The sequence below is a fragment of the Burkholderia sp. Bp9099 genome (genome assembly GCF_003857805.1).
GTDB lineage: Bacteria > Pseudomonadota > Gammaproteobacteria > Burkholderiales > Burkholderiaceae > Burkholderia.
The window spans coordinates 112801-169198 of sequence record NZ_QTPU01000011.1 but is presented as its reverse complement, the minus strand read 5'-3'; the positions used below and the strand labels follow the sequence as shown (position 1 = coordinate 169198).

Below are 56398 nucleotides of genomic sequence, written 5' to 3'. Positions count from 1 at the left end.
GACGGTCGTCCACGCCCGGGCCCGATGCGTTGCCGGATGAGCGCGGCGTTGCCGGCGCGGCGGAAATTTATTTGCGCGCGTCGCGACGGATTTTTCCGCATGCGTCGTTTAACGAACGAACGGCCACTTCCGGCCATCACGTTCGCTACACGACGCTTCGGAGTCTTGCATGAAACTTTCCATTTCATTACGGGTTGCCGCGGGATGCGTGGCCGCGCTGGCGACCTCCGCCACATTCGCGCAGGCCGTCATCGTCGCGCCGGTCGCGCCGCCGCCGCCGCGCGTCGAAGTGATGCCGGCGCCACGCGCGGGCTACGTGTGGGATCAGGGCCACTGGCACTGGCGGCAGGGCCGCTACGTGTGGATCCCCGGGCATTGGCAAGCGGTGCGCGTCGGCTATCGCTGGGTGCCCGGGCACTGGGCCGCGCGCGGCCCGAACTGGCGCTGGGTGCCGGGTCACTGGGCGTGACGCGCAGGGTGCCGCGCGGCGCGCAGCGCCGGTGCGGCGGGACTTCCACACAACTTCATCCGTCGAGCCATGCCTTTTCGAACCATCGTGATCCTGACAGCCGCGGCCGTCGTGCTGGCCGGCTGCGTCGTGGTGCCGGCGCGTCCGGTGTATTACCGGCCCGCGCCGGTCGTCGTATATTGATCGCGCCGGCCGGCTGGCGATCGACAGGATCGATATGCCGTTCGAACCGGATGTCGACGAAACCGGCCGGGCGGATGCCGGACACGACGTGCGGCGCGCCGTGGACGCGCCGGCATGGCGCCGTGCGGCGCCGGCCCGACGCATGCAAGGAGAGCACGACGATGAGCTTCAGCCGGACGGCGGGCACGCTCGCCGGCAGCATGCGGCGGGCGCGCCGCGCATGGCGGAGCAGCCCGCGTTGAGCGACGCCGATCCGGACGCGGAACTCGTCGCGCGGGTCGGCGCGCGCGACACGTCGGCCGTGCGCGTGCTCGTCGCACGCAAGCTGCCGCGCCTGCTTGCGCTCGCGACGCGCATGCTCGGCGACCGGACCGAAGCCGAAGACGTTGCGCAGGAAACCTTCCTGCGGATCTGGCATCACGCGCCGCGCTGGCGGGATGGCGAAGCGCGCTTCGACACGTGGCTGCATCGCGTGGTGCTGAACCTGTGCTACGACCGGATGCGCGGGCGGCGCGAGGAGCCGGTCGACACGCTGCCCGACGTGCCCGACCCGCAACCCGAGCCGGCCGCGCACGCGGAGTTGCGCGCGCGCGATGCGCGCGTGCGCGAGGCGCTCGCCGCGTTGCCGCCCAGGCAGCGGGAAGCGCTCGTGCTCCAGTACTATCAGGACATGTCGAACGTTGAAGCGGCCAACCTGATGGGCATCACCGTCGATGCGCTGGAAAGCCTGCTCGCGCGCGCGAGGCGCAACCTGCGCGCGCAACTGGCCGGCGACCCACCTAGCGAGGACAAGCGATGACACCCGAACGATTCCGTACCATCGTCGCCGCGTACGGCTCGGATGCGCGGCGCTGGCCGCGCGACGAACGCGCGGCGGCCGAGGCGTGGGCGCAAGCGCATCCGCGCGACGCGCTCGCGGCGCTCGACGATGCCGCCGAGCTCGACGCCTGGCTCGTGCAGGATACGGTCGAGCCGCCCGCGCCGGCGCTCGTCGAACGCATCGTCGCGTCGGCGCCCGCGCCGCAGCGTGCGCGGCGCCGGGGCACGGTGTGGTGGTCGGGCGCGGCGTTCGCGGGCGTCGGGCTCGCCGGCGCGCTGGCGGGCGCGGTGGCCGTGTCGATGCTGATGCTCGGCAGCCCGCCGATCGCGCAACACGAACCGGGCTACCTGACGACGACGTTCGGCGGCCCGGGCATCGACGGAGGCGACGAATGAGCGAACGCGGCTGGAAATTCATGCTCTTGGGGTCGGTCGTGTTGAACGTGTTCATGCTCGGCGCGATCGGCGGCGGCGCGTATCAGTGGTTTTCGACGCATCGTGGCCTGGATGGGGCCGGGATCCCCGGACAGCGCACGGCGTTGCGGTTCGCCGCGGACGAATTGTCCGACGCGCGTCAGCAAGCGTTTGCGGCGGCGCTGAAGGCGGCGCGCAAGGAAGGTCGGGATTTCGCGCGGGAAGGGCGTGACGGGCGGATCACGGTGCTGGATCTGCTGGCAGCGCCGCAGCTCGATCGTACGGCGATCGACGCGGCGCTCGATCGGACGCGGGCGGCCGATAGTGCGTTGCGGGGGCAGGTCGAGCGCAGCGTCGTCGATTTCGCGGCGACGCTGACGCCCGACGAGCGCGTGAAATTCGTCGACGGGTTGCGACGCAGCGGGAACTGGCGGCTGCCGGCGAGGTTTCAGAGGAAGCACGACGCGGCGGGGAGCCAGTAACTGGCGTGGCGTGACGACGCGTCACGCTCGCGAATCGGTTGGCGGCGATCTCGAGTGCCGCGACGGAGGCGAATCATGGATCGAAGCGAAGACTTGATCGTGCGCACCATGTCGGCCGACGAGGTGGCCATGTCGGTCGAATGGGCGGCAGCCGAAGGGTGGAACCCCGGCCTGCATGATCCGCCGTGTTTCAGGGAAGCGGACCCGGCCGGTTTTTTCGTCGGCGTGTGGCGTGGCGAGCCGGTCGCGTGCCTTGCTGCCGTCGCGTATGACGAACGCTTCGGCTTCATCGGTCTGTACATCGTGAAACCCGGGTTTCGCGGCAAAGGCTTCGGCATGCGAATCTGGCAGCACGGCATGCGTTACCTGGGAAACCGCAATGTCGGTCTCGACGGTGTCGTGGCACAACAGGCGAACTACCGGAAGTCGGGGTTCCGGCTCGCGTATCGCAACATCCGTTATCAGGGGCGCGTCGACGGCATCGGATGCGCGCACGCGGCCGCGGCGGCCGATGTCCCGTTCGAGCAGTTGCTGGCGTACGACCGCCAGTGTTTTCCTGCGCCGCGCGCGCGTTTCGTCTCCGCGTGGCTCGCGCAGCCGGATGCCGTTGCGCTCGCAACGGTCGACGCGGGTCGCATCACCGGATACGGCGTCGTGCGCCGCTGCAACGCCGGCTGCAAGATCGGCCCGCTGTTCGCCGATGACGCCGGCGTCGCCACGGGGCTGTTTCGCGCGCTGGCGGCGCGCATGCCCGGCGAGGTTATCGTGCTCGACGTGCCGGAAACGAATCCCGCGGCCGTCGCGCTGGCGGAACGGCACGGCATGTCGAGCGTGTTCGAAACCGCGCGGATGTATACGAAGGAAGCGCCGGCGATCGCGATCGACCGCGTGTTCGGCGTGACGTCGTTCGAGCTGGGGTGACGGTCACGAATAGGCTCGGACGATTGCCGTCCGGCAGCTCGTGATGGAGGGAACACCAGTGCTGTGGAAATCTGACGATCGGGCGCGGCACGCGCGCAGCTCGCCGCTGCTTGAAAGCCGACCGCAAGCTATACATCCCCGCGCCGAACCCGAAATATTTCGCTCATCCCGCGACGGATTTCCCGCCACCCTCCGTTAAACACGGGTACGCATCGCGAGAGCCCCCGTCATGGACCACCCGAACGACATCTCACCGGCCGCCATCGCGCTGAACCGCTTCGGTCTCGGCGCGCGGGCCGACGAAGCGCCGCCTGCCGATCCGAAGGGCGCGCTGGTCGCCCAACTCGACCGCTACGACCCGAGGCCGGCCGCATGGGCCGGCGAACCGGACGCGGTCACGCTCGCCACGCGCTTCGCGACGACCCGCAACGCGATGACGGGCGACGACGCGGCGGCCAGGCGCGCGAGTGCGCAGTCGATCCGTCGCGACGGCCATGACGCCTATCGCAGCGCCGTCACCGCGCGGTTGAACAGCGCGCTCGCCACGTCCACGCCGTTCGTCGAGCGGCTCGTGCATTTCTGGTCGAACCATTTCGCGGTGTCGGTCGACAAGGGGCCGGTTGCCGCGTATGCGGGCGCATTCGAGCGCGATGCGATCCGCCCGCACGTGCTCGGCCGCTTCGAGGACATGCTCGTCGCCGTCGAGCAGCATCCCGCGATGCAGCTGTTCCTCGACCAGGCGCGCTCGGTCGGCCCCGACAGCCCGGCCGCGCTGCGCGCCGAAGCCCGCCAGCCGGCGGCACGGCGCGGCCTCAACGAGAACCTCGCGCGCGAAATCATGGAACTGCACACGCTCGGGGTACGCACCGGTTACACGCAAACGGACGTGACGGAATTCGCGCGTGCGCTGACCGGCTGGAGCATCGCCGGCGGACGCGGGCCGCAGCCCGGCGATGTGGCGCCCGGCGCGTTCGTGTTCCGCCCGAAACTGCACGAACCGGGCGCGCGCACGGTGATGAGCCGCACCTACGATCAGCCGGGCGACGCGCAAGCGCGCGCGATCCTGGGCGATCTGGCGCGTTCGCCGGCGACGGGCCGGCATGTCGCGTTCCAGCTCGCCCGTCATTTCGTCGCCGACGATCCGCCGCCCGCGCTCACCGACCGGCTCGCCCGCGCATTCGATACGAGCGGCGGTGATTTGCCGACCGTTTATCGCGCGCTGGTCGATGCGCCGGACGCATGGTCGCCGGTCAATCGCAAGTTCAAGACGCCGTGGGAGTGGGCCGTGTCGTCGCTGCGCGGGCTCGGCTGGCGCGATACCGGCGACCTGAAGGCCGCGCCGCTGCTCGCGCAGCTCGGCCAGCCGGTATGGCGGCCCGGGTCGCCGGCCGGCTACGACGACGTTGCCGCGAGCTGGGCCGCGCCCGACGCGCTGGTGCGTCGCGTCGAGATCGCGCAGCGGTTTGCCGCACGCACGGGCGACCGGCTCGACCCGCGCACGCTCGGCAAGACGCTGCTGGCCGGCTCGCTGAGCGCACCGACGGCGACGGCACTCTCGCGAGCCGAGAGCGCGACCACGTCGCTTGCACTGCTGCTCGTGTCGCCCGATTTTCAACGGAGATGAACATGGCCCGATCCCTTACCCGTCGACATTTCCTGAGCATCGCCGCCGCCGGTGCGGGCGCGATCCTCGTCGCGCCGCGCATCGTGTTCGCGAACGTCGAAACCGACCGGCGCTTCGTGTTCGTGATCCAGCGCGGCGCGGCCGACGGGCTGAACATCGTCGTCCCGTATGCGGAACCCGCGTATGCGTCGTTGCGCGGCCCGCTGGCGATCGACGCGTCGACGGCGACCCGCATCGACGGCACGTTCGCGCTGCATCCGTCGCTCGTGCAGACCGCGCAGATGGTTCGCGACAGAGAGGCGCTGTTCGTCCACGCGATCGCGTCGCCGTATCGCGACCGCTCGCATTTCGACGGCCAGAACGTGCTCGAGACGGGCGGGCGCGCGCCGTACCAGGTGAAGGACGGCTGGCTGAACCGGCTCGCCGCGATGTTGCCGGCGACGCGGGACAACGCGATCGCGTTCGCGCCGACGGTGCCGCTCGCGTTGCGCGGCAGCGTGCAGGCCGCGTCGTATGCGGCGTCCGGGTTGCCGGCCGCACCGGACGACCTGCTCGCGCGCGTGTCGGCGCTGTACGAGGCCGACGCGCAGCTCGGGCCGCTGTGGCAATCGGCGATGGCCGCGCGCGGTCTCGCCGGCGACGCGCATGCGCGCCAGGATCCGGCGGGCGTCGGCAAGCTCGCGGCGACGTTTCTCGCGCGCGACGACGGCCCGCGGATCGCGATGATCGAGACGGCCGGCTGGGACACGCACAGCGCGCAGAACGCGCGGCTCGCGAATCAGTTGAAGGCGCTCGACACGATGCTCGCCGCGTTGCGCGACGATCTCGGGCCCGTGTGGCAGCGGACCACGGTGCTCGTCGCGACCGAGTTCGGCCGCACGGCCGCCGCGAACGGCACGGGCGGCACCGATCACGGGCAGGCGTCGGTCGCGATGCTGGCGGGCGGGGCGGTCGCGGGCGGACGCGTGATCGCCGACTGGCCGGGCCTGCGGCCGGGCGACCTGTACGAAGGGCGCGACCTGAAGCCGACCGCGTCGCTCGACGCGCTGATCGCGGGCGCCGCCGCCGAAAGCCTGCGGCTCGATCCCGCTCATACCGCGTCGACGCTGTTCGCGGAAAGCGGCGCGACGCGGCCGATGACGGGCCTCGTTCGCGGAACCGCGTGACGCGCGGAGTGATGCGCAGCGCGATGCACGACTCGATGCACGGCGTACGCGGGTTCGCCTCCGCTGACCGATCGATTACACAACAGGGAGAATCGACGATGAAGATCCGATCCGTATCGCTTGCCGTATGGGTGACGACGAGCGCGGCGCTGTTGTCCGCGTGCGTGGTCGAACCCGCGCGGCCGCCGCAGCCTGCGCCGGTCGCCGAAGTGATGCCGCCGCCGCCCGCGCCCGGTTATCGCTGGGCGAAAGGTCATTACCGCTGGGCCGGCAACCACTGGGCGTGGGTGCCCGGGCACTGGGCCGCCGTGTATTGAAGCAGGGGACCGGCGCGCCGTTCACCAGCCGATCCGGTGCTTCTCCTCGGTTTCGCTGTGTCGCCAGTCGTCGTCCGCGTGCAGATACTGGCTCGTCGTCGTCAGCGATACGTGACCGAGGTTGTCGCGCACGAGCCGCAGGTCGACGCGGCCGTCCGCCATGTGCGAACCCGCGCTGTGGCGCAGCCAGTGGGCCGATGCCTGTTCGAGCACGCGCGCCTGTTGTTCGCCTGCATCCCCTTGCGCACGCAACCGCTCGGCCGCGAACCTGAACACCTGCTTTACGATCCGGTGCAGCGCCGCGCGCGTGAGCGGCTTGCGCGTGCGACCGGCGGGCAGCACGAGCGGCGTGGTTTCGCCGTCGGCCGGCAGCGCGGGCAGGCCATGCGCGCGCCGGTAGCGCGCGAGCTCGGCCATCATCTCGGCGGTGGCCGGCACGAGGCGCTGGCGGCCGCCTTTGCCGGTCACGTCGAGCCACCAGCGATCGCGCCCGTTCGCATCGCGCCGTGCAAAGAATTGCCCCATCGTCGTGTCGGCCGCCTCGGTGATGCGCAGCCCGCCGAGATACATCAGCGTGAACACCCAGCGCGCGCGATCCGCATGGAAGGCGGCACGCGCATCGTCGCGCGGCATCGCGGCGATCGCATCCTTGACCGCCTGCCACAGCGGCGGCCCGAGATGGCGCGTGACGCGCGGCGCGGGCCGCCGTTGCCGCTGCCGCGACAGCGCGAGCGGATTGCCTGCCAGATAGCCGGCCTGCACGAGCCACGAGAACATCACGTTCAGGATCACCATCGCCTGCCGCTGGCTGGCCGCCGACAGCGGCCCGTAGAACGGCCGCCAGCGCGGGTCGCCGCGCGGATGCTTGCGGCCGCCGTTCGCGCACCACACGTCGGCGGGCGCGGGCGCGAGCAGGAACTGCCGGTACACGACGAGATCCTCGTGCGTGAGCGACGACAGCGGCTTGCCGCACGCGATCACGGCCCACAGCAGCAGGCGCTCGGCCTCCTTGCGGTAGTTCTGGAACGTAGTGGGCGTATCGACGAAGCGTGCGAGCCATGCGCGCACGGCGTCGAGATCATGGGTCGCGGCGATCTGCGGATGCGCGCTCGTCGAGCGATTGGTGCCAGCGCGTCCGTCGAGCGCGGCCGGCACGGTCAGCGCGTCGATCGGCTGCGGCCGCAGCGCGGTGTCGGACGGAACGGGTGAGGTCATGCGAACAGGGGGCGCGGCTCGCCCGTGGCCGGGCGGGCGCACGCGCCGCGACGAAGCGTACGAGGAAACGCCGATGGTAATACACGATCACGACTTGGCGAAGCGCAACGGGTTTACGGCTGGCGCTCATACCGTCCGCATCGGCCGTTTCGGTGCAGGCCGCTTCCTGCTTTCCGGCGTCGGGAGCAACCCGTCCACGAATCCGGCTTCCCGGCCTGTCGAACACCTCACCCCAGCGACAACACGCTGTTCAGCAACGTCCGCACGAGCGTCGCCTGTCGCGTGACACCCGTCTTGGAAAAGATCGCCCGCAGGTGCGAGCGCGCGGTGTTCTTGCTGATGTCGAGTTCGTCGGCCGCTTCCTCGAGCGTCGATCCGTTGACGAGCGCGAGCGCCAGCGCGGTCTCGGCCGGCGTGAGATCGAACAGCTTGCGCACGATGTCGTGAGACGCCTGCGACTTGCGCTCCGCATCGCGGATGAAGATCGCGCACGCGGGCCGGCGCGGATTGTCCTCCGACCATTCGCTGAGCGGGACCGTGCGGATCAGCACGCCGAGCGGCGGCTTGCCGGACGGGCGCGGCACGGCAATCGCCTGCGCGACCGACGGCGCGCCGCCCGCGCGCTCCGCGAGCACGTGGCGGATGAGCTTTTGCAGCTTGCGGTCCTCCAGCGGATACGATGCCTCGAGCGCACCGGCGCGCACGCGCAGGCCGTCGCATTCGGCGAAGATCTCGTCCGCGACGGAATTGGTCTTCATGATCGTGCCGCGCTCGTCGAGGATCGCGGTCGCGACGAGCATGCGGTCGATCGCGCTCGCATACAGCGTGCGCTCCGATTCGACCATCCCGAACTTCGCATGCAGCCGCACCGCGCGTTTCAGGTGCGGCAGCAGCGCATTGCAGACGGCCTTGTCGGTCGCCGAGAACGCGCGGCCGTGATGCGAGCGGCACACGCGGAAGCGGCATTCGATCCCGTCGGGCGTGCGCAGGTCGGCGCCCATCAGGTAGCCGACGTCGAACGGCTCGAGGAACTCGCGATACATCGCGCTGCGGCGCCACACGCCGACGCCGAGCAGCTCGTCGACGGTGACGACGCGATCGCTCGGCAGGTTCACGAACGGATCGAGCGCGTAATAGTAGTTGTTGTACGACGCGACGCCGGTCAGCGGCGCGCTCGCCGCGGACGCATTGATCATCAGCCCCGCGTGGCCGCTGGCGGGCCAGCGCAGGATCATCGTCACGTAGTTCGCGTCCAGGTGCACGCGGATCTGTTCGAGCGCGCCGCCCCACGGCACGTCTTCCAGCGGGCCTTCGTAGATTGTCGCGAGCAGCGCGTCGTACTGCTCGAGCGTCAGTTTCGATTGGGCAAGGCACGGGGGAAGGGCCGGGGGCGCCGTGGTCATCGGGTTGTCTCCTGTTGCCGCCGCCGGGTCGCGGTGCGCCGGGCGTGCGGGTGCGTGCATGCGCGAATGCGGACCGCCGGCGGCGGCGCGCGGTTGCCTGCACCGGAATACGGTAACGTGCCCGTGCAGACGTGACATCCCACGAATGAGGGGGGCGGCGCGCGCGCTGTAAGCCATTTGTGAACTTTGCCGGCGCAGCATTCGTCTAATCGGCCCGCCAACGCTTCCTGAGGACCATCAGATGATTCGCAAGATCAGAACGCTGCTCGGCGCGGCCGTGATCGCCGGCAGCACGTTACTCGCCGGATGCCAGACTGGCGCGGCCGCGCCGGATGCACGCGCGGACCGCCCGGCCGACGGCCGGCCCGTGACCCGGACCGTTTATGTCGCGCCGCAGGCGGCGCGCTGCACGGGCGTCGCGCCGATGGACTGCCTGCAGGTGCGCAGCGGCCCGGCCGAGCCGTGGAGCCTGTGGTACGCGGGCATCGAGGGCTTTGCGTACCAGCCCGGCTATCAATATGTGCTGGAAGTCGATGAATACCGCGTCGCGCAGCCGCCGGCCGACGGTTCGTCGATCCGCTGGGTGCTCAAGCGGGTCGTCGAGCGCCGCCCGGTGAACTGACGGCCGCGCCTGCCCGCGGCGGCGCTTACGCGGACGGCCGCGGCGCGACCGGCCGCGGCGGCGCGGCGGTATCGATCCGCCGGAACACGACGGACGACAGCAGCGTGACCGCGCCCATGCAGACGAACGACAGCATGAAGCCGTTCGCCATCGAGCCCCAATGCGCGGCGAACAGGTTCACGAGCCCGCCGCCGATCGATACGCCGAGCCCCATCGCCAGCATCTGCATCATCGTGAACAGGCTGTTGCCGCTGCCGGCGTCGGCGTGCGACAGGCCCTTGAGCGTCACGGCGTTCATCGCGGCGAACTGCATCGAGTTCGCGGCGCCGAACACGACCAGCAACGCCATCTCCAGCACCGGCGCGGGCCGGGCCGACACCAGCGCGAACCCGGCGATCGCGCCACCGACGATCCCCGTGTTCACGACCAGGAACGTCGCATAACCGAAGCGTTTCGCGAGGGGCGCGATCCAGCGTTTCGCGATCACGCCGGCGATCGCGGCCGGCAGCAGCATCATCCCCGACTGCAGCGGCGTATAGCCGAGCTGCACCTGCATCAGCAGCGGCAGCATGAATGGCACCGCGCTCGTGCCGATCCGGCACAGCAGGTTGCCGAGCAGCCCCGCGCCGAAGTTCGGCTCGCGGAACAGCCCGAGCCGGAACAGCGGCTGCGCGCGCCGCCGCGCATGGGGCAGGTACGCGAGCGCGCTTGCCACGCCGAGCACGGCCAGCCCGATCGCCCAGCCGGTGCGGTGCGCGCGCATCGGCGGATCGATCGCGAGCGACAGCGCGATCATCGCGACCGACAGCAGCGCGCAGCCGATAAAGTCGAACGGCGGCGGCTGCATCGCCTGGTCGTGCGGCAGGAAGCGCTGCACCGCGATGAAGCCGACCATGCCGACCGGCACGTTGACGATGAACACCCAGTGCCAGGAAATCGCCTGCGTGAGCCAGCCGCCGAGCGTCGGCCCGACGATCGGGCCGAGCTGCGCGGCGATCGACACGAACGCGATCGCCGCGACGTACCGCTCGCCCGGCACGCGGCGCAGCACGGCGAGCCGCCCGATCGGCAGCAGCATCGAGCCGCCGATGCCCTGCACGGCGCGCGCGACGACGAGCTGGCCGAGCGTGTGCGACGCCGCGCAGCCGATCGATGCGAGCGAGAACACCAGGATGGCGAGCGAGAACACGCGGCGCGTGCCGAAGCGGTCGGCGAGCCAGCCGGACGCCGGCGTGAGCATCGCCATCGTCAGCGTATAGACGACCACGACCGGCTGCATCGCGAGCGGCGACGCATGCAGGCTTTGTGCGATCGACGGCAGCGCGGTGTTGACGATCGTGGTGTCGAGCGACTGCATGAAGAACGCGGCGGCGACGATCCACAGCAGCGCGGAGTGTGAGGGTTCGCGGGACATGACGAAACGGGAAGTGCGGCGACCGGCGCGGCGGCGGCGCGACGGGGGCGCGGCCCGGCAGCGGCAGGCGCGCGCCGGCGCACGGCCGGTCTACGAGCACTCGATGGTACCGATTCCGGTGGTCATCGGGAAGATGCCTCGATGCGCTGAACGGCGACCGGCCGCCCGCGCCGCCCGACGTCGAATGCATCGCGCGCGCCGCGAAGCGGCTCGGCCAGCCGGCCGGCACGCTGCTCGAGCTACCGGAAACCAGCGACCTGCGCGCGCCCGGCGCGGTCGATCAAAGCGGGTAGCGCAGGTCGTTACCGGACGGCGACGCGTCGCGCGGCATCCGGCCGGGTCCCCGCCGGCCGGTCCGCGCGCCACGCACCGCGCACCACGCACCACGCACCGCCGTGTCATGCCGCGCGTTTCTGCGAAAGCACCAGCAGCGCGCCGTTCCTGTCCTCCAGCACCGCGCGGTATTCGTGCGGGCCGGCCTGCACCGGCACGCGCACCGACGCACCGGCTTTCACGACCCGCGCCATCGCCGCGTAAAGGTCGTCATCCTCATCGACCCGCAGCGTGAGCGCCGCGCGCTCGACGATCTGCTCGTCGCCGGCGACCAGCGCGATCGTCAGCGGGCCGCCGTCGAGCGCGCAATAGCGGTCGCCGTCGCGGAACTTCACGTTCAGGCCCAGTCCGTCGACGAACAGCGGCAGCGCCGTGTCGATGTCGTCGACCGGGTACAGCAGCATCGATACCTTCATTCCCTCTCTCCCTTGTCGTGATGTGACCGGCGCGCACCGCACCGTCGTTCGATGCTAGCGCGCGGTGCCGGCCGCGACGCAGTCCGATCGGACGACGGTGAAACCCCTCTGTCCCCGCATGCGTGCCGTTACTCCAAACAGACGATGCCCGGGCGGGCCCGCGCGCCGACACTCCCATCCGTGGACCGTCGCTATTCGTCCGTATCGTGCGGGCGGGCTGCGCGACCCCGACTCGTCCAACATACATGGAGACGCACGCAATGAAGTTTTCCCTCATCTACGAAGCCCAGACCACCGACGCATCGCGCGAGGGCGACCACCGGGTGTTCAAGGAGACGGTCGAACAGGCGCTGCTGGCCGAGCAGGTCGGTTTCGACACGATCTGGTGCGTGGAGCACACGTCGCTGACCAACTATGCGCACATGAGCGCGCCGGAAACCTTCCTTGCGTACCTGGCCGGCCGCACGACGCGCATCGGCCTCGGTCACGGCGTCGTGTGCCTGCCGCCGGCGATGAACCATCCGATCAAGGTCGCCGAGCGCGTCGCGCTGCTCGACATCCTGTCGGGCGGCCGCGTGCATTTCGGCGTCGGCAAGGGCGGCAGCCAGCAGGAAGCGGGCGCGTTCGGCTACGACCTCAACGAACTGCAGCCGATGATCGACGAGTCGATGTACCTGGTGCCGAAGATGTTCGTGCAGGACGAGATCGAGCACGACGGCAAGTACATCAAGATTCCGAAGCGTCCGATCCACCCGAAGCCGTTCCAGGATCCGCATCCGCCGATGTACCTCGCCTGCACGAACACCGACGCGCTGCTGCGCGCCGGCCAGCGCGGGATGGGCGCGCTGGTGCTCGGCTTCGGCGGCCCCGATGAGGTCGCGAAGAAGAACACGATCTATCGCGAAGCGTGGGCGAACCGCAAGCCGGAAGACCAGGTCGGCTTCCGCCCGACCCAGCACCTCGCGGCGCTGTGCCCGACGGTCGTGATGGCCGACGGCCAGAAGGCCCGCAAGATCGGCATCCGTGGCCAGCGCTACTTCATGGAATCGCTCGCGTACTGGTACACGGGCGGCGAGCGTCCGGACCCGGCAAAGTGGGGCGACGACCTCGTGCAGGCCGATACCGGCGAGATGGTGATCCGCTCGCGCTTCGCGTCGGAGGAAGTCGTCGTGAACTTCGCCGATCCGGCGCTCGCGATGATGAACCCGAACCATGCGTACGGCACGGTGGACGACTGCATCGGCTACGTGGGCCGCCTGCAGGAAGCGGGCGTCGACGAAGTGCTGTTCCTGTGCCAGATGGGCACGGTGCCGCACGACGCGCAGATGGAGACGATCCGCAACATCGGCGAGCACGTGATCCCGTTCTTCAACAAGGAACAGGAGCGCGCCTGCGCATAAGGCGAGGCGTGTCGCGCCACGCCGCGCCCGTCGTCCCTTCGGACGATGCGGCGCGGCCGCGCGAAGCCGACCATCGTCGGCAGGGACTCTCGCTCGCGGCGCCGCCCGCGACGAATCACTTAAAGAGAGACCGGGGTGGGCGCCGCCGCGCGCGCTCCGTATCACAGGAGACATTCGTGCATCGCGACAACGATTCGAACGCATTGGCCGCCACGCTGATCGCCCGGGCCGAGGCGCTCGCGCCGACGCTGGCCGGCCGCGCCGCGCAGGCGGAAGCGCAGGGCCGCATCCCGGCCGAGACGATCGCCGACATGCAGGCCGCCGGCTTCTTCAAGGTGCTGCAACCGAAACGCTACGGCGGCTACGAGCTCGATCCGCAAACCTTCTTCGACATCCAGATGGCGCTCGCGCGCGGCTGCATGTCGACGGCATGGGTGTACGGCGTCGTCGGCGTGCACAACTGGCAGCTCGCGCTGTTCGACGAGCGCGCGCAGCAGGACGTGTGGGGCAAGGATTCCGCGACGCTGATCGCATCGACCTACATGCCGGTCGGCCGCGTGACGCCGGTCGAAGGCGGCTTCCGGCTGTCCGGCCACTGGAAGTTCTCGAGCGGCAGCGAGCTGTGCGAATGGGTGTTCCTCGGCGCGCTGGTGCCGCCGGCCGAGGCCGGCCAGCCGCCGGAATACCGCACCTTCCTGCTGCCGAAATCCGACTACCGGATCCAGCAGGACTGGGACGTGCTCGGCCTGCGCGCGACCGGCAGCCACGACATCGTCGTCGACGACGTGTTCGTGCCCGCGTACCGCACGCACAAGGCGATCGACGGGATGATGGGCACGAGCCCGGGCCTGGCCGTCAACGACGCGCCGCTGTTCAGGCTGCCGTTCGCGCAGATCTTCGTGCGCGCGGTGTGCACCTCGTGCATCGGCGCGCTGCAGGGCGCGCTTGACGATTTCACCGGCTATGCGGCCACGCGCGTGTCGGCCAACAGCGGCACGAAGACGACCGACGATCCGGGCGCGCAGAACGCGTGCGCGAACGCGGCCGTCGCGATCGACGAGATGAAGGTGCTGCTCAAGCGCAATTTCGCGGAACTGATGGCGTCGGTGACGGGTGGCCCGGCCGTGTCGATCGAGCGTCGCGTGCATTTTCGCTACCAGTCCGCGCAGGTCGCCGAGCGTTGCGCGCAGGCCGCGAACGCGCTGCTGCGCTATGCGGGCGGCAACGGCATCTACCACCGCAATCCGCTGGTGCGCCGCTTCCTCGACCTGCACGCGGCCCGCGCGCACTACGCGAACAACGTGGACCGCTTCGGCCAGAACCTCGGCGCCGTGATGCTCGGCCGCGAGAACACGGACTACTTCATCTGACGAGGCGGCGATGAACGACACGCAAGCGCAGCAATACGTGTTCGACGTCGTGGTCGTCGGCTCGGGCGCAGGCGCGCTGCTCGCGGCGTGCCGCGCGGCCGACCGCGGGCTGTCCGTCGTCGTGATCGAGAAGACGGCGCTGTACGGCGGCACGTCGGCGGTCTCGGGCGGCGGCATCTGGGTGCCGTGCAATCACCATATCGCGGAACTCGGCGCGACCGACACGCGCGAGGCTGCGAGCCGCTATCTCGACGCGTGCACGGCCGGCGCATCGTCGCGCGAGCGGCTTGACGCGTATCTCGACCAGGCGCCCGAGATGCTGCGCTACCTCGAAACGAAGACGCCGGTGCGCTACCAGGCGCTGCCGAAGTACGCGGACTATTTCCAGAAGCTGCCGGGCGCGATGCCGGGCTATCGCGCGCTCGATCCGCTGCCGTTCGACGGCGGGCTGCTCGGCGACGAACTCGACCGGCTGCGTCCGCCGTCGCCCGGCACGCTGATCGGCGGCCGCGTCGCCGTGACGTCGAAGGAGGCGCACACGCTGTTCTCGCGCGGGCCGGGCTTCATGAGGCTCGCGATCGCGCAGTTCGGCCGCTACTGGCTCGATTTCGGCGTGCGCCGCCGCACGCGGCGCGACCGGCGCCTGACGCTCGGCAACGCGTTGATCGGCGGGCTGCGCCGCGCGCTGCTCGAGCGCAACGTGCCCGTGTGGCTCGACACGCCGATGCGCGACCTGCTCGACGTCGACGGCCGCGTGACGGGCGTGCGTGCGCAGCGCTTCGGGCAGCCCGTGACGATCGCCGCGCGGCGCGGCGTGATCCTCGGCGCGGGCGGCTTCGAGCGCAACCAGCCGATGCGCGAACGCTACCTGCCGCAACCGACGCAGATGCAATGGAGCGCGACGCCGCCGGCCAACACCGGCGACGCGATCGCCGAAGGCCACCGGCTCGGCGGCGCGCTCGCGCTGATGGAACACGTATGGGGCGCGCCTACGGTCGGCGTCGCGGGCGAGGAGAAGCAACGCGCGCTGTTCGTCGAGCGCAACCTGCCCGGCTGCGTGATCGTCAACGGTCTCGGCAAGCGCTTCGTCAACGAAGCCGCGCCGTATTCGGAATTCGTGCCGGCGATGTATCGCGACCATGCGCGCACCGGCGCGTGCGTGCCGGCGTGGATGGTGTTCGACGCGCGCTTTCGCCGCAAGTATCCGTGCGGGCCGATCATGCCGGCGTCGATGATGCCCGATTCCCGCATTCCGGACGCATTTCGCGGCGTGCTCGTGAAAGCCGACACGATCGATGCGCTCGCCGTGCGGATCGGCGTCGATGCGGCCGGGCTGCATGACACGCTGCGCGACATGGCGCGTTACGCGGCAACCGGTATCGACGAAGCGTTCGGCAAGGGCGACAACCTGTTCGACACGTACTACGGCGATCCGAAGAACCGGCCGAATCCGTGCCTGGGGCCGGTCGACGAGGCGCCGTTCTACGCGGTGCGGATCGACGCGGGCGACATCGGCACGAAGGGCGGGCTCGTCACCGACGCGCAGGCGCGCGTGCTGCGCGCCGACGGCACGCCGATCGACGGCCTCTATGCAATCGGCAACACCAGTGCATCGGTGATGGGCGCGAGCTACCCCGGCGCGGGCTCGACGCTCGGTCCGGCGATGACCTTCGGGTTCATCGCCGCCGACCACCTGGCCGCGCAAGCGGCCGACGCCGGCGGCCGGTCAGCCCGGCCGTCCACGACAGAACTTGACGGAGTCCAATCATGAGCGATCTCACCACCCATCCGCTGCGCACCGACATGCTGCTCGCGATGCGCCGCCTCGCGCGCTCCGTCACGGTCATCAGCAGCGCGCACGACGGCCGGCGCTACTCGATGTCCGCGACGGCGGTCGATTCGCTGTCGACCGATCCGCCGTCGCTGCTGATCTGCATCAACCGCAATGCGTCGCTGTATCCGCCGCTCGATGCGGGGGCACCGTTCTGCGTGAACGTGCTGTCGGCACGGCATGAAGGCATCGCGATCGATTGCAGCGGCCGCCTGAAGGGCGAGGCGCGCTTCACGACCGGCGAGTGGCACACGTCGCCGCTGGGTGTGCCGTATCTGCACGATTCGCAGGCGAGCCTCGTGTGCGAGCAGGACGGCCGCTTCGAATACGGCACGCATACGGTGTTCATCGGGCGCATTCGCGAGGTGCTGATGAGCGGTGACGTCGATCCGCTCGTCTATCTCGACGGTGCGTACACGACGCCCGGCGCGCCCGCGGCCCGCGCGGCCGCGTGACGGCGGTGCGCGTTTTTCCGCATCGGAACGAGACGATCAATGACACGCAGATTGAACCGCAATATCGAGAATGGTGCGGACACAACGATCGTGCACGAGTTCGTGCAGCTGATCGGCGCGGCGGCAACGCAGGTACTGAACGCGTTCGCCGGTGTTGCGCCAGCGCTGGCGCTGGCGTCGAACGACGCGCGGTGCCGCGCGGGAGAAGCCGGCTGGCATACGGCTTCGGCGGGTGCGGCCGGCGCGGCTCGCACTGCATGAGGAGCCGGCGATGAGCGATCCCCGTTTTCACCGGCTGACCGTGGCCGACGTCATCGCCGAAAGCGACGACGCGTGCTCGTTCGTGTTCGACGTGCCCGCCGCGTTGCGCGATGCGTTCGCGTATCGGCCCGGCCAGTTCCTGACGCTGAACGTGCCATGCACGGACGCGACCGTCGCGCGCTGCTACTCGCTGTCGAGCGCGCCGGGCATCGACGCGGCGCCGAAGATCACCGTCAAGCGCGTGCGCGACGGCCGTGCGTCGAACTGGCTGTGCGACCGCATTCGCGCGGGCGATGCGCTCGACGTGCTGCCGCCGGCCGGCGTCTTCACGCCGCGTACGCTCGACGGCGACCTGCTGCTGTTCGCGGGCGGCAGCGGCATCACGCCGGTGCTGTCGATCCTGAAATCGGCGCTCGTGCACGGCCGCGGGATGCTGACGCTGATCTATGCGAACCGCGACGAGCGCGCGGTGATTTTCCGCGACGAACTGCGGCAGCTCGCGCACCGTCATCCGGGCCGCCTGCGCGTGATCCACTGGCTCGACAGCGTGCAGGGCGTGCCGCAGCAGCGGCATCTCGAGGAACTCGCGCGGCCGTTCAGCCAGCAGGAGACGTTCATCTGCGGGCCGGCGCTGTTCATGGAGAACGCGCTCGCCGCGATGCTCGGCCTCGGGCTGCCGCGTGCGCGCGTGCATGTCGAGCGCTTCGCGTCGCTGCCCGATGCGCCGGCGCAGGGCGATCCGGCGGCACCGGCCGCAACGGCGGCGACGTCCGGCGATGACGATCGCGACGGCGACGGTGAAGGCGCGGCGATCGAGACGGTGCTCGACGGCGAGGCGTTCGCGTTCGACAGCGCGCCCGGCGAAACGCTGCTCGACGCGATGCTGCGCGCCGGCCTGCCTGCGCCGAATTCCTGCCGGATGGGGCAGTGCGGCGCGTGCATGTGCCGCGTCGAACGCGGCGCGGTGACGCTCGACAGCAACCACGTGCTCGACGACGACGAGATCGCGGCGGGCTGGACGCTCGCCTGCTGCGCGCGGCCCGCGAGCGACGCGCTGCGCGTGGTGTTCCCCGATTGAGCCGCGACGTGTCGATGGCACCGACGGCAACCCTGTTTCGACGCATATGACGATGGACAACGAAATCCTCACCACGCCCGCGCTGATCGCGCGGGCTGCCGCGCGCCACGGCGCGCATCCGGCGATCGAGTCGGAGCACGGCCGGCTGACCTACGCGGAACTCGACGCGGCGCGTCTCGAGGCGGCGCGCGCGCTCCTCGCGAGCGGCATCGACGCCGGCGACCGGGTCGCCGTATGGGCGCCGAACCTGCCGCAATGGATCGTCGCGGCGCTGGCGATCCACACCGTCGGCGCGATCCTCGTGCCGGTCAACACGCGGATGAAGGGCATGGAGGTGGGCGGCATCCTGCACGACGGCGGTGCGCGGCTGCTGTTCTGCTGCGGCACCTTCCTCGGCGAATCCTATCCGGCGCTGCTCGCGCCGCACCGGCCCGCGACGCTCGAACGCGTCGTCGTGTTCGACGGCGAGCCGCCGTCCGGCGCGCACGATGAAAGCTGGAATGCATTCCTCGCGCGCGGCGCGGCGGTGCCGCTCGCCGCCGTGCGCGAGCGGGAGGCGCAGGTGACGCCGGATACCGTGATGGACCTGATGTTCACGTCCGGCACGACGGGCCGCCCGAAGGGCGTGATGACCGCGCACGGACAGAACCTGCGCGCCGCGCAGGCGTGGGCGACGATCGCCGGCGTGCGCCGGGACGACCGCTACCTGATCGTCAATCCGTTCTTCCATACGTTCGGCTACAAGGCCGGCTGGCTCGCCGCGCTGTCGAGCGGCGCGACCGTGCTGCCGCATCTCGTGTTCCAGCCGGCCGACGTCTTGCGCCGCATCGCCGACGAACGCGTGTCGGTGCTGCCCGGGCCGCCGACGCTGTACTACGCGCTGCTCGATGCGCCCGATCGCGCGACGCGCGACCTGTCGTCGCTGCGGATCGCGGTGACGGGCGCGGCCGCGATCGCGCCGAGCCTGATCGAGCGGATGCGCGCGGAGCTCGGCTTCGAGACCGTGCTGACCGGCTACGGACTGACCGAATCGTGCGGGTTCGCGACGCTGTGCCGCCACGGCGACGACGCGGAGACGGTCGCCTCTACGTCGGGCCGCCCGATGCCGGGTGTCGAGCTGCGCATCGCGGGGCCGGACGGCGCGGCGCTCGGGCCGGACGAGACCGGCGAGATCTGGGTGCGCGGCTACAACGTGATGCGCGGCTACTTCGACCAGCCGGATGCGACGCGCGAAGCCGTCGACGCCGACGGCTGGCTGCATACCGGCGACCTCGGCTGTGTCGACGCGAACGGCAACCTGAAGATCACCGACCGGATCAAGGACATGTTCATCGTCGGCGGCTTCAACTGCTATCCGGCCGAGATCGAGCGGCTGCTGGCCGCGCATCCGGCGATCGCGCAGGTCGCGCTGGTCGGCGTGCCCGATACGCGGCTCGGCGAGGTCGGACATGCGTATGTCGTGTTGCGTCCCGGCGCGCACATCGATGCCGACGCACTGAACGACTGGGCGCGCAGCAACATGGCGAACTACAAGGTGCCGCGGCATTTCACGTTCGTCGAGCAACTGCCGACGAGCGCGGCCGGCAAGGTGCTGAAGTACCGGCTGCGCGCGGGCACCGAAGCGGCGGCCTGAACGCCGGCGCACGGCACGAAATCAACGGGACGAACGGATGAACGACAACGGATTTCCGCAGGGCGCGGTACTCGTGTTCGGCGGCAGCGGCGGAATCGGGCAGGGCGTCGCGCTCGAATTCGCGCGCGCCGGCGTGCCGGTCGCGCTCGGTTACCGCAGCAAGGCCGAGGTGGCCGAGCGCGTCGCGCGCGAGGTGTGCGCCGCAGGCGTCGCGGCCACCACGCATTGCGCGGACGTGACCGCTCCCGCGCAGATCGATGCCGCGCTCGCGGCCGCGATCGGCGCGCACGGCCGCGTGCACACGATCGTGTGGGCGGCCGGCCCGTTCGTGAACCAGCGTCGCATCGGCGACATGACGCACGACGACTGGCGCCGTGCGATCGAGGTCGAGACGGTCGGCTTCTTCAATGCGGCGAAGGCCGCGTTGCCGCATTTCCGTGCGTCGGGCGGCGGGTCGTTCGTCACGCTCGGCTCCGCCGGACATCTGCGCTGGCCGGATCGCGACGGCTTGTCGGTCGCGCCGAAGGCGGCGAACGAGGCGCTGGTGAAGGGGCTCGCGCGCGAGGAGGGCCGTCACGAGATTCGCGCCAACTCGATCCTGGTCGGCGTGATCGAGGCCGGGATGTTTCCGGTGCTGCTCGAACAGGGGCAGTTCGACCAGGCGTGGATCGACGACACGCAGAAGATGCTCGCGCTCAAGCGCTGGGGGAAGGCGCACGATATCGGGCGTGCGGCGGTGTTCCTCGCGTCGGATCGCGCGAACTACATCACGGGGCAGCAGTTGAACGTCTCGGGCGGGTACGGGTTGTAGCGGATGCGCGGAGCCCGCTCGGGAGAGCGGGCCCGGCAGACGAACGTTCGGTTGCTTTCGGCGCCGAATCCGCTGTATCGATCCCGGATCTTCGCGCCGCAGGCGCCCGGGAGCGACTGCCCGCATGCATGCGTCGAAGCGCATGAACGGCCGTCTCGGCGGCAACTGGTTGCGCGCGCACCGTCCTCGGTATTCACCCTGATCCGCGCTGCGCGCTTCTCGCATCCTGACCACGCGCGACTCGCGCGAGGTCACGTCGATGAAACATTTCCTGCCATGCGTGACGTCACACGTGCTTGCACGCCGTTGCGATGTCGCGCGTGCCGACAGCCGCGCGTGCTTGCCCGGCGCGCGTCGCGGCACCCGATGCATCGCTCCGCTGCATCGGGCACGGTGCTGACGTGCCGAAAACAGATGCGTTCCTGAAACATTTCCATCGATTCTCCCCCGCATCACCGCGGACGTTTGGCCGCGACGCTTGTCCCGTGCCGGTTCGCGCCGCATGGCACATGCCTTGCGGTTAGGTCGGGGCCGCTCGACACAATCGCGACTGATGGCAACGACAAATCGCGGGAGCGGCACGTAACGACATCGAAATCGAAATATCGGGGATCGGATCGAGCCGCGGGATAGCGGCCCGTCGTGCCGGACACGCTGCGTCGTATCGGCGGCACGCACGGGCATCGTACGCTCGATCCGTCAAACAGCAAGCTTGCTTGCAAGATGTCGTGCCGGGGGACCCGCCGCGCGTGGCGACATGCGCTGCACGTGGCGGGTCGGCGCGCCCGGCACATGTCGGGGGGACGCCCGTGAAAATGACAATGAACCAATGGGCAGCGCTGGCGATGGTAGTCACGGCCGGCGCGCACGCACAGGAAATCTACCTGCAGGGCGGCACGCAGGGCGTCGGCATCGGCGCGGCCGTCAGCTTCAATTCGGTGCTGGGCGCGCACGCGGATTTCAACGCGATCAATCTGACGCATGACTTCACGGTGGCCGGCAACCGCTACCAGGACGACATCAAGTTGCGGCAAGGCGGCCTGTATGCGGACATCTTTCCGTGGCGCGGCAGCGGCTTTCGCGCGACGATCGGATTGCGCTTCAACGACGACGATATCCGCGGCGTGTCGGTGCCCACCGACGGGACCTACGTGTTCGCCGGCAAGCGTTATCCGGCGCTCCCCGGGATGTACGCGGTCGCGGAGGCACGCTATCCGACCGTGATGCCGTATGTCGGGATCGGCTACGGGCACCGGCCGGCGTCGAAGGGCCTCGGTTTCGTCGCCGACCTGGGCGTCGCGTACGGCATCCCGCGCTGCTCGTACACGCTGTCGCCGCAACTCGCCGCGGCGGCCGGACCGCAGAAGAGCCAGATTCTGACCGCCAGCGGCCTCGACGAACTGAACCGGGTGATGTCGCGGTATCGGTGGTACCCGGTGCTGCAGATCGGGATCTCGTACCGGTTCTGAGCGGGACGCGCGTTATGGCACGGCCGCGCTCCGGCCGTTCGACGCTTTCGTGCCGTGGCCGTATCCGCAGACCTTCCCGTTGCCCGTTGCTCGACTGCCGGAACGTCCGGCCGAACCGGCTCGAATCGATTGTCCTGGCACTCACCTGGACCGTGCCGGCCCAGGCGTTCGTCGCAGTCGTTACCGGCACGATGTCGCCGATCGCGTCCGTGATTCTGGTCGCGGTGCTGGTGATGGTCGTGCGGCGCGCGTCGGACATCCCCCACCGGCGCAGACTATCCGTCGGTGAATGGCCATTCGGCCGTCTTTTTTCGTCGCCGCGGCTGGATTACCTTGGTCAAAAGCAGTTCGACGCGTCGGGCCGACGGCGGAACGTGGGTGGCTTCATGCCGTCTGCTGCCGCTGGCCAACGCCGACCACCGGCTCCCGTCCGATCACGACGATGATAGCAATGCTTGCAAATCACCGCGTTGGCGCTATCATTGATAGCAATCTGGATGGAGGGACTCATGGCAAATCTTCTGGTGCGTAACGTGGATGACAGTATCGTTCAGAGCCTTCGAGAGCAGGCTGCGGCGAACGGCAGGAGTGCCGAGGCCGAACATCGGGCCATTCTGGCCGATGCGCTCGGCCGGCCGAAGCGAAGGACATTCGCGCAAGTGCTGATGAGCATGCCGGACGTCGGCGAAGACGCGGATTTCCAACGTGTTCAGGATTCCGGCGAGGTCAGGCGTGTTTTTGATTGATACGAACGTCATCAGCGAGATCAGGAAGGGCAAGCGAACCAACCGCGGCGTGCGCGCGTTCTTCAGGCAGGCCGAGGCCGACGCGAGCCCGCTTTACCTGTCGATCGTCACGGTGGCCGAACTTCGGCGCGGCGTCGATCTGATCCGCCATCGCGGCGATCATCCGCAGGCGTCGGCGCTCGAGGCATGGATGGCGACGATTCTGTCCGGCTATGCGTCGAACATCCTACCGGTCGATCTCGAGACCAGCCAGATGTGGGGCCATTTGCGTGTGCCCGACCCGGCCCACGCACTCGACAAGCTGATCGCGGCTACCGCGCTGATCAACGATCTCACGGTCGTCACGCGCAATGTCGACTATTTCGCCCGCACCGGCGTCCGGCTGCTGAACCCGTTCGAGTGAGCCGGGTTGCCGCGTCGCGGCAATCCGCCATCGCTTCCCGCCTTCTTCCCTTGCGCGTTCTCCGTCGCGCATCGCCCGCTTGCAACCCGTATCGCCGGGCTTTAGCGCGCGTCCGATTCCCGGTCCTCTCCCGGCCGGCGTCGTCCTGAAAGACCCGCCCGCTCTCGTCCCAACAGACGATGTGACGCCATCCCCGACCGGCCAGAATCCTTTCACGAACAACGGATTCTGAACCTGGAGGAGGCCGACATGATCGATGTCCGTGCGCTCGGCTACGTCGTCGTCGAGGCGACCCGCGTCGATGCGTGGCGCCGCTACGCGGAAGACGTGCTGGGCATGCAGGTGCTCGACGCGCCCGACGGCGCGCTGTACCTGAAGATGGACGAGCGCGATTTCCGCTACGTGATCGTCCCCGGCGCGACCGACCGCTATTTCGCGTCGGGCTGGGAATTGCCCGACGGCGCCGCGTTCGACGCCGCGCTGACGGCACTGCGGCAGGCGGGTGTCGAGGCCGTGCGCGCCACGCGCGACGAAGCCGCGCTGCGCCGCGTGCAGGCGATGGCGTGGTGCACCGACCCGTCCGGCAACCGCCACGAGTTGTACTGGGGCGCGCGCTGCGACTTCCGCCGTTTCGTGTCGCCGCTGGGCGTCGCGCGCTTCGTCACCGGCGACATGGGGCTCGGCCACGCGGTGCTGCCCGCGCCGCAGTTCGACGCGACCGACGCGTTCGTGCGCGGCGTGCTCGGCTTCGAGCTGTCCGACATCTACCGCGTGAAGTTCACGCCGGACCCCGCCGAACCCGAGAAGCGCATTCACTTCATGCACTGCCGCAACGCGCGCCATCACAGCCTCGCGCTGTTCGAGATGGCGGTGCCGTCGGGCTGTGTGCACGTGATGGCCGAAGTCGACTCGATGGACGAAGTCGGCCGCGCGCTCGATCGGGTCGCCGCGCACGACGTGAAGATGTCGGCGACGCTCGGCCGCCACTGCAACGACCAGATGATCTCGTTCTACATGAAGACCCCCGGCGGCTTCGATCTCGAATACGGCTTCGGCGGCCTCACGGTCGACTGGTCGAAGCATGCGGTGTTCGAGGCCACGAAGGTGAGCCAGTGGGGCCACGATTTCAGCATCGGATACCGGTAAGCCAGCACGATGACGATGAAACCTCTCGACAAGACGATGTCCGCGCGCGACGTGGTCGCGCAACTCGCCGACGGCATGACGATCGGCATCGGCGGATGGGGGCCGCGGCGCAAGCCGATGGCACTGGTGCGCGAGATCGCGCGCTCGAACCTGAAGGACCTGACGATCGTCGCGTACGGCGGCGCCGACATCGGCCTGCTGTGCGCGGCCGGCAAGGTGCGCAAGGCGGTGTTCGGCTTCGTGTCGCTCGACGTGATTCCGCTCGAGCCGCATTTCCGCCGGGCCCGCGAACAGGGCCGCGTCGACGTGCTGGAACTCGACGAAGGGATGCTGCAGCTCGGCCTGCGCGCGGCCGCCGCGCGCCTGCCGTTCCTGCCGACGCGCGCCGGGCTCGGCACCGCGCTGCTCGATCACGCGCCGCAGCTGCGCACGGTGCAATCGCCGTACGACGACGGCGAAACGCTGCTCGCGATGCCGGCGATCGAACTCGACGTCGCGCTGCTGCACGTGAACGCGGCCGACCGGATGGGCAACACGCGCATCGACGGTCCCGATCCGTTCTTCGATGCGTGGATGGCGCGCGCCGCGCGGCGCTGCTACGTGTCGGCGGAAACGGTCGACGTGTCGCTCGCGAGCGACGACCTCGACGCCGCGCGCCGCAATCCGTTCGAGCGCTCGCTCGTCACCGGCGTCGTGCATGCGCCGGGCGGCGCGCACCCGACGTCGTGCGGGCCGGACTACGGCTGGGACCTGCCGCACCTGCGCGCGTACTGCGCCAGCGCGGAAGACGACGCGAAAACGGCGGCTTACCTGCGCGACGTGGTCGGCCAGGACGAGCGCCAGTATCTCGAAGGCGTCGGCGGGCTGTCGCACGTGACGACGCTGCCGTTGCCGATTCTGTAAAGGAGCGCCTGTGAGCGAATCTCTCGACCATTCCCTCGCGGAACTGATGATCGTCGCGTCCGCGCGACTCTGGCGCGACGACGGCGAAGTGCTGGCGACCGGCATCGGCACGGGCCCGCGGCTCGCGGCCGGCCTCGCGCGGCTCGCGTACAACAGCGGGCTGATGCTGACCGACGGCGAAGCGTATCTCGTCGAGGCGCCGATCCCTCTCGGGCCGCGTCCCGACGGCTATCGCGTGCAGGCGAGCGGCTGGATGACCTACGAGCGCGTGTTCGACTGCCTGTGGCACGGCCGCCGTCATGCGCTGGTGATGCCGACGCAGATCGACCGCTTCGGCCAGGCGAACATCTCGTGGCTCGGCGACGACTACACGCGTCCGAAGACGCAGCTGCTCGGCGCGCGCGGCTTCCCCGGCAACTCGACGAACCACGCGAACTCGTTTTTCGTGAGCGGCCACGGCAAGCGCACGTTCGTCGCAGGCGAAGTCGACATGGTGTGCACGGTCGGCTACAACCCGGCGCGCCGGCTGCCCGGCATGAAGACCTTCGTCGACCTGCGCAGCATCGTCACCGACCTGTGCGTGATGGATTTCGGCGGGCCCGACCACGCGATCCGCGTGCGTTCGCTGCATCCGGGCGTGAGCTTCGACGAAGTGCAGGACGCGACCGGCTTCCCGCTGATCGCGGCGCCCGACCTCGGCACGACGGCCGCGCCGAATGCGGAAGACCTGCGCATCGTGCGTGCGCTCGACCCTCACAACCTGCGCGCGACGATCGTGCGCAACAATCCGGCGCCGCGCCGCGGATGAGGTCCGACATGGAAGCGACCCAGATGACGTTCGGCGACGGTGTCGTCGACTACGCGGTCGAGGACGGCATCGCGACGATCACGATGAACCGTCCCGAGTATCACAACGCGCAGAACTCGAAGATGACGTATGCGCTCGACGCGGCGTTCCGGCGCGCGGCGCACGACGACGCGGTGAAGGCGATCGTGCTCGCGGGCGCCGGCAAGCATTTCTCGGCGGGCCACGACATCGGCACGCCGGGCCGCGACATCCACGAGTCGTTCGACCGCGCGTCGCTGTGGTACGACCACGTCGACAAGGAAGGCGGCGAATTCCTCTATGCGCGCGAACAGGAGGTGTACCTCGGGATGTGCCGGCGCTGGCGCGACCTGCCGAAGCCGACCATCGCGATGGTGCAGGGCGCGTGCATCGCGGGCGGGCTGATGCTCGCATGGGTGTGCGACCTGATCGTCGCGTCGGAGGATGCGTTCTTCGCGGATCCGGTCGTGCGGATGGGGATTCCGGGCGTCGAGTATTTCGCGCATGCGTACGAGCTGAACCCGCGCATCGCGAAGGAGTTCCTGTTCCTCGGCGAGCGGATGCCGGCCGAGCGCGCGTATCAGATGGGCATGGTCAATCGCGTGGTGCCGCGCGAGCGGCTGCGCGATGCAACCTACGCGATCGCCGCGAAGATCGCGACGATGCCGCGCCTCGGCCTCACGCTGACCAAGCAGGCGCTGAACCACGTCGAGGAACTCCAGGGCAAGCGCGCGGCGATGGATGCGGCATTCGCATGGCATCACTTCGCGCATGCGCACAACGAGCTCGTCAGTGGCGACCGCCTCGGCGGCTACGACGCCCGCAAGATGGCCAGCTCGCAGCGCAAGCCGGAACCGGCGGACGACGAAGCGCAGGCCGATGCGGCACCGGCCGCCGTCAACGGAGCCGCCGCATGAGCACGACGTTGCATACGCCGCTGTGCGACCTGCTCGGCTGCCGCTACCCGATCGTGCAGACCGCGATGGGCTGGGTGGCCGACGCGCGGCTTGTCGCGGCGACCGCCAACGCGGGCGGCTTCGGCTTCCTCGCCGGCGCGACGCTCGAACCCGGGCAGGTCGAGGCCGAGATCCTGAAGGTGAAGTCGCTGACCGACAAGCCGTTCGGCATCAATTTCCACATGTTCCAGAAGAACGCCGCACAGGTGGTCGATCTCGCGATCAAGCACCAGCTGCGTGCGGTCAGTTACGGCCGCGGGCCGGACGCGAAGACGATTCGCCGCTTCAAGGACGCCGGCATCGTCTGCATGCCGACCGTCGGCGCGCCGAAGCACGCGTCGAAGGCGGTCGAGCTCGGCGCGGACATCGTGACGGTGCAGGGCGCGGAAGGCGGCGGCCACACGGGCTCGGTGCCGACCACGCTGCTGCTGCCGAAGGTGCTCGACGCGGTGCGGGTGCCGGTCGTCGCGGCCGGCGGATTCTTCGACGGCCGCGGGCTGGCGGCCGCGCTCGCGTATGGCGCAGCCGGCATCGCGATGGGCACGCGTTTCCTGATGAGCGCCGAATCGCCGGTGCCGCGCGAAACGCTCGACCGCTACGTCGCGGTCGGCGACCCGGCGCGGATCCGCGTGTCGGACGCGCTCGACGGGCTGCCGCAACGGATGATCGACAACCCGTATCTGCTGAAGCTCGAACGCTTCGGCTCGCTGCGCCGCACGTGGTTCGCGCTGAAGACGGCCGAAGCGTGGCGGCGCCAGAACGGGCTGAGCACGGGCGACATGCTCCGCCTCGCGATCAAGGCGCTGCGCTCGCACGACTACACGGCGAGCCAGACGCTGATGGCCGCGAACGCGCCGTTCCTGATCCAGCGCGCGATCGTCGAGGGGCGGCCGGACGAAGGCGTGCTGCCTAGCGGCCAGGCGGCCGCGATGATCGGCGCGATCGAATCGTGCGATGCGCTGATCGCGCGGATCGTCGCGGAAGCCGGCGAGCGGCTCGACGCGCTGGCCGCATTGCGCGGCGCGACCGCGGCACAGGCTGCGTAAAAAACATCACAGGGAGGCTTTGGAGATGACTGCATCCAATCAACCGGGCGGCGCGACGCCGTTCCGGATCGAGCGCGCCGACGGCATCGCCGAACTGGTGATCGCCCATCCGCCCGTGAACGCGCTCGATGCGCAGGGCTGGCATGCGCTCGCGCGCGCGCTCGACGCGCTCGGCGAGGACGACGACGTGCGCGTGATCGTCGTGCGCGGCGAAGGCCGCGGCTTCTGCGCGGGCGTCGACATCAAGGAACTCGCCGCGCATCCGGAGCGGATCGTGTCGGTCAACGCCGGCAACTACGAGACGTTCCGCGCGGTGCACCGCAACCCGAAGCCGGTGATCGCGGCCGTGCACGGTTTCGTGCTCGGCGGCGGGATCGGCATCTGCGGCGCGGCGGACATCGTCGTCGCGGCCGACTGCGCGCGCTTCGGCGTGCCGGAGATCGACCGTGGCGCGATGGGCGGCGGCGCGCATCTGCAACGACTGTTCGGCGTGCAGAAGGTGCGCGCGATGTACTTCACCGGTGACATGATCGACGCAGCCGAAGCGTATCGGCTCGGCGCGCTCGAGCAGGTGGTGACGCGCGATGCGTTGCGCGACGCGGCGCTCGCGATTGCGCGCAAGATCGCGGAGAAAAGCCCGGCGATGGTGCGGCTCGCGAAGGAGGCGCTGAACGGCGTCGAGGACGGCGATCTCGAGGACAAATACCGCTGGGAGCAGGGCTTCACGCTGCAGGCGTACATGACGAACGACTCGACGGAGGCGCGCGCCGCATTCGTCGAGAAGCGCGACGCGCGGTTCGACGCGCAGGCAGGCGTCGAGGAGGCACGCGCATGAACCTGACCTATACGCCGCAACAGCAGGCGTTCCGCGCGGAAATCCGCGCATGGCTCGCCGCGCACGTGCCGCGCGAGCGGCTGCCGAGCTTCGATACCGAGGAAGGCTTCGCCGCGCACCGCGAATGGGAGCGCACGCTGCACTCGGGCCGCTGGAGCATGGTCACGTGGCCGCGCGAACTCGGCGGGCGCGGCTGCGACCTGATCGAGTGGCTGATTTTCGAGGAAGAGTACTGGCGCGCCGACGCACCGATGCGCGTGAACCAGAACGGCATCTTCCTGCTCGGCCCGACGCTGATGGATTTCGGCACGGACGCGCAGAAGGCGCGCTTCCTGCCCGCGATGGCGGCCGGCGAGCACGTGTGGGCGCAGGGCTGGTCGGAGCCGAACGCGGGTTCGGACATGGCCGCGATCCGCACGACGGCGATCCGCATCGGCGACGAATACGTGCTCAACGGCCAGAAGATCTGGTCGACCCGCGCGGTGTGGGCCGACTGGCTGTTCGGGCTGTTCCGCAGCGATCCCGAATCGTCGCGTCACCACGGGCTCACGTTCCTGATGGTGCCGCTGTCCGCGCCGGGCATCACGGTGCGTCCGATCCGCCAGCTCAACGGGCAGACGGGCTTCGCGGAAATCTTCTTCGACGACGTGCGCGTGCCGGTCGAGAACCGCCTCGCGGCCGAAGGCGCGGGCTGGCAGGTCGCGATGGCGACGGCCGGCTTCGAGCGCGGGCTGATGCTGCGTTCGCCCGCGCGGTTCCAGCGCACCGCGCAGGCGTTGCGCGACCTGTATCTCGCGCACCGCGACAGCGCGGATCGCGACCCGACGCTGCGCGAACGCGTGGTGTCCGCGTGGATGGACGCGCAGGCGTACGCGCTGTCGACCTATGCGACCGCAAGCCGGCTGCTGAAGGGCGGCCATATCGGCGCGGAATCGAGCACCAACAAGGTGTTCTGGTCGGAGCTGGACCTGCGGATGCACCAGACCGCGCTCGACATTCTCGGCGCGCACGGCGAGGTCGTCCCGCAGACGGCCGCGCAGCACGCGACGCTCGGCCACTGGCTCGACGGCTTCCTGTTCGCGCAGGCCGGCCCGATCTACGCGGGCACCAACGAGATCCAGCGCAACATCGTCGCCGAACGGATGCTCGGCATGCCGCGCGCGTGAGCGCGCCGGCGATTCCCTCACTGAACGGACATCGTATGGATTTCGTATTCGATGAAGACCAGGAAGCGCTCGCGGACAGCGTGAAGCGCCTGCTGATGACCGAGATGACCCCGGAGCTGATCCGCGAGCTGTGGGCCACGCCGACCGGCCGCTCCGACGCGCTGTGGTCGCTGTTCGCGTCGCAGGGGCTGACCGCCGTGTCGGTGCCCGAAGCGCACGGCGGCCTCGGCCTGACCGAAGCGGAATGGGCGCTGCTCGCGCAGACCTACGGCTATTTCGGCAGCCCGGAGCCGCTGCTCGACACGGCGCTGGTATCGGCCGGCGTGCTCGCGCGGCTGCCCGCCAGCGGCTGGCGCGACGTGCTGCTGCGCGACATCGCCGAAGGGCGCGCGCGTGTCGCGTTCGTGCATCCGGTGAACCCGTATGCGGCCGACGTGCACGTCGCGCAGGCGCTGCTCTGCGAGCACCGCGGCGAGCTGCACCGCGTCGATCCCGCGCAGTGCGCGTGGCGCGCGGTCGACAGCGTCGACCCGTCGCGGCGCCTGTTCACGCTCGACTGGGAACCGTCGGCGGCCACGCGCATCGCGGGCGCCGACGAAGCCGCGCCGCTGCTCGATCGCGCGCTCGATCACGGCGCGTTCGCGGTGGCCGCGCAGTTGCTCGGCCTCACGCAGCGCGTGCTCGACGTCGCGATCGACTACAGCGCGCAGCGCAAGCAGTTCGGCAAGGCGATCGGTTCGTACCAGGCGCTCAAGCACCTGCTCGCCGACGTCGCGATCCGCTACGAGTTCGCGCGGCCGGTGGTCGCGCGCGCGGCTCAAGCGATCGCCGACGATCACCCGCAGCGCGCGGTGCTGGTGTCGCACGCGAAGCTCGCGGCGAGCGCCGCCGCGCAGCTGGCCGCGCGCCACACGATGCAGGTTCACGGTGCGATCGGCTACACGTGGGAGCTCGACCTGCAGATCTTCATGAAGCGGATCTGGGCGCTCTCCGGCAGCTGGGGCGACACCGCGTTCCACAAGGCCCGCGTGGCCGACGCGATCCTCGGCGACGCATTGCCGATCGGCCCCGCGCAGACCTTCGACTTCGAGGAAACCAATCAATGAAACAAGCCTATATCGTCGACGCGCTGCGCACGCCGACCGGCCGCCGCAAGGGCGGGCTCGCGCACGTGCACGCGGCGGACCTCGGCGGCTTCGTGCTGAAGACGCTCGTCGAACGCAACGCGATTCCGGCCGACGAATACGACGACGTGGTGTTCGGCTGCGTCGACACGATCGGCCCGCTCGCGGGCAACATCGCGCGCACCTGCTGGCTCGCGGCCGGGTTGCCGCTGCAGGTGCCGGGCGTGACGGTCGACCGCCAGTGCGGCTCGTCGCAGCAGGCCGTGCACTTCGCCGCGCAGGCCGTGATGAGCGGTGTGCAGGACGTGGTGGTTGCGGGCGGCGTGCAGACGATGACGCAGATCCCGATCTCGTCCGCGATGACGAGCGCGGTGTCGCTGGGTTTCAACGACCCGTTCTCGGGCAGCACCGGCTGGCGCGCGCGTTTCGGCGACGCGCCGGTATCGCAGTTCGTCGCCGCGCAACGGATCGCCGATCACTGGAACCTGTCGCGCGACGCGATGGAACGCTATGCGCTGGAGAGCCATCGCCGTGCGGTGGCGGCGATCGAGGCCGGCCATTTCAAGCGGGAAATCGTGCCGCTCGAAGGCGTGCAACACGATGAAACGCCGCGCCCCGACACGTCGCTCGACAAGATGGCGACGCTCGAACCGCTGATGCCGGGCGGCTCGCTGACGGCCGCGGTCGCGAGCCAGACCTGCGATGCGGCCGCGGCGCTCTTGATCGTGTCGGAAGATGCCTTGAAGCGCTACGGCCTCACACCGCGCGCGCGCATTCATCACTTGAGCGTGCTCGGCGACGATCCGCTGTGGATGCTCACCGCGCCGATCCCGGCGACCAAGGCCGCGCTGAAGAAGAGCGGGCTCGACTCGGCGCAGATCGACGTCGTCGAGATGAACGAGGCGTTCGCGTCGGTCGCGCAGGCCTGGCTTGCCGACACGCGCTTCCCGCACGAAAAGACCAACCCGAACGGCGGCGGCATCGCGCTCGGCCATCCGCTCGGCGCGACCGGCGCGCGGCTGATGACGACGCTGCTGCACGAACTGGAACGCACCGGCGGACGTTACGGGATGCAGACGATGTGTGAAGGCGGTGGTCTCGCGAACGTCACGATCATCGAGCGCCTGTGAGCGCGTCACTTTCACGATTTCTCGATCCAGGAGGCATCAGCATGGGAATCTGTAACGGACGCACCGTCATCATCACCGGCGCCGGCGGCGGGCTCGGGCGCGAATACGCGCTCGCGTTCGCGGCCGAGGGCGCGGCGGTCGTCGTCAACGACATCCGGCACGAGGCAGCGCAGGCCGTGTGCGACGAGATCGCACGACGCGGCGGCCGCGCGCTCGCGAATTCGGACGACATCACCAGGATCGACACCGCGCAGCGGATCGTCGACGCCGCACGTGAAGCATTCGGCGACGTGCACGTGCTGGTCAACAACGCAGGCATCTGCCGCGACAAGATGTTCACCAGCATGACCGAAACCGACTGGGACGACGTGATGCGCGTACACCTGCGCGGCCACTTCTGCCTGTCGAGCGTGCTGGCGCGTGTATGGCGCGACGCCGCGAAGGCCGGCCATCCGGTCGACGCGCGCATCGTCAACACGAGCTCCGGCGCCGGGTTGCAAGGCTCGATCGGCCAGTCGAACTACGGCGCGGCGAAGGCCGGCATCGCGGCGCTCACGCTGATGCAGGCGGTCGAACTGCAGCGCTACGGCGTGCGCGTGAACGCGCTCGCGCCGGCCGCGCGCACGTCGATGACCGAAGGCGTGTTCGCCGACATGATGAAGAAGCCCGAGGACGGCGGCTTCGACTATTTCGATCCGGCCAACGTCGCGCCGCTCGTCGTGTGGCTCGGCAGCGCGCTGTCGGCCGACGTGACGGGCCAGGTGTTCGAGGTCGCGGGCGGGATGATCGCGGTGGCCGAAGGCTGGCGCACCGGCCCGAGCGTCGACCGCGGCGCGCGCTGGGCGCCGGCCGAGGTCGGCCCGGCGGTCGCGCGACTGCTGGCCGATGCGCGGCCCGCGCAGCGCGTGTACGGGAGCTGACGATGGATCTGGCGCTCACCGACGAACAGGCGATGATCCGCGACGCGGCAGCCGACGTGCTCGCCGAGCGCAGCGCGTCGGCCGACGTGCGTCGCGCGATCGAGCAAGCGGCCGGCCGCGACGACGCGCTGTGGGCCGCGCTCGCGGGCGAACTCGGCTGGAACGCGCTGGCGCTGCCGGAGGCGGCGGGCGGGATGGGGCTCGGCGCGGTCGAACAGACGCTGTTGATGGAGCAGCTTGGGCGGCGCGTCGCGTGCGTGCCGTATTTTTCGACCGCGTGCGTGGCGGGCACCGCGCTGGCCGGCTGCGATACGCCGGGCGCGACCGGCTGGCTCGCGAAGCTGGCCGAAGGCGCGTGCAGCGCGACGCTGGCATTGCCGCTCGAGCTTCCGGCCGGCGCGGGTCAACTGCCGGTCGTCGCGGAAGAAGCGGCGGGCGGTTACGCGCTGTCCGGAACGATCGAGCAGGTGATCGACGGTGCGCGCGCCGACCTGCTGATGATCCCGGCACGGATCGCGAACGAAGGGCAGGCGATCGGGGTGTTCGCGATCGACGTCGCGACGGTGTCGGGCCTGAGCGTCACGCCGCTCGACACGCTCGACGCGACGCGGCCGATCGCGCGCGTCGTGCTCGACGAGGCCCGCGTGAGCCGCGACGCGTTGTTCGCGAGCGGCGGCGCTGCCGCGAAGTTGCTCGAACGCACCGCATGGTTCGCAGCGCTCGCGCTGGCCGCCGAACAACTCGGTGGCGCACAGCAATGCCTCGATCTCACGCTCGACTACACCGGCCAGCGCGTGCAGTTCGGCCGCGCGATCGCATCGTTCCAGGCGGTCAAGCACCGCTGCGCGCAGATGATGGTGCTGATCGAATCCGCGCGCTCGGCCGTGCTCGGCGCCGCCCACGCGTGGGACGCGGAAGCCGGCAGCGGCACGCCCGGCGCTGCGCTGCGCGCCGACGTCGCGGCCGCAAAAGCCGCCGCCAACGATGCGTATGCGTTCTGCGCACAGGAGGCGATCCAGCTGCACGGCGGCGTCGGCTTCACGTGGGAATACGACCCGCATCTCTATTTCAAGCGCGCGCAGGCGTCGGGCGCGCAGTTCGGCAGCACGCCGCAACTGCTCGAATGGATCGCCAGCCAGGCGATCGACGGCGGCGCGTCGCGGCACGACGCGGTGCTCGCGTCGTCGCCGTCGGCTTCGATCGCCACGCGTTCGTCCGCCGCGCGCACCGGAGCCCTCCAATGAACAGCGAATCGCGCGAACAGCAATTGCGGCACGAAGTCGCCGACTGGGTGCAGTCGCACCTGACCGGCGAATTCGCGTGCCTGAAGTACCGCGGCGGCCCCGGCGACGAGGAAGCGTTTCCCGAACTGCGCAAGGCGTGGGAACGGGAACTCGCGCAGGGCGGCTGGACCGGCCTCGGCTGGCCGACCGACACGGGCGGCCGCGGCTTTTCGGTCGCCGAGCAGGTGATCTTCCACGAGGAATACGCGCGCGCCGGCGGCCCCGGGCGGATGGGGCACATCGGCGAAGGGCTGCTCGGCCCGACGCTCGTCGCGTGCGGCACCGACGACCAGCGCGCGCGCTTCCTGCCCGGAATTCTCGCCGGCACGCAGTTCTGGTGCCAGGGTTACTCGGAGCCGGGCGCGGGTTCGGACCTCGCGAACGTGCGCACGCGCGCCGAGCAGGACGCCGACGGTACCTGGCGCGTGCACGGCCAGAAGGTGTGGACGTCGCTCGCGCACGACTCCGACTGGATCTTCGTGCTCGCGCGCACCGATCCGGCGTCGAAGGGCAACAAGGGGCTGTCGTTCCTGCTGATGCCGCTCGACCAGCCGGGCATCGAGATTCGCCCGATCAAACAGCTCAACGGCGGCGCCGAATTCAACGAAGTGTTCTTCGACGGTGCGCGCGCGGAAGCTCGCGATCTCGTCGGCGCGCCGGGCGACGGCTGGCGGGTCGCGATGACGCTGCTCGGCTTCGAGCGCGGCATGTCGACGCTCGGCCAGCAGATGCAGTTCGTCCGCGAACTCGACTGGGTGATCGACGCCGCGCGCGAATCGGGCGCCGATCGCGACCCGGTGCTGCGCCAGCGGATCGGCCGCGCGTGGGCCGGCCTGCGCGTGATGCGCTACAACGCGCTGCGGATGCTGTCGGGCGCGGACGACGCGAACGGCGCCACCGCGCCGCTGCGCCGCGAGGCGTTGATCTACAAGTATTTCTGGTCGAACTGGCACCGCGACCTCGGCCAGCTCGCGATGGATGCGCTTGGGTCCCGCGCGAACGTGATCGACCCGGCCGACGAGAAGCTCACCCATCTGCAGCGCGTGTTCCTGTTCTCCCGTGCGGACACGATCTACGCCGGCACCAACGAAATCCAGCTGAACATCATGGCCGAGCGCGGGCTCGGCATGCCCAGGGAACCGCGAGGAAACGCATGACCGAACCCCAGATTCAGAAAGCGCCGGCGTACGTGCCGGGCCACCAGCTGCTCGCCGGCAAATCGGTGCTGATCACGGCCGCCGCCGGCGCCGGCATCGGCTTCGCGGCGGCGCGCCGCTGCGCGGAGGAAGGCTGTCGCGCGCTGTTCATCTCCGACATCCACGAGAAACGCCTCGAACAGGCCATGGAGACGCTGCGCGCCGAAACGGGGCTGCAGCAGATCTACGGCCGCCTGTGCAACGTCGCGGTCGAGGACGACGTGCAGGCGCTCGTCGCGGAAGCCCAGGACAAGCTCGACGGCGTCGACGTACTGATCAACAACGCCGGGCTCGGCGGAGCGAAACGCATCGTCGAAATGGACGATGCCGAATGGTCGCGGGTGATCGACATTAGCCTGACCGGGACGTTCCGGATGACGCGCGCGATGCTGCCGCACATGCAGGCCCGCGGCCGCGGCGCGATCGTCAACAACGCATCGGTGCTCGGCTGGCGTGCGCAGGCGGAACAGGCGCACTACGCGGCGGCGAAGGCGGGCGTGATGGCGCTCACGCGCTGCGCGGCGCTCGAGGCGTCGCCTTACGGGGTGCGCATCAACGCGGTCGCGCCGAGCATCGCGATGCACGATTTTCTGAAGAAGTCGGCCCCGGCCGACCTGCTGAATCAACTGGCGTCGCGCGAAGCCTTCGGGCGCGCCGCCGAAGTCTGGGAGGTCGCGAACGTGATGGTGTTCCTTGCAAGCGATTACGCGTCGTACATGACGGGCGAAGTGCTGTCGGTCAGCAGCCAGCACGCATGATGAGCGCGACCCTCGACTCCGTGCGCGCGACGCCCCGCGTGTTCGCGCATCCCGGCGAACTCGCGGCGGCCGTCGGCGACACGCTCGGCGCGAGCGCGTGGCTCGCGATCGACCAGATCCGCATCGACGGCTTCGCCGACGCGACGGGCGACCACCAGTGGGTACACGTCGACCCGGTGCGCGCGAAGGACGGCCCGTTCGGCGCGTGCATCGCGCACGGCTACCTGACGCTGTCGCTCGTCAATTATTTCCTGCCGCAGATCGTGCGCATCGACGGCGCGCAGCTCGGCGTCAACTACGGCTGCGACAAGATCCGCTTCCCGGCGCCGGTGAAGGTCGGCGCGCGCGTGCGCGGCGTCGGCGAGCTGCTGCGCGTCGAGGCGCTCGACGGCGGCGTGCAGGCGTGGGTTCGCGTGACCGTCGAGATCGAAGGCGAGGCCAGGCCCGGCTGCGTCGCCGACACGATCAGCCGCTACTACTTCTAGTTTCGATTCAGAGAGCCAGCTCATGGAAGACGCAGTCATCGTTTCCGTCGCACGCACGCCGATCGGCAAGGCGTTTCGCGGCATGTTCAACGACACCGAGGCGCCCGCGCTGGGCGGCCACGTCGTGCGCGCGGCGCTCGAACGCGCGGGCGTTGCGCCGGCCGACGTCGACGACGTGCTGATCGGCTGCGCCGCGCAGCAGGGCACGCAGGGCTACAACATCGGCCGTCTGTCGGCCGCGGCGGCCGGCTTGCCGGCGTCGGTGCCCGGGATGTCGATCGACCGCATGTGCTCGTCGGGCCTGATGTCGATCGCGAGCGCCGCGCGCAGCATCGGCGCGGGCGACGCGCGGATCGTCGTCGCGGGCGGCGTCGAATCGATCTCGCTCACGCAGAACAAGCACAAGAACGGCTACCGCGCGCGTTCGCAGGCCGTGCTCGACCATCAGCCGGCCGCGTACATGGCGATGATGGAAACGGCCGAGATCGTGTCGCGCCGTTACGGCATCTCGCGTGCCGCGCAGGACGAATTCGCGCTGCAGAGCCACCAGCGCACGGCCGACGCGCAGGCGGCCGGCCGCTTCGACGCGGAAATCGCGCCGCTCGACGTGCGGCGCGCGCTGTTCGACAAGGAAGGCAACCCGACCGGCCACGAAGCCGTCCACGCGGCGCGCGACGAGGGCGTGCGCGCCGACACGACGGCCGAACGGCTCGCGGGGCTCAAGCCGTCGTGGAGCGGCGGCAAGGTCGTCGAGCAGGGCGAGTTCGTGACGGCCGGCAACGCGTCGCAGCTGTCGGACGGCGCGGCGGCGGTCGTCGTGATGTCGCGGGCCGAGGCGGAGCGTCGCGGACTGACGCCGCTCGGCACGTTCCGCGGGCTGGCCGTGGCCGGCTGCGAGCCGGACGAGATGGGCATCGGCCCGGTGTTCGCGATTCCGAAGCTGCTGGAACGTTTCGGGATGACCGCGCGCGACGTCGGGCTGTGGGAGCTGAACGAGGCGTTCGCGTGCCAGGCGCTGTATTGCCGCGACACCCTCGGCATCCCCGACGAGCGGCTGAACGTCGACGGCGGCGCGATCGCGCTCGGCCACCCGTTCGGGATGTCGGGCACGCGGATGACGATGCACGCGCTGCTCGAAGGCGCGCGCCGCGGCGTGCGGCATGCGGTCGTGACGATGTGCATCGGCGGCGGGATGGGTGCCGCCGCGCTGTTCGAGGTCGGCGCGTAACGACGCTCGAGCAAGGCTCAACGGCAGCCGAGCCGGCAGCCCGGTTCGGCTGCCATCCATTCGGGACCATTCGAGGCCGCGGCAACGACCGACGGCCCGGAGACTTGCAGCGGCAGGGCGAGCGCGTCGGCGCGGGCCCGGGCCGCTCGCAGAGAAGGAGACAAACCGATGAAACGTACTTTGCCAGGACTCGCGATGTCGGCGCTCGTGCTCGGCGCCGCGCTGTTCGCGTTCTCGCCGCGCCCGCTGCCGGCGTTCCCGGTCACCGCGATCCATGCGGACCGCCTGCAGATCAACGGGCTCGCCCGCGCCGGCACGCGCATCGTCGCGGTCGGCGAGCGCGGCGTGATCCTGTTGAGCGACGATGCGGGCGGCCGCTGGCGGCCGGCGTCGGTCACGCCGGACCAGGGATCGACGCTCACGCAGGTGAGCTTCGTCACGCCGACGCTCGGCATCGCGGTCGGTCACGACGGCCGGATCCTGCGCAGCGACGACGCGGGCGTGCACTGGCGCGAAGCTCATGGCGACAACGCACATTCCGATCCGCTGCTGTCCGTGTGGGGAACCGCGAACGGCCCGCTGTTCGCGGCCGGCAGTTTCGGCCAGCTGCTGCGCTCGGACGATGCCGGGCTCACGTGGCAGCCGCTCAAGACACCGGCGGGCGACCGCCACCTGAACGCGATCGTCGGCGACGGCCACGGCGACCTGCTGATCGCCGGCGAGAGCGGCACGCTGCTGCGCTCGACCGACAACGGCGCGAGCTGGGACAAGGTGCCGTCGCCGTACCAAGGCTCGCTGTTCGGCGCGCTGATGCTCGCGAACGGCGACTGGGTCGCGTACGGCATGCGCGGCAACGTGCTGCGCAGCACCGATCGCGGCGCGACCTGGACGCACGTCGACAGCCACGTGCCGGTGTCGTATTTCGGCGCGACCCAGCTTGCCGACGGCGAACTCGTGCTGGTCGGGCAGGGCGGCGCGATCGTCGGGTCGCGCGACGGCGGCCTGACCTTCGACGTGCGCAAGCTCGGCGGCGTGCAGAGCCTCGCGGCCGTGCTCGACATGGGCCGCGGCGCGCTGCTGCTCGGGGGCGAGGCCGGCGTCGCGCCGCTCGCTGCGTCGCCGTCCTGATGCGCGGCGGCGGTCGCGTTGCCGCGCCGCCCGCATCGTCCGCATCGCCTGTTTCGTCCGTTCCGACACGAGAAATCCATGAACGACCTGTCACGCTCCACCGAAGCCGTTCCCGCGTCGCGCCTCGCCGCGTTCGTCGAGCGCTGCGCCGATACCATCATCCGGCAGCGCCGGCTGCTGATGTTGCTGTGCGTCGCGCTGACGGTCGCGCTCGGCCTGTCCGCGACGCGCCTGAAGCTCGATCCGGGCTTCAACAAGATGATCCCGATGCAGCACCCGTACATGCAGGTGTTCGAGCGCTACGCGGGCGCGTTCCCCGGCGCGAACACGATCCTCGTCAGCCTGCGCTGGAAGGGCGACGGCGACATCTACAACCAGACGTTCATGGACGCGCTGCGCCACGCGACCGACGACGTGTTCTTCATCCCCGGCGTGAACCGCTCGCGCGTGTTCTCGCTGTTTACGCCGAACGTCCACTACACCGAGGTGACGGAAGCCGGTTTTCGCGGCGACGTGGTCGTGCCCGGCCAGTTCTCGAGCGCGAACCCGGACGACCTCGCGAAGGTGCGCCGCAACGTCGCGCGCTCCGGGCAGATCGGCCGCCTGGTCGGCAACGACCTGAAGTCGGCGCTGATCCGCGCGGAGTTGCGCGAGACCGATCCGGCCACCGGCAAGCGGCTCGACTACAGCGCGGTCGCGCGCCAGCTCGAGGAAATCCGCGCGCGCTACGCGAAGCAGGGCATCGACGTGAACATCATCGGCTTCGCGAAGCTGGTGGGCGACGTCGAGGCCGGGATCGCCGGCGTGATGGCGTTCTTCGCGCTCGCGTTCCTCGTGACGGCCGCGCTGCTGTTCGCCTATACGCGCTCGCTGAAGACGACCGTGCTCGCGCTCGTCGTCGCGCTGCTGCCGGTCGTCTGGCTGCTCGGCGCGCTGCCGCTGCTCGGGCTCGGCATCGATCCGATGTCGATCCTCGTGCCGTTCCTGATCTTCTCGATCGGCGTGTCGCACGCGGTGCAGATGACCAATGCGTGGAAGCAGGCGCTGGTGCGCGGCGCATCGTCGGCGGAGGCCGCGCGCGACGCGTTCCGCAAGCTGTTCGTGCCGGGCACGGTCGCGCTGCTGACCAACGCGCTCGGCTTCATGGTGATCATGCGGATCAGGATCGACATCGTGCGCGAGCTCGGCATCACCGCGTGCCTCGGCGTGCTGCTGATGATCGTCACCAACAAGGTGTTCCTGCCGATCCTGCTGTCGTACACGCGCCTCGAACGCGGCACGCTCGCGCGGGCGCAGCGCACCGCGGCGGCCGGCGGAAGCCCGATGTGGTCGCGCTTCGCGCTGTTCGCGCGCCCGGCGCCCGCGCTCGGCGTGTTCGCCGTCGCGCTCGCGCTGCTCGCGTACGGCACGCTCGAGTCGCGCAGGCTCGAGATCGGCGACATCGGCACCGGCGCGCCGGAGCTGCGCGCGAACTCGCGCTACAACGTCGACAACGCGGCGATCACGCACCAGTACAACATCGGCGTCGACGTGCTGTCGGTGATCGTCGAGACGACCGGTTTCGACGACGCCTGCCTGCATTACCCGGTGATGAGCGCGATCGAGAAGTTCGAGATGAACATGCGCGGCGTGGCGGGCGTGCAGTCGGTGACGAGCGTCGCGTCGCAGGGCAAGGTGTTCATCGCCGCGTTCAACGAAGGCAATCCGCGCTGGGCCGCGTTGCCGCGTTCCAGCGATGGGCTCACGCAGGGTTCCAACGCGTTCGACCCCGACAACGGGATGAACACCGCGAACTGCAAGGCGATCCAGGTGCTGATCTACACGAAGAACCACGAAGGCACGACCATCGCGCACATCGTCGACGAGATCAAGCGCTACGCGGCCGAGAACCCGACGCCGAACGTCGCGTTCCGGCTCGCGGGCGGCAACGTCGGCGTGATGGCCGCGACCAACGAGGCGGTCGGCGACGCGGAGGTCGCGATGCTGCTGTCGATCTTCGGTGCGATCGCGCTGCTGTGCGCGGTCACGTTCCGCTCGTGGCGCGCGGTGCTGTGCATCATCGTGCCGCTCACGCTGGTGTCGATCCTGTGCAACGCGGTGATGGCGCGACTAGGCATCGGGCTGAAGGTCGCGACGCTGCCGGTGATCACGCTCGGTGTCGGCGTAGGCGTCGACTACGGGATCTACCTGTACGAACGCCTGCAGCACGACCTGCGCCACGGCGCGACGCTGCCCGACGCATTCGCCGACGCGATGCGCCAGCGCGGCACCGCGGCGCTGTTCACGGCCGTCACGATGTTCATCGGCGTCGGCACGTGGGCGTTCTCCGCGCTGAAGTTCCAGGTCGACATGGGCGTGCTGCTCGCGTTCATGTTCCTCGTGAACCTGTTCGGCGCGGTGTTCCTGCTCCCCGCGCTGGCCGCGTGGCTCGGCGTCGAGCGTGCCGAGCGCCGCGTGGCGCAACTGCCGCAGCCGTCCGCGTCGTCTGCGTCGTCTGCGCCGGCACCAGCGCGCGAACCGACGCGCGCGCTCGAACCCGGCAATCCGGCGCGCTGAACGACGCAACCCCCGAACCCCCATTACCCCGGTGCGCGGCGGGCCGCCGCGCGTCCCCCAAAGAGGAGTCAACCCACATGTCCGCACGCCCTTACAAGATCGAAGCCCAGCCGCTCGCGCAGCGCTATGCGCGCGGCTGGCACTGCCTCGGCCTCGCCCGCGACTACAAGGACGGCAAGCCGCACACGCTGAACATCTTCGGTCGCAAACTCGCCGCGTTCGCCGATTCGACCGGCAGGATCAACATCGTCGACGCGTACTGCCCGCACATGGGCGCCGACCTGAGCCTCGGCACGGTCGAAGGCGACAACCTCGTCTGCCCGTTCCACGGCTGGGCATGGAACGGCGCAGGGCAGTGCGCGTCGATTCCGTATTGCAAGCGGATTCCGCCGAAGGCGCGCATCGGCGCGTGGCCGACCTGCGAGGAAAACAACCTGCTGTTCGTGTGGAACGACCCGGAAGGCAATGCGCCGCCGCCGGAAGTCGCGATTCCGAGGCTCGACGTGTGCTTCTCCGACGAATGGTCGGACTGGGTCGTCGACAAGATGGTGATCAACGCGAACTGCCGCGAGCTGGTCGACAACATCTCGGACGTCGCGCACTTCGCGACCGTGCACCATGCGCCGATCGACTATTTCGCGAACCTGTTCGAGGATCACAAGGCGACGCAGCTGATGGTCGGCCGCAGCGAGAAGCTCGGCGGCGACAGCCTGACCGCGCTGTCGACGTATTTCGGGCCGGCCGTGCACATCACGCAGATGACGGGGCAGAGCGGCGGGCAGCCGATCCATTCGGTGCTGCTGAACTGCCACGTGCCGATCGACATGAACAGCTTCGAGCTGCGCTACGGCGTGATCGTGAAGAAGGTGGCCGGCCTGAGCGACGCGCAGAACCTGGAGATCGCGAACGCGTACGTGAAGGAAGCGCAGCGCGCGTTCTACGAGGACGTCGACATCTGGCACAGCAAGACGCGCATCGACAACCCGCTGCTGTGCGAAGGCGACGGGCCGCTGTACCAGATGCGCGACTGGTATTCGCAGTTCTATCTGGACGCGGCCGACGTGCGGCCGTCGAGCGTCGCGCGCAAGTCGTTCGAGATGAAGATCCGCGACGGCGAGACGCCGCCGGCGCTGCATCACGTGTTCGAACCGCAGTAACGCAATAGCGCAGTCACGGCGCGGCGTGGCGAGTGGCGGGAAAAATGGGGGGCGTATCGCTGCGCCTCCCGATTGCCGCAAACGCCCGCCGGACAAGGCGGCGCGTGCTGCCGCGCGCACGCGTCGCATCGAAAGGACTTGACGGATCGGCTTGCACCGCGTAGTGTCCGAGACCGAAGTCTTCAAGAAGCTCGATTGCTCATCATTGGCCGCACGACGTGCGGCAGTCGTTGGTCTCTCCCTCTTTGATTCTTTCTGTGCCCGTCACGGGCGCATGTTCATTTCATTCGTATTAAGGAAGTATTTGTGGATACCGGTACCGTCAAGTGGTTCAACGAAACCAAGGGCTTTGGTTTCATCTCCCCGGACAACGGCGGCGACGATCTGTTCGCCCATTTCTCTGAAATCCGCGGCACGGGTTTCAAGACCCTGGCCGAAGGCCAGAAGGTCAGCTACGAAGTGAAGCGCGGCCCGAAGGGTCTGCAAGCGTCGAACATCACGCCGCAGTAAGCCGTATCGGCACCGGTCGCCAAGCGGCGGCCGCTGCCGGACGGATCTCGCGCGGAGGCCGGCCCGAGCCGGCGTCCAGCGCGTTCCGACGCACACGACCGATGCATCGCGGCATTCACGATGCATCGGTCGTGTGCTTCCCTCATCCATCGCACGTCCGTACGACGTGCGATCCAACGCCCTCGCGACGCGTTCGCCGTGTCGCCAGCGGCCCATGCTGCAACCCGAGTAGACCGTCGCCATGCCGCACGCGGCGCGGTCCCGACTTTGCGCGGTGCTGATCGCATCGCCGCCACTGACCGCCCGACCGCCGCAACGCGCCGGGCTCCGATTGCAAGGCGGGCCCGTCGCCCGTCTGAACGAATTGATACCCGGCATCCTGCCGGCCGCCGTCCCGTTGCCGGGCACTGCGCTGGTCAGTTCGCCGCGGCCGCGGTCATTCACCTTGTCTGGAGGAATTGGTTTGGCAAAAGAAGAACTGCTGGAACTGGACGGAATCGTCGACGAAGTGCTGCCGGACAGCAAATACCGTGTCACGCTTGAAAACGGCGTCGTGGTCGGCGCGTATGCGTCGGGCCGCATGCGCAAGAACCACATCCGCATTCTCGCGGGTGACCGTGTGACGCTGGAACTGTCGGTGTACGACCTGACGAAGGGGCGCATCAACTTCCGCCACAAGGACGCGAATTCGCCGCGTCCGCCGCGCACCGGGCAACCGCGTCGCTAAGCAGTAGCGATCGGGCGGCGCAACGCCGTACCGATCGAAACCCGTCCGGCCCGGTCATGCGGCCGGGCACACCGGATGGACGGCGCAGGTCGCGCCGTTCGCCGGTCTGGTTCGCGGATTCGACATCGGCGAGCCATCTCCGACGAGCGCCGGCCCAAAGCGCGCGCTCCGCTCCCATCCAGTTGTACGCATCCACGTATCGCACCGCGCGTTTCAATATCGAAACATGCCGACGTGTCGGCACAGCGGCGTGCTCGGCCCGCTCGTGATGGTGACGCCACCACGTGGTCGCCGGGCGCGCGTGTTGGCGGCAATCAACATGGGCCGATGCATGAGAGACGCAGGCCTGTATCAACGCTGCAACACATCCATTCGCCCAACGGGCCCATTTCCGTATTTTTCGGTTTCAACACGCCTTGCGCACCCGACCCGCATTGGTGGCACGCCACTTGCAGCGGGGATGTGGCTGCGGGCGCGTGATTTCATGGAAACCGCCGTGGGCGACCGTAACGTGGCGCACGGCGTCTTCGGGGGAAGGCTCGTCGCATGATCTACGGTTCGGTCGTGCGTTTCTCCGTCGCGACAAGACGTATTCGAGTTCGCCTTTCCTCGCCGGCCGACGACGGGCGTGATCGAACTTCACGACGGGAAACGGTACAAGAACAACCGGTCGGCGTCTGGGGCCCAGAGTCATGACATTCACGTTCACGCTGGTCGATCTCGCCGGCTCGATTGCGCTGGTGCTGCTCGGGACGCAGATGCTTCAGACCGGCATGCAGCGCGCGTTCGGCGCTGGCCTGCGGTCGCTGCTGGAACGGGCGCTTTTCGGGCGACTCCCTGCCTTCTTCGGCGGCATGGGCGTAACAGCGGTGCTGCAGAGCAGTACGACGACCGCGGTCATGACGAGCGAGCTCGCCGCGCAGGGGCGCGTCGGCCTTGTCCCGGCACTGGCCGTCGTGCTCGGCGCGAACGTGGGTACGACGTTGCTCGTGCAGGTGCTTTCGTTCGAAGTCGGCGCCGTGTCGCCCGCCCTGATCCTCGTTGGCGTACTGATGTTCCGCAAGGTATCGAACACTTGCGCTCATGAACTGGGGCGCACGCTCATTGGCCTGGGCCTGTTGCTGCTCGCACTGCATCATCTGCAGGAGTTGATGACGGACTACGAGGATGCGCCGAATCTTCGGATGCTGCTGAGCGACGCATCCACGATACCGCTGATCGACGTCCTGCTGGCGGCCGGCCTGGCCTGGGCCGCCGATTCGAACGTCGCGATCGTGCTCCTGATCATGTCGCTGTGCGCGCAAAACGTCATTCCCCCCGATACGGCTTTCGCGCTGGTGCTGGGTGCCAACCTGGGCGCGGCCATTCGCCCGGTGCTGGAGGAGACCGCGACACACGATCCTGCCTCCCGATGCGTGCCGGTCGGCATGCTGCTCATTCTGTCGGCCGGCGTGGTGATTGCGCTTGTCGCACTGACGCCGATCGGTTGCGTCATGGTCAGGATCGAACCGGACAATGGGCGGGTGGTGGCCGATTTCCATACGCTGTTCAACCTGTCGCTGGCCGGGCTGTTCCTGCCGCTGCTGGTCCCGTACGCCGACCTGCTGACCCGACTGCTTCCTTCGCTCGTGAAGGTCTCGGCCGCGTCCCGATCGCAGTACGCCGATCCGCTCGCGGAACAGGCGCCCGGGATCACGCTCGGCATGGAGGCCCGTGATGTGCTTCCCGTCGTCGACACGCGATACGGGATACGTTCACGAGCCCGTGCCGCATCGATCGCCCGTGCCGGAGCGTCGGTCACGGAAGTCCGTACCCACGACGACGTTCTCGACAATGTCAGGATTGCACCCCGGACACCGCTGACGCGCCCCGATGCCGGACAACTTGCCGGCTACGATGGTCAGCACCGGAATGCAGGCGAGGACCGGCTACAGGAGGACGCGCGGCATTGCATCGAAATCAGGAAATGCGCCGGCCATACGATCGAGCACCTTGGCGCCGACGGCAACGTGCAGACGTACTACCCGGCGAAGTCGCTGTGGCTCACCCTGCAGGACATCCAGGTCGTCAGGCGACTGGAGCCTGCCGGAGGGACAACGCATTCGACGCTTTCGACCTATGTCCAGGGGACGGCGAGTCTGGACGACTGCTGTCTGTCGATCATGGGTGACGTGCAGAACAGCACGCGCACGATACACATCACCTTCGCGGCTCGCGAGATCGGCCAGCCTGAACGGCACGGCCTTCGCGAATTGCAGGACGAACTGGGCATCACCCATTCGGACGATCCGCTTGGCACGGCACGGCTCGGCTACAACGAGTCCGATGACGAGATGCAGGAACCGGCTCAGTGGTGGGCATGGTGCGACGTGCCGGCGAGCAGCATGCAGGCACTTGCCGACGGCGTCGAGGCGGGGCAGGTCACAGCCGTCAAGGCCGGGCTGTGCCTGCGGGACGTCTATACGTCGATCCCGCCCGGTGCCGTGCTGACGGGGGGATTGCGCGTGTTCCTGAGGCCCGGCGAGGATGGCAACGCATTGAAGGCGGCGCCGATCGCCAGCGGATACGTCGTGTATCTCGCCATCGATCTCCCGAAGGTCAGTCTGCCGGGAGATGGCCGGACAGCGCGGATGCCGCTGCGCACGGACGACGGGAATCCCGTCGTGGCGCTGACGGAGAGGCTCGACAAGGTGTTCACCGGCTTGAAGTGGCTCGCTGCGCTGGTCGCGATCCTGGTTGTCGTGCTTCTGAGCAAGGGGCGGTGACAACCAGGAAGCCGGGGGCTGCCGATCGCGTTGCGGCCGATTCGGCTACCGGCTCCGAATCACTGCATCAAGCGTGCGCAATGCTCGAGCGGCCGCGTCTCGCAGGAAATCTTCGACGAACGGCTCGCATCATGTCGATTGCCGCGCGTGCTGTACGCTGACTGCCGTTCAGGCCGCCACCGCCCGTGCCCGCGCCATCGTCAGCGCCGCATCCTCGATCATGTCCTCCTGCCCGCCGACGAGCCGCTGCCGGCCGAGTTCGACGAGGATGTCGCGCGCCGGAATCCCGTACTTCGCTTCCGCGCGCTTCGCGAACAGCAGGAACGACGAGTAGACGCCCGCATAGCCGAGCGTCAGCGCATCGCGGTCGAGGCGGATCGGCGCGTCCATGATCGGCACGACGAGATCCTCGGCGACGTCGGAAATCGCGAACACGTCGACGCCGGTCTCGATTCCCATCCGGTCGCACACCGCGACGAACACTTCCATCGGCGTATTGCCCGCACCGGCACCGAGGCCGGCGGCAGCCGCGTCGATCCGGTTCGCGCCGGCGGCGACCGCCGCGACCGAGTTCGCGACGCCCATCGCGAGGTTGTGGTGGCCATGGAAGCCGAGTTCCGTCTCCGGCTTCAGCGCGGCGCGCACCTGGCCGATCCGCGTGGTCACGTCGTCGGGCAGCATGTGGCCGGCCGAATCGGTGATGTAGATGCAGTTCGCGCCGTACGACTCCATCAGCTTCGCCTGCACGACGAGCTGCTCGGGCGACGACATGTGCGCCATCATCAGGAATCCGACGGTATCGAGGCCGAGCGTGCGCGCGAGGCCGATATGCTGTTCCGACACGTCGGCTTCGGTGCAGTGCGTCGCGACGCGGATCGTGCCGACGCCGAGCTCGTGCGCCATGCGCAGGTGCTCGACGGTGCCGATGCCGGGCAGCAGCAGCGCCGACACCTTCGCCTGCTTCAGCTCCGGAATCACGGCGCTCAGGTACGCCTCGTCGGTATGCGCGGGAAAACCGTAGTTAACCGAAGCGCCGCCGAGCCCGTCGCCGTGCGTGACCTCGATCAGCGGCACGCCGGCCGCATCGAGCCCGCGCGCGATGTTGCGCATCTGGTCGAGCGTGATCTGGTGACGCTTCGGGTGCATCCCGTCGCGCAACGACATGTCGTGGACGGTGATCTTCTTGCCTGCAAGTGACATCGTGTGACTCCTCGACTCAAGCGGTGGCGGCCGTCGCGGCCAGCATCTGTTCGGCGAAACGCTCGGCCGTGGCGGCCGCGGCGGCGGTCATGATGTCGAGATTGCCCGCGTATTTCGGCAGGTAATCGCCGAGCCCCTCGACTTCCATGAACACCGACACGCGGTTGCCGTCGAACACCGGGCCGTTCTTCAGCGTGTAGCCGGGCACGTAGCGCTGCACTTCCTTGACCATCGCATGCACCGACGCGGTGATCGCGTCGACGTCGGGCGGGCCGTCGGTGAGGCAGTGGATCGTGTCGCGCATGATCAGCGGCGGCTCGGCCGGGTTGATCACGATGATCGCCTTGCCCTTGCGGGCGCCGCCGACCTGTTCGATCGCGCCGGACGTCGTGCGCGTGAATTCGTCGATGTTCTTGCGCGTGCCGGGGCCGACCGAGCGCGACGACACCGTCGCGACGATCTCGCCGTACGCGACCGGCTGCACGCGCGACACCGCGTACACCATCGGGATCGTCGCCTGGCCGCCGCAGGTCACCATGTTCACGTTCATCTGCGCGCTGCCGAGATGCGCGTCGAGGTTGACCGGCGGCACGCAGTACGGCCCGATCGCGGCTGGCGTCAGGTCGATCATCTTCACGCCGAGCGCGGTGAGCTTGTCGGAGTTGTCGCGGTGCACGTAGGCCGACGTCGCGTCGAACGCGATGCGGATCTCGTCGTCGGCGACGTGCGGCAGCAGCCCGTCGACACCTTTGTCGGTGGTCTTCAGCCCGAATTCGCGGGCCCGCGCGAGGCCGTCGGACGCAGGGTCGACGCCGACCATCCACACCGGTTCGAGCACCGGCGAGCGGCGCAGCTTGTAAAGCAGGTCGGTGCCGATGTTGCCGGGCCCGATCAGTGCGCATTTGATTTTCTTCATCAGGATTCTTCCTCTTCCTTTAGATAAAGCGGACGTCGCAACCGCCGATGCCGGAGATGTGCATCGACAGCGCGTCGCCGGCCGTGACCGGAATCAGTTTCGCGAGCGAGCCGGACAGCACGATCTCGCCGGCGAGCAGCGGCACGTCGTATTCAGCGAGCGTGTTCGCGAGCCACGCGACCGCGTCGGCGGGATGGCCGAGCGCCGCATCGCCGCGGCCTTGCGCGACGATCTCGCCGTTCTTCTCGATGGTCATCTCGCACGCGGCGAGATCGAGCGTGCGCGGATCGACGCGCGCATCGCCGAGCACGTACACGCCGCACGACGCGTTGTCGGCGACGGTGTCCTCGATGCGGATCGCCCAGTCGCGAATGCGCGAATCGACGATCTCGAAGCAGGGCGCAACCGCGGCCGTCGCGGCGATCACGTCGGTGCGGTCGATGCCGGGGCCGCGCAGGTCGCGCGCGAGGATGAACGCGATCTCGCCTTCGGCGCGCGGCGCGATCAGCGACTCGGTTGCGATCGCCTCGCCGGCCGCGTAGTGCATGCCGGACAGCAGGATGCCGAAATCGGGCTGGCGCACGTTCAGCATGTCCTGCACGGCCTGGCTCGTCACGCCGATCTTCTTGCCGACCACCGATTCGCCGCATTCGACGCGGCGTTCGATGAAGCGTTGCTGGATCCGGTACGCATCGTCGAGGGACAGCCGGCGCGGCCGCCCCGACAGCGGCGCGACCGGCGCGCGGGAGTGCCACGCGGCATACAGCTCGTCGCCGAGCGTCGCATGCAAGCGGTTGGACATGGTAGGGCCCTCGAATGGAAAAGGCCGCCGTCCCGGGCGGCGTCGGGCGCCGGAGCGAGGCTCCGGCGCGGGCGGCGATTTGCTTAGTTACCCGAACTGCGGATCGCGTCCGGCGAGAAGTACGCTTCGCTGAACTGCGGGCTGCTGTCGAGCTTCGGCATCGGCCCTTCGTTGGTCAGGCGGTCGGCCATGTAGGCGCCGGAGATCAGGTCGTGGAAGAACACGACACCCGGGTAGAACGTCTTCGCGTCATATGCGTACAGCGTCGTCGCGACGTTGGTGCGCCACAGCTGGCCGCGTGCGTCGTAGTTGTCGGCGAGCAGCGTCATCCACGAATCCTCGTCGATGTACAGCACGCGTTTCGCGTACTGGTGACGGTAGCCGCTCTTCAGCGTCGCTTGCAGCACCCACACACGATGCAGCTCGTAGCGGATGTACGAAGGGTTTTCGTGACCCTTGGTCAGCAGGTCCGCATACTTGACCGAGCTGTCCATCGCCTTGTAGTTGTCGTACGGCACGTAGACTTCGCGCTTGCCGACGATCTTCCAGTCGTAGCGGTCGCCGGGGCCGTTGTACAGGCGGTCGTCGTCGACGGTGCGGAAGCCGCCCGGGCCCTGCGGCTGGTCATAGCCGTATTCGGGCGCCTGGCGCACGCGCCGCGTGCCCGGGTTGTACATCCACGTGCGCGACGAGTTGTCCGCGCCGGCCTTGTCCCAGTTCGTGAAGCCGACGATCAGCGAGCCGCGGTCGGACAGCGGCAGCTCCGTCGCGTTGCGATAGAACGTGCGGTTGTTCAGGTCGCTCTTCACGTCGTACTTGCCGACGTTGCGCGGCGAGTAGATGTCGTAGCGCACCTTGCCCCACGCGATGTTGCCGTCGGAGTACACGACCGCCTGGTCGTAGGTTGCCTGCTCGGTGCCGATCGCCGACGAGAAGCGCTGGTTCCACAGCAGCTCGGCGGCCGTCTTCGGGATCGGGTACGGCACCTGCGGCGGCGCGTTGGTCAGCCCGTTCGCGTCGGACGTCATCGTCGAATCGGGCGCATACGTGCGGATGTCCTTGTAGACGGAATCCGCGTAGCGGAAGTCGCGATGGCTCGGATAGACGTTGATCTTGAACGTGGCCGGATAGCGCTTGAACATCGCCTTCTGGCCGTCGGTCAGGTGCTCCGCGTACTGCGCCATGTTCTCGGCGGTGATCGTCGCGACCGGCTTCTCGTTCGCGAACGGATCGGGGTAGCGGCTGCCGCGCTTGTACTGGACGTCGGGCGGCGTGCCGAGCCACTTGCCCGACCACTCCGGCACGCTGTTGTCCTTGCTCGCGGCGCGCACCGCGCCCATCGGCGTGAGCGGGCCGTCGAGCGCCTTCAGGTCGTCCGGCGTGACCTTCGGGAACGAGGCCGTCGCGACGAGCGCGCACGCGGCCATCACCGATGCGCGCAGGAGGGGGAGACGAGTTCGTTTCATGACAAATCCTCTTCTTGCTGAGTGACGAGCGGCCGGGCCGCTCAGAAGTGGTAGGTCGCCGTGGCGAGCACGTAGTCGCGATCCGCGAGCGGACGCGTGACCGGGTTGGGCGAGCCGAGGAACTTGGCGTAGACGAGCGCCAGCTGCAGGTTGCTCAGGCGCGTGAACGTCACGCCGGCGGTCACGCGGTGATCGCCCTGGCCCGTCAGCGAGCCGAGCGCGCCGGCGAGCGGCGACGTGCCGGTCAGGTCGTGCGAGTAGGTCAGCGGCACGTCGAGATCCCAGCCGTTGAACACGTTCTTGTAGCTGAGCGTCCACGCGATCTCCATCGCGAGCGCGTTGCGCGAGTTGGCGAGCGTGGTCGAGCCGTCGAGCGCGGAGATGCCGCCGGCATGCACGTACGTCAGTTCGCCGACCAGCGACTGCGAGTTTGCGAGGAAGCTCGGCCCGATCGAGTAGATGCCCGACAGGTTGGTCTGCAGCACGTTCGCGCGCGTCGACTGCGGGCCGGTCGGCGTGTTGACCAGCACGGCCGCGCCCTGGCGGTACGACACTTCGCCCGCGACGTTCACCGGGCCGACCTGCGTCGAGAAGCTCGCGCCGGTCAGCTTGATGTTGCTGAAATATTTCTGCTGGTACTGGAGCGTCGGGAAGTACGTCGTGACGACGCTCGGGTTCATGTCGTTGTAATGCAGGTGGTACACGCCGAGCTCGGTGTCGCCCAGCACGCGCACGCGTGCGCCGATACCCCACTGGTTGCGGGCGCTCGGCTTGTCGTCGGCCCCGCGCGGAATGATCATCCCGCCCGGGCCGATGATGAACTGCGCGCCCGGGCCGACCACGTCCGAATAGCTCCAGTACGTGCCGGGCGCGGTCAGGCGGTTCTGCTGGAACGAGAACTGGTAGTAGCCGAGCAGGCTGAAGTTCGGCGTGATCTGCCACTGCGTCGAGATCTGCGGCACCGGCAGCAGGATGTCCTTCACCTGAGCGCCCGCGACATAGGACTTGGTGGCATCGGCCGGGCCTTGCGCGCCCGCGATGTTCGGGAAGAACAGGCTTTCGCCCCACGCGACCACCTGGTCGCCGACCTTCACGTTCAGGCTCGTCGGGCCGATCTTGAAGGTGTTGTAGGCGTAGGCGGCGAGCAGCGTCGTGTGGCCGCCCGACCAGTAGCGGGCGTCGCCGGTGAAGTTGTTGTACTGGCCCGTGTGGTTGACCGTGCCGGGCGCGTCGTTGTAGTTCGGGTGGCGGTACGCCTGATCGTAGAACGTGCTCGCGCGGACGAACACGCCCCAGTCGTCGTGCTTCAGGTTCACTTCGCCGAGCAGGCTGACCTGGTTCTCGATCAGCTTGTTCTTCGCGAAGTTGCGATCGCCGTCGTCGCCGTTGATGTTCGCCGGCGTCAGCAGATTGCCGCTCGGCGCACGCGTGCGCATGCCGAGGCCGTAACTCAGCGTGAACGTGTAGTCCAGCGTCGTGTCGGCGCCGAGCTCGATCGTGCTGCCGGCGTGCGCGTCGGGAACGGCGCAAGTCAGCAGCGCGGCGGCCAGCGTCGACAGCGCGGCGGTGGCCCGCTTGTCGGTACGGCGCGAAATCCGTTGATGCATGGTGTCTCCTCTGGGGGTATCGACGACGGTCGACTGTGGTTGTCGTGAGAGGCAGAGTAGGGAGATCGCGATAGCAGGGAATCGTCAAAATGAACTAGATGACTTCCCTAGGACTGGAAACGATCGGCGTACGCCTCTGGCGGCGCGTGCGTCAGCGCGCTTGCATCTGCGCTGCGGCCAGGAACGCGGGCCGTTCGCCCCCGCCGTCGAGTCGCAGGTTCGCGCCCGACGTGTACGACGCGTCGGGCGACGCGAGGAACAGGCACGCCGACGCGACGTCGTCGGGTGTCGCGAGCCGTGCGGCCGGAATCGTCGCGCGGATCGCATCGAGCGCCGCATCGTCGCCGTAGTGGCCTTCGGTCGCGGATTCGGTTTGCACGAGGCTCGGGCTGATCGCACACACGCGCACGCGCGGCGCCCACTCGACCGCGAGCGACGTGACCGCGTTGACGAGCCCCGCCTTCGCGGCGCCGTAGGCCGCGGTGCCGGGCGACGGCCGCGACGCGCTGACGCTCGCGATGAACAGCATCACGCCGCCATGCGGTTGCGGCTGCATGATCGCGTTCACGCGCTGCGCGAGTTGCAGCGGCGCGATCAGGTTCAGCCGCACGATCGATTCGGTGAAGCGCGGCGATGCGTCGGCCGCGAGCACGAACGGCGAGCCGCCCGCGTTGTTGACGAGCACGTCGAGGGCGCCCGTCGAGGCGCGGACCGTCGCGAGCATCGCGTCGACCTGCTCGATGTCGCGGAGGTCGGCCGCGATGAAGGTGGCCGTGCGTCCGCCGGCGGACGGCGGCGTGTCGGGCGCGCTGCGCCCGCACACGAACACGCGCGCGCCCGCCGCGAGAAACCGCTCGGCGATGCGCCGCCCGATGCCCTTGGTGCCGCCTGTCACGAGCACCGTCTTGCCGCTGTAGTCGAATCCGTTCATCGTCTGCCTCCGTTTTCGGTGGCCCGATGATAGGAACAAGCGCGCGTGGCTTCGTAGTCTGAAAGGATGATGCCGGCCAGCGCCGGCGGCGCAATCATCGTGGCAGGCATCCATCGACCGACGAAGGAGACAACCCGCGATGACGACCCCCACGACGCCGCCGGCCGGCATCTTCACCGACGTAGCGGGCGGCTTGCGCCTGCATCATTTCGAGGCGGGCGCAGGCCGCCCGGTGGTGTTCATCCACGGCAGCGGCCCGGGCGCGAGCGGTTTCAGCAACTTCAAGCACAACTACCCCGCGTTCGCGGCGGCCGGCCACCGCGCGATCGTCGTCGACCTGCCGGGCTACGGGCAGTCGTCGAAGCCGTCCGACGTCGCCTACACGCTCGATTTCTTCGTCGGCGCGCTGCACGCGCAGTTGTCCGCGCTCGGCATCGGGCCGGCCGTGCTGCTCGGCAACTCGCTCGGCGGCGCGATCGCGCTGAAATACGCGCTCGATTACCCGGACGAAGTCGACGGGCTGATCATGATGGCGCCGGGCGGCGTCGAGGATCGCGACACCTATTTCCGGATGGAAGGGATCCAGCGGATGGTGAAGCTCTTCACCAATCGCCAGATGAATGACGACACGATGCGCGAGCTGCTGACGCTGCTGGTGCACGATCCGGCGATCGTCACTGACGCGCTCGTCGCCGAGCGGATGAAGGTGTGCGTCGAGCAGCCGACCGAAGTGTTGTCGACGATGAGCGTGCCGAACCTGACGGGCGCGCTCGCCGACCTGCACTGCCCGGTGCTCGGTTTCTGGGGCACGGACGACCGCTTCAATCCGGTCGGCGGCGCGCTGACGTTCCTCGAGCGTTGCCGCGACGCGCGCTTCGTGCTGCTGAACCGTTGCGGCCACTGGGTCATGGTGGAGCATGCGGCCTATTTCAATCGGGAATGCATCGATTTCCTGGCTGCGCCGACGGCGCGATGATGCGCGATGGTTTTGATGGCCGGCCCGTTCGTGGCCGGTTCGCCTAAATTCAAGGAGACACAATGAAACTCATCGAAGACCTGTTCGACCTGCGCGGCAAGGTGGCCGCGATCACCGGCGGCGCGCGCGGCATCGGCGCGGAAACGGCGCGCACGCTGGCCGCGGCCGGCGCGAGCGTCGCGATCCTCGACGTGCTGTCGCAGCCCGCCGAAGCGCTCGTCGAGGAGATTCGCGCGCAGGGCGGCCAGGCCGCGTTCTGGTCGCTCGACGTCACGCAGGAGGCCGACGTCGAGCGCGTGTTCGGCGAGATCGTCGCGCGCTTCGGGCGCCTCGACGTGCTCGTGAACAACGCGGGCATCGAAGGGCACAACGTGCCGACGCACGAACTCACGCTCGCACAGTGGCAGCGCGTGCAGGACGTGAACGTCAACGGCGTGTTCCTGTGCACGCGCGCGGCGATTCCGCGCTTGGAAGCGGCCGGCGGCGGCTCGATCGTGAACCTGTCGTCGATGTACGGGATCGTCGGCGGCCCGGACGTGCCCGCGTATCACGCGTCGAAGGCCGCGGTGCGGATGATGGCGAAGGTCGATGCGATGCTGTATGCGGCGAAGAACATTCGTGCGAACTCGGTGCACCCGGGCTACATCCGCACGCCGATGCTCGAGGACGCGTTCCGCCAGATGGGCCAGGATCCCGACAACGTGTTCGGCTATCTGCAGACCCACGTGCCGATGGCGAAGATCGGCAGCCCGCGCGACATCGCGGCCGGCATCCTGTATCTCGTGTCGCCGGCCGGGCGCTACGTGACGGGCGCGGAGCTGGTGATCGACGGCGGATACACCGCGCGCTGACGCGCCGCGGCGGTCGAAACAAGAGAGGAGGCAGGCAGTTGAAAGCGCTCGTGGCAGTGAAGCGCGTGGTCGACGCGAACGTGAAGGTCGGCGTGAAGTCCGACCGCACCGGCGTCGACATCGCGAACGTGAAGATGTCGATGAACCCGTTCGACGAAATCGCGGTGGAAGAGGCCGTGCGGCTGAAGGAGGCCGGCGTCGTGACGGAGGTGGTGGCCGTGTCGGTCGGTGTCGCGCAGGCGCAGGAAACGCTCCGCACGGCGCTCGCGATCGGCGCGGATCGCGCGATCCTCGTCGAAGCTGGCGACGCGGTCGAGCCGCTCGGTGTCGCGAAGATCCTGAGGGCGCTGGTCGACAAGGAACAGCCGCAACTGGTGATCCTCGGCAAGCAGGCGATCGACGACGATTCGAACCAGACGGGCCAGATGCTGGCCGCGCTGGCAGGTCTGCCGCAAGCGACGTTCGCGTCGAAGGTGACGATCGCCGATGGCAAGGCAACCGTGGCACGTGAAGTCGATGGCGGCGCGGAAACGCTGTCGCTGTCGCTGC

The 56398-nt window shown here is 69.0% G+C and carries 54 protein-coding genes (1 of these 54 cut by a window edge); 44 read left to right on the top strand and 10 right to left on the bottom strand.

Features of this window, described 5'->3' with window-relative positions:
* The first annotated feature begins 169 nt into the window (after positions 1-169).
* From DIE17_RS14820 to DIE17_RS14785, 8 genes are all read left to right on the top strand, one after another.
* Positions 170-469 (top strand): YXWGXW repeat-containing protein, encoded by a 300-nt coding sequence (locus tag DIE17_RS14820; protein ID WP_044845695.1) that lies wholly within the window; start codon positions 170-172, stop codon positions 467-469.
* Positions 470-686: 217 nt separating this feature from the next.
* Positions 687-1451: an RNA polymerase sigma factor gene (locus tag DIE17_RS14815; protein ID WP_124666771.1), complete on the top strand. Its 765-nt coding sequence runs from the start codon at positions 687-689 to the stop codon at positions 1449-1451.
* Positions 1448-1867 carry a hypothetical protein gene (locus DIE17_RS14810; protein WP_124666772.1) on the top strand — a complete coding sequence of 140 codons (420 nt, stop codon included), beginning with the start codon at positions 1448-1450 and terminating at the stop codon, positions 1865-1867. Before DIE17_RS14815 ends, DIE17_RS14810 begins: the two co-directional genes overlap by 4 nt.
* Positions 1864-2367 (top strand): periplasmic heavy metal sensor, encoded by a 504-nt coding sequence (locus DIE17_RS14805; RefSeq protein WP_124666773.1) that lies wholly within the window; start codon positions 1864-1866, stop codon positions 2365-2367. Before DIE17_RS14810 ends, DIE17_RS14805 begins: the two co-directional genes overlap by 4 nt.
* Positions 2368-2442: 75 nt before the next feature.
* Positions 2443-3288 carry a GNAT family N-acetyltransferase gene (locus tag DIE17_RS14800; protein WP_124666774.1) on the top strand — a complete coding sequence of 282 codons (846 nt, stop codon included), beginning with the start codon at positions 2443-2445 and terminating at the stop codon, positions 3286-3288.
* Between the two features lie 229 nt (positions 3289-3517).
* Positions 3518-4912, top strand: coding sequence for a DUF1800 family protein (locus tag DIE17_RS14795; protein WP_124666775.1), 1395 nt, complete (start codon positions 3518-3520; stop codon positions 4910-4912).
* Between the two features lie 2 nt (positions 4913-4914).
* Complete coding sequence (locus DIE17_RS14790) at positions 4915-6078, top strand: DUF1501 domain-containing protein (protein ID WP_124666776.1); 1164 nt, start codon at positions 4915-4917, stop codon at positions 6076-6078.
* 98 nt (positions 6079-6176) lie between these two features.
* Positions 6177-6395, top strand: a complete 219-nt coding sequence (locus DIE17_RS14785) for a YXWGXW repeat-containing protein (protein ID WP_044845687.1) — start codon at positions 6177-6179, stop codon at positions 6393-6395.
* Between the two features lie 21 nt (positions 6396-6416).
* Here the strand turns inward: DIE17_RS14785 and DIE17_RS14780 are convergent, their stop codons facing one another.
* On the bottom strand, positions 6417-7610 hold the full coding sequence (locus DIE17_RS14780; RefSeq protein WP_124484666.1) for a tyrosine-type recombinase/integrase: 1194 nt from the start codon (positions 7608-7610) through the stop codon (positions 6417-6419).
* Positions 7611-7837: 227 nt separating this feature from the next.
* Complete coding sequence (locus DIE17_RS14775) at positions 7838-9013, bottom strand: helix-turn-helix transcriptional regulator (RefSeq protein WP_124570893.1); 1176 nt, start codon at positions 9011-9013, stop codon at positions 7838-7840.
* 241 nt (positions 9014-9254) lie between these two features.
* Between DIE17_RS14775 and DIE17_RS14770 the strand changes: the two genes are divergently transcribed.
* On the top strand, positions 9255-9635 hold the full coding sequence (locus DIE17_RS14770; RefSeq protein ID WP_124666777.1) for a DUF4377 domain-containing protein: 381 nt from the start codon (positions 9255-9257) through the stop codon (positions 9633-9635).
* Between the two features lie 25 nt (positions 9636-9660).
* On the opposite strand, the gene DIE17_RS14765 is transcribed toward DIE17_RS14770, so the two are convergent.
* Positions 9661-11049 carry a DHA2 family efflux MFS transporter permease subunit gene (locus DIE17_RS14765; RefSeq protein WP_124666778.1) on the bottom strand — a complete coding sequence of 463 codons (1389 nt, stop codon included), beginning with the start codon at positions 11047-11049 and terminating at the stop codon, positions 9661-9663.
* Between the two features lie 398 nt (positions 11050-11447).
* Positions 11448-11798, bottom strand: a complete 351-nt coding sequence (locus DIE17_RS14755) for a VOC family protein (protein ID WP_124484670.1) — start codon at positions 11796-11798, stop codon at positions 11448-11450.
* 260 nt (positions 11799-12058) lie between these two features.
* Here DIE17_RS14755 and DIE17_RS14750 point away from each other — a divergent pair, with 260 nt between their 5' ends.
* The 32 genes from DIE17_RS14750 to DIE17_RS14585 all read left to right on the top strand — a co-directional run bounded on the left by DIE17_RS14750 (position 12059) and on the right by DIE17_RS14585 (position 47100).
* Positions 12059-13198: an LLM class flavin-dependent oxidoreductase gene (locus DIE17_RS14750; protein ID WP_124666779.1), complete on the top strand. Its 1140-nt coding sequence runs from the start codon at positions 12059-12061 to the stop codon at positions 13196-13198.
* A gap of 176 nt (positions 13199-13374) precedes the next feature.
* Positions 13375-14568: an acyl-CoA dehydrogenase family protein gene (locus tag DIE17_RS14740; protein ID WP_124522000.1), complete on the top strand. Its 1194-nt coding sequence runs from the start codon at positions 13375-13377 to the stop codon at positions 14566-14568.
* Between the two features lie 10 nt (positions 14569-14578).
* On the top strand, positions 14579-16339 hold the full coding sequence (locus tag DIE17_RS14735; protein WP_124666780.1) for an FAD-dependent oxidoreductase: 1761 nt from the start codon (positions 14579-14581) through the stop codon (positions 16337-16339).
* The gene (locus tag DIE17_RS14730) at positions 16336-16854 is read left to right on the top strand and encodes a flavin reductase family protein (RefSeq protein ID WP_044845681.1); all 519 of its coding nucleotides are present in this window, start codon (positions 16336-16338) and stop codon (positions 16852-16854) included. Before DIE17_RS14735 ends, DIE17_RS14730 begins: the two co-directional genes overlap by 4 nt.
* Positions 16855-16893: 39 nt before the next feature.
* Positions 16894-17115 (top strand): hypothetical protein, encoded by a 222-nt coding sequence (locus tag DIE17_RS14725; RefSeq protein ID WP_124570887.1) that lies wholly within the window; start codon positions 16894-16896, stop codon positions 17113-17115.
* Positions 17116-17125: 10 nt separating this feature from the next.
* Positions 17126-18193, top strand: a complete 1068-nt coding sequence (locus DIE17_RS14720; RefSeq protein ID WP_124666781.1) for a ferredoxin--NADP reductase — start codon at positions 17126-17128, stop codon at positions 18191-18193.
* Between the two features lie 46 nt (positions 18194-18239).
* Entirely contained in the window at positions 18240-19826 is a 1587-nt protein-coding gene (locus DIE17_RS14715) for a FadD3 family acyl-CoA ligase (protein ID WP_124666782.1), read from the top strand.
* A 37-nt stretch (positions 19827-19863) separates the two neighbouring features.
* A complete protein-coding gene (locus DIE17_RS14710; protein WP_124521994.1) occupies positions 19864-20637 on the top strand; it encodes an SDR family NAD(P)-dependent oxidoreductase in 774 nt (257 codons plus the stop codon).
* Between the two features lie 821 nt (positions 20638-21458).
* On the top strand, positions 21459-22106 hold the full coding sequence (locus DIE17_RS14705; RefSeq protein WP_409362213.1) for a hypothetical protein: 648 nt from the start codon (positions 21459-21461) through the stop codon (positions 22104-22106).
* Positions 22107-22615: 509 nt separating this feature from the next.
* Positions 22616-22852: a FitA-like ribbon-helix-helix domain-containing protein gene (locus tag DIE17_RS14695; RefSeq protein ID WP_014899176.1), complete on the top strand. Its 237-nt coding sequence runs from the start codon at positions 22616-22618 to the stop codon at positions 22850-22852.
* Positions 22839-23255, top strand: coding sequence for a type II toxin-antitoxin system VapC family toxin (locus DIE17_RS14690; protein WP_185733764.1), 417 nt, complete (start codon positions 22839-22841; stop codon positions 23253-23255). Before DIE17_RS14695 ends, DIE17_RS14690 begins: the two co-directional genes overlap by 14 nt.
* 249 nt (positions 23256-23504) lie before the next feature.
* Positions 23505-24401, top strand: a complete 897-nt coding sequence (locus DIE17_RS14685) for a VOC family protein (RefSeq protein ID WP_044845676.1) — start codon at positions 23505-23507, stop codon at positions 24399-24401.
* Positions 24402-24410: 9 nt separating this feature from the next.
* On the top strand, positions 24411-25304 hold the full coding sequence (locus tag DIE17_RS14680; RefSeq protein ID WP_124666784.1) for a CoA transferase subunit A: 894 nt from the start codon (positions 24411-24413) through the stop codon (positions 25302-25304).
* A 10-nt stretch (positions 25305-25314) separates the two neighbouring features.
* Positions 25315-26112 (top strand): CoA-transferase subunit beta, encoded by a 798-nt coding sequence (locus DIE17_RS14675; RefSeq protein WP_124521986.1) that lies wholly within the window; start codon positions 25315-25317, stop codon positions 26110-26112.
* A gap of 8 nt (positions 26113-26120) precedes the next feature.
* Positions 26121-27047 (top strand): enoyl-CoA hydratase, encoded by a 927-nt coding sequence (locus DIE17_RS14670; RefSeq protein ID WP_044845673.1) that lies wholly within the window; start codon positions 26121-26123, stop codon positions 27045-27047.
* Positions 27044-28132, top strand: a complete 1089-nt coding sequence (locus DIE17_RS14665) for a nitronate monooxygenase family protein (protein WP_124666785.1) — start codon at positions 27044-27046, stop codon at positions 28130-28132. The genes DIE17_RS14670 and DIE17_RS14665 overlap by 4 nt, the downstream gene beginning before the upstream one ends.
* A gap of 25 nt (positions 28133-28157) precedes the next feature.
* Entirely contained in the window at positions 28158-28967 is an 810-nt protein-coding gene (locus tag DIE17_RS14660) for an enoyl-CoA hydratase family protein (protein ID WP_124645900.1), read from the top strand.
* Entirely contained in the window at positions 28964-30133 is a 1170-nt protein-coding gene (locus DIE17_RS14655) for an acyl-CoA dehydrogenase family protein (RefSeq protein ID WP_124484684.1), read from the top strand. The genes DIE17_RS14660 and DIE17_RS14655 overlap by 4 nt, the downstream gene beginning before the upstream one ends.
* 35 nt (positions 30134-30168) lie before the next feature.
* Positions 30169-31239, top strand: a complete 1071-nt coding sequence (locus DIE17_RS14650; protein WP_124666786.1) for an acyl-CoA dehydrogenase family protein — start codon at positions 30169-30171, stop codon at positions 31237-31239.
* Positions 31236-32387, top strand: a complete 1152-nt coding sequence (locus tag DIE17_RS14645) for an acetyl-CoA C-acetyltransferase (protein WP_124666787.1) — start codon at positions 31236-31238, stop codon at positions 32385-32387. The genes DIE17_RS14650 and DIE17_RS14645 overlap by 4 nt, the downstream gene beginning before the upstream one ends.
* Positions 32388-32428: 41 nt before the next feature.
* Positions 32429-33307 (top strand): SDR family oxidoreductase, encoded by an 879-nt coding sequence (locus tag DIE17_RS14640; RefSeq protein ID WP_044845667.1) that lies wholly within the window; start codon positions 32429-32431, stop codon positions 33305-33307.
* A gap of 2 nt (positions 33308-33309) precedes the next feature.
* Positions 33310-34551 (top strand): acyl-CoA dehydrogenase family protein, encoded by a 1242-nt coding sequence (locus tag DIE17_RS14635; protein WP_124570876.1) that lies wholly within the window; start codon positions 33310-33312, stop codon positions 34549-34551.
* Positions 34548-35747 (top strand): acyl-CoA dehydrogenase family protein, encoded by a 1200-nt coding sequence (locus DIE17_RS14630; RefSeq protein WP_124666788.1) that lies wholly within the window; start codon positions 34548-34550, stop codon positions 35745-35747. Before DIE17_RS14635 ends, DIE17_RS14630 begins: the two co-directional genes overlap by 4 nt.
* Positions 35744-36544, top strand: coding sequence for an SDR family oxidoreductase (locus tag DIE17_RS14625; protein WP_124666789.1), 801 nt, complete (start codon positions 35744-35746; stop codon positions 36542-36544). The genes DIE17_RS14630 and DIE17_RS14625 overlap by 4 nt, the downstream gene beginning before the upstream one ends.
* The gene (locus DIE17_RS14620) at positions 36544-37029 is read left to right on the top strand and encodes a MaoC family dehydratase (protein WP_124666849.1); all 486 of its coding nucleotides are present in this window, start codon (positions 36544-36546) and stop codon (positions 37027-37029) included. The genes DIE17_RS14625 and DIE17_RS14620 overlap by 1 nt, the downstream gene beginning before the upstream one ends.
* Before the next feature lie 22 nt (positions 37030-37051).
* Complete coding sequence (locus DIE17_RS14615) at positions 37052-38257, top strand: acetyl-CoA C-acyltransferase (RefSeq protein WP_124666790.1); 1206 nt, start codon at positions 37052-37054, stop codon at positions 38255-38257.
* A gap of 168 nt (positions 38258-38425) precedes the next feature.
* Positions 38426-39385, top strand: coding sequence for a WD40/YVTN/BNR-like repeat-containing protein (locus DIE17_RS14610; protein WP_124666791.1), 960 nt, complete (start codon positions 38426-38428; stop codon positions 39383-39385).
* Positions 39386-39463: 78 nt separating this feature from the next.
* Positions 39464-41941: an efflux RND transporter permease subunit gene (locus tag DIE17_RS14605; RefSeq protein ID WP_124666792.1), complete on the top strand. Its 2478-nt coding sequence runs from the start codon at positions 39464-39466 to the stop codon at positions 41939-41941.
* A gap of 77 nt (positions 41942-42018) precedes the next feature.
* Positions 42019-43098 (top strand): Rieske 2Fe-2S domain-containing protein, encoded by a 1080-nt coding sequence (locus DIE17_RS14600; protein ID WP_124484691.1) that lies wholly within the window; start codon positions 42019-42021, stop codon positions 43096-43098.
* 306 nt (positions 43099-43404) lie between these two features.
* A complete protein-coding gene (locus DIE17_RS14595; protein ID WP_006751843.1) occupies positions 43405-43608 on the top strand; it encodes a cold-shock protein in 204 nt (67 codons plus the stop codon).
* Positions 43609-44071: 463 nt separating this feature from the next.
* Positions 44072-44335, top strand: coding sequence for a translation initiation factor IF-1 (infA, locus tag DIE17_RS14590; protein WP_011355053.1), 264 nt, complete (start codon positions 44072-44074; stop codon positions 44333-44335).
* 692 nt (positions 44336-45027) lie between these two features.
* Entirely contained in the window at positions 45028-47100 is a 2073-nt protein-coding gene (locus tag DIE17_RS14585) for a Na/Pi cotransporter family protein (RefSeq protein ID WP_124666793.1), read from the top strand.
* Positions 47101-47268: 168 nt separating this feature from the next.
* Here the strand turns inward: DIE17_RS14585 and dmpG are convergent, their stop codons facing one another.
* The 6 genes from dmpG to DIE17_RS14555 form a co-directional block, all read right to left on the bottom strand.
* Positions 47269-48300 (bottom strand): 4-hydroxy-2-oxovalerate aldolase, encoded by a 1032-nt coding sequence (gene dmpG / locus DIE17_RS14580; RefSeq protein WP_124666794.1) that lies wholly within the window; start codon positions 48298-48300, stop codon positions 47269-47271.
* A 16-nt stretch (positions 48301-48316) separates the two neighbouring features.
* Entirely contained in the window at positions 48317-49216 is a 900-nt protein-coding gene (locus DIE17_RS14575) for an acetaldehyde dehydrogenase (acetylating) (RefSeq protein ID WP_044845651.1), read from the bottom strand.
* Between the two features lie 19 nt (positions 49217-49235).
* Positions 49236-50018 (bottom strand): 2-oxopent-4-enoate hydratase, encoded by a 783-nt coding sequence (dmpE, locus tag DIE17_RS14570; protein ID WP_124570869.1) that lies wholly within the window; start codon positions 50016-50018, stop codon positions 49236-49238.
* An 83-nt stretch (positions 50019-50101) separates the two neighbouring features.
* Positions 50102-51484 (bottom strand): DUF1329 domain-containing protein, encoded by a 1383-nt coding sequence (locus DIE17_RS14565; RefSeq protein WP_124484696.1) that lies wholly within the window; start codon positions 51482-51484, stop codon positions 50102-50104.
* A gap of 41 nt (positions 51485-51525) precedes the next feature.
* Positions 51526-53091, bottom strand: a complete 1566-nt coding sequence (locus DIE17_RS14560) for a DUF1302 domain-containing protein (RefSeq protein ID WP_124570867.1) — start codon at positions 53089-53091, stop codon at positions 51526-51528.
* Positions 53092-53242: 151 nt separating this feature from the next.
* Positions 53243-54022, bottom strand: coding sequence for an SDR family oxidoreductase (locus DIE17_RS14555; RefSeq protein WP_124666795.1), 780 nt, complete (start codon positions 54020-54022; stop codon positions 53243-53245).
* A gap of 139 nt (positions 54023-54161) precedes the next feature.
* Here DIE17_RS14555 and DIE17_RS14550 point away from each other — a divergent pair, with 139 nt between their 5' ends.
* The 3 genes from DIE17_RS14550 to DIE17_RS14540 all read left to right on the top strand — a co-directional run.
* A complete protein-coding gene (locus DIE17_RS14550) occupies positions 54162-54998 on the top strand; it encodes an alpha/beta fold hydrolase (RefSeq protein WP_124666796.1) in 837 nt (278 codons plus the stop codon).
* Between the two features lie 62 nt (positions 54999-55060).
* Complete coding sequence (locus DIE17_RS14545; protein WP_044844631.1) at positions 55061-55849, top strand: SDR family NAD(P)-dependent oxidoreductase; 789 nt, start codon at positions 55061-55063, stop codon at positions 55847-55849.
* A gap of 38 nt (positions 55850-55887) precedes the next feature.
* Positions 55888-56398, top strand: partial view of an electron transfer flavoprotein subunit beta/FixA family protein gene (locus DIE17_RS14540; RefSeq protein WP_124921069.1) — the 5' portion only. Its footprint extends 239 nt past the window's final position; only the first 511 of its 750 coding nucleotides appear in the window; it begins with the start codon at positions 55888-55890; its stop codon lies off the right edge, out of view.

Excerpts from the sequence above, each read along its gene's own strand:
- DIE17_RS14820 (WP_044845695.1), top strand. The coding sequence starts at position 170 with ATGAAACTTTCCATTTCATTACGGGTTGCCGCGGGATGCGTGGCCGCG.
- DIE17_RS14815 (WP_124666771.1), top strand. The coding sequence starts at position 687 with ATGCCGTTCGAACCGGATGTCGACGAAACCGGCCGGGCGGATGCCGGA.
- DIE17_RS14810 (WP_124666772.1), top strand. The coding sequence starts at position 1,448 with ATGACACCCGAACGATTCCGTACCATCGTCGCCGCGTACGGCTCGGAT.
- DIE17_RS14805 (WP_124666773.1), top strand. The coding sequence starts at position 1,864 with ATGAGCGAACGCGGCTGGAAATTCATGCTCTTGGGGTCGGTCGTGTTG.
- DIE17_RS14800 (WP_124666774.1), top strand. The coding sequence starts at position 2,443 with ATGGATCGAAGCGAAGACTTGATCGTGCGCACCATGTCGGCCGACGAG.
- DIE17_RS14795 (WP_124666775.1), top strand. The coding sequence starts at position 3,518 with ATGGACCACCCGAACGACATCTCACCGGCCGCCATCGCGCTGAACCGC.
- DIE17_RS14790 (WP_124666776.1), top strand. The coding sequence starts at position 4,915 with ATGGCCCGATCCCTTACCCGTCGACATTTCCTGAGCATCGCCGCCGCC.
- DIE17_RS14785 (WP_044845687.1), top strand. The coding sequence starts at position 6,177 with ATGAAGATCCGATCCGTATCGCTTGCCGTATGGGTGACGACGAGCGCG.
- DIE17_RS14780 (WP_124484666.1), bottom strand. The coding sequence starts at position 7,610 with ATGACCTCACCCGTTCCGTCCGACACCGCGCTGCGGCCGCAGCCGATC.
- DIE17_RS14775 (WP_124570893.1), bottom strand. The coding sequence starts at position 9,013 with ATGACCACGGCGCCCCCGGCCCTTCCCCCGTGCCTTGCCCAATCGAAA.
- DIE17_RS14770 (WP_124666777.1), top strand. The coding sequence starts at position 9,255 with ATGATTCGCAAGATCAGAACGCTGCTCGGCGCGGCCGTGATCGCCGGC.
- DIE17_RS14765 (WP_124666778.1), bottom strand. The coding sequence starts at position 11,049 with ATGTCCCGCGAACCCTCACACTCCGCGCTGCTGTGGATCGTCGCCGCC.
- DIE17_RS14755 (WP_124484670.1), bottom strand. The coding sequence starts at position 11,798 with ATGAAGGTATCGATGCTGCTGTACCCGGTCGACGACATCGACACGGCG.
- DIE17_RS14750 (WP_124666779.1), top strand. The coding sequence starts at position 12,059 with ATGAAGTTTTCCCTCATCTACGAAGCCCAGACCACCGACGCATCGCGC.
- DIE17_RS14735 (WP_124666780.1), top strand. The coding sequence starts at position 14,579 with ATGAACGACACGCAAGCGCAGCAATACGTGTTCGACGTCGTGGTCGTC.
- DIE17_RS14730 (WP_044845681.1), top strand. The coding sequence starts at position 16,336 with ATGAGCGATCTCACCACCCATCCGCTGCGCACCGACATGCTGCTCGCG.
- DIE17_RS14725 (WP_124570887.1), top strand. The coding sequence starts at position 16,894 with ATGACACGCAGATTGAACCGCAATATCGAGAATGGTGCGGACACAACG.
- DIE17_RS14720 (WP_124666781.1), top strand. The coding sequence starts at position 17,126 with ATGAGCGATCCCCGTTTTCACCGGCTGACCGTGGCCGACGTCATCGCC.
- DIE17_RS14715 (WP_124666782.1), top strand. The coding sequence starts at position 18,240 with ATGACGATGGACAACGAAATCCTCACCACGCCCGCGCTGATCGCGCGG.
- DIE17_RS14710 (WP_124521994.1), top strand. The coding sequence starts at position 19,864 with ATGAACGACAACGGATTTCCGCAGGGCGCGGTACTCGTGTTCGGCGGC.
- DIE17_RS14705 (WP_409362213.1), top strand. The coding sequence starts at position 21,459 with ATGAACCAATGGGCAGCGCTGGCGATGGTAGTCACGGCCGGCGCGCAC.
- DIE17_RS14695 (WP_014899176.1), top strand. The coding sequence starts at position 22,616 with ATGGCAAATCTTCTGGTGCGTAACGTGGATGACAGTATCGTTCAGAGC.
- DIE17_RS14685 (WP_044845676.1), top strand. The coding sequence starts at position 23,505 with ATGATCGATGTCCGTGCGCTCGGCTACGTCGTCGTCGAGGCGACCCGC.
- DIE17_RS14680 (WP_124666784.1), top strand. The coding sequence starts at position 24,411 with ATGACGATGAAACCTCTCGACAAGACGATGTCCGCGCGCGACGTGGTC.
- DIE17_RS14670 (WP_044845673.1), top strand. The coding sequence starts at position 26,121 with ATGGAAGCGACCCAGATGACGTTCGGCGACGGTGTCGTCGACTACGCG.
- DIE17_RS14665 (WP_124666785.1), top strand. The coding sequence starts at position 27,044 with ATGAGCACGACGTTGCATACGCCGCTGTGCGACCTGCTCGGCTGCCGC.
- DIE17_RS14660 (WP_124645900.1), top strand. The coding sequence starts at position 28,158 with ATGACTGCATCCAATCAACCGGGCGGCGCGACGCCGTTCCGGATCGAG.
- DIE17_RS14655 (WP_124484684.1), top strand. The coding sequence starts at position 28,964 with ATGAACCTGACCTATACGCCGCAACAGCAGGCGTTCCGCGCGGAAATC.
- DIE17_RS14650 (WP_124666786.1), top strand. The coding sequence starts at position 30,169 with ATGGATTTCGTATTCGATGAAGACCAGGAAGCGCTCGCGGACAGCGTG.
- DIE17_RS14645 (WP_124666787.1), top strand. The coding sequence starts at position 31,236 with ATGAAACAAGCCTATATCGTCGACGCGCTGCGCACGCCGACCGGCCGC.
- DIE17_RS14640 (WP_044845667.1), top strand. The coding sequence starts at position 32,429 with ATGGGAATCTGTAACGGACGCACCGTCATCATCACCGGCGCCGGCGGC.
- DIE17_RS14635 (WP_124570876.1), top strand. The coding sequence starts at position 33,310 with ATGGATCTGGCGCTCACCGACGAACAGGCGATGATCCGCGACGCGGCA.
- DIE17_RS14630 (WP_124666788.1), top strand. The coding sequence starts at position 34,548 with ATGAACAGCGAATCGCGCGAACAGCAATTGCGGCACGAAGTCGCCGAC.
- DIE17_RS14625 (WP_124666789.1), top strand. The coding sequence starts at position 35,744 with ATGACCGAACCCCAGATTCAGAAAGCGCCGGCGTACGTGCCGGGCCAC.
- DIE17_RS14620 (WP_124666849.1), top strand. The coding sequence starts at position 36,544 with ATGAGCGCGACCCTCGACTCCGTGCGCGCGACGCCCCGCGTGTTCGCG.
- DIE17_RS14615 (WP_124666790.1), top strand. The coding sequence starts at position 37,052 with ATGGAAGACGCAGTCATCGTTTCCGTCGCACGCACGCCGATCGGCAAG.
- DIE17_RS14610 (WP_124666791.1), top strand. The coding sequence starts at position 38,426 with ATGAAACGTACTTTGCCAGGACTCGCGATGTCGGCGCTCGTGCTCGGC.
- DIE17_RS14605 (WP_124666792.1), top strand. The coding sequence starts at position 39,464 with ATGAACGACCTGTCACGCTCCACCGAAGCCGTTCCCGCGTCGCGCCTC.
- DIE17_RS14600 (WP_124484691.1), top strand. The coding sequence starts at position 42,019 with ATGTCCGCACGCCCTTACAAGATCGAAGCCCAGCCGCTCGCGCAGCGC.
- DIE17_RS14585 (WP_124666793.1), top strand. The coding sequence starts at position 45,028 with ATGACATTCACGTTCACGCTGGTCGATCTCGCCGGCTCGATTGCGCTG.
- dmpG (WP_124666794.1), bottom strand. The coding sequence starts at position 48,300 with ATGTCACTTGCAGGCAAGAAGATCACCGTCCACGACATGTCGTTGCGC.
- DIE17_RS14575 (WP_044845651.1), bottom strand. The coding sequence starts at position 49,216 with ATGAAGAAAATCAAATGCGCACTGATCGGGCCCGGCAACATCGGCACC.
- dmpE (WP_124570869.1), bottom strand. The coding sequence starts at position 50,018 with ATGTCCAACCGCTTGCATGCGACGCTCGGCGACGAGCTGTATGCCGCG.
- DIE17_RS14565 (WP_124484696.1), bottom strand. The coding sequence starts at position 51,484 with ATGAAACGAACTCGTCTCCCCCTCCTGCGCGCATCGGTGATGGCCGCG.
- DIE17_RS14560 (WP_124570867.1), bottom strand. The coding sequence starts at position 53,091 with ATGCATCAACGGATTTCGCGCCGTACCGACAAGCGGGCCACCGCCGCG.
- DIE17_RS14555 (WP_124666795.1), bottom strand. The coding sequence starts at position 54,022 with ATGAACGGATTCGACTACAGCGGCAAGACGGTGCTCGTGACAGGCGGC.
- DIE17_RS14550 (WP_124666796.1), top strand. The coding sequence starts at position 54,162 with ATGACGACCCCCACGACGCCGCCGGCCGGCATCTTCACCGACGTAGCG.
- DIE17_RS14545 (WP_044844631.1), top strand. The coding sequence starts at position 55,061 with ATGAAACTCATCGAAGACCTGTTCGACCTGCGCGGCAAGGTGGCCGCG.